General features: G+C 39.9%; 57 protein-coding genes and 1 rRNA gene (1 of these 58 running past the window's edge). 45 read left to right on the top strand and 13 right to left on the bottom strand.

Annotated features, from left to right (window positions below; genetic code table 11):
- Nucleotides 1-67, top strand: partial view of an anaerobic ribonucleoside-triphosphate reductase gene (gene nrdD / locus A9267_RS20660; RefSeq protein ID WP_055024682.1) — the 3' portion only. The gene continues 2054 nt to the left of window position 1, outside the view; 67 of the gene's 2121 nt are visible here — the last part of the coding sequence; the start codon falls outside the window, past its left edge; it ends in the stop codon at nt 65-67.
- A 206-nt stretch (nt 68-273) separates the two neighbouring features.
- Nucleotides 274-756, top strand: a complete 483-nt coding sequence (gene nrdG / locus A9267_RS20655; RefSeq protein WP_065110587.1) for an anaerobic ribonucleoside-triphosphate reductase-activating protein — start codon at nt 274-276, stop codon at nt 754-756.
- 9 nt (nt 757-765) lie between these two features.
- On the opposite strand, the gene A9267_RS22215 is transcribed toward nrdG, so the two are convergent.
- The gene (locus A9267_RS22215) at nt 766-1383 is read right to left on the bottom strand and encodes a prepilin-type N-terminal cleavage/methylation domain-containing protein (RefSeq protein ID WP_065110586.1); all 618 of its coding nucleotides are present in this window, start codon (nt 1381-1383) and stop codon (nt 766-768) included.
- 266 nt (nt 1384-1649) lie between these two features.
- Between A9267_RS22215 and A9267_RS20645 the strand changes: the two genes are divergently transcribed.
- The 3 genes from A9267_RS20645 (at nt 1650) to A9267_RS20635 (ending at nt 3607) form a co-directional block, all read left to right on the top strand.
- Complete coding sequence (locus A9267_RS20645) at nt 1650-2006, top strand: YibL family ribosome-associated protein (RefSeq protein WP_055024679.1); 357 nt, start codon at nt 1650-1652, stop codon at nt 2004-2006.
- 84 nt (nt 2007-2090) lie between these two features.
- The gene (gene ribA, locus A9267_RS20640) at nt 2091-2705 is read left to right on the top strand and encodes a GTP cyclohydrolase II (protein WP_055024678.1); all 615 of its coding nucleotides are present in this window, start codon (nt 2091-2093) and stop codon (nt 2703-2705) included.
- 50 nt (nt 2706-2755) lie between these two features.
- Nucleotides 2756-3607 carry a hypothetical protein gene (locus A9267_RS20635; RefSeq protein ID WP_082972492.1) on the top strand — a complete coding sequence of 284 codons (852 nt, stop codon included), beginning with the start codon at nt 2756-2758 and terminating at the stop codon, nt 3605-3607.
- Between the two features lie 243 nt (nt 3608-3850).
- Here A9267_RS20635 and A9267_RS20630 read toward each other — a convergent pair whose 3' ends face one another.
- The 5 genes from A9267_RS20630 to suhB form a co-directional block, all read right to left on the bottom strand.
- Entirely contained in the window at nt 3851-4177 is a 327-nt protein-coding gene (locus A9267_RS20630; protein WP_065110585.1) for a VF530 family DNA-binding protein, read from the bottom strand.
- A 201-nt stretch (nt 4178-4378) separates the two neighbouring features.
- On the bottom strand, nt 4379-5044 hold the full coding sequence (locus tag A9267_RS20625; RefSeq protein WP_055024675.1) for an AAA family ATPase: 666 nt from the start codon (nt 5042-5044) through the stop codon (nt 4379-4381).
- A 114-nt stretch (nt 5045-5158) separates the two neighbouring features.
- A complete protein-coding gene (locus tag A9267_RS20620; RefSeq protein ID WP_065110584.1) occupies nt 5159-5461 on the bottom strand; it encodes a PilZ domain-containing protein in 303 nt (100 codons plus the stop codon).
- 133 nt (nt 5462-5594) lie between these two features.
- A complete protein-coding gene (locus A9267_RS20615) occupies nt 5595-6005 on the bottom strand; it encodes a phosphate-starvation-inducible protein PsiE (protein ID WP_055024673.1) in 411 nt (136 codons plus the stop codon).
- Between the two features lie 188 nt (nt 6006-6193).
- Complete coding sequence (suhB, locus tag A9267_RS20610) at nt 6194-6997, bottom strand: inositol-1-monophosphatase (protein ID WP_065110583.1); 804 nt, start codon at nt 6995-6997, stop codon at nt 6194-6196.
- 151 nt (nt 6998-7148) lie between these two features.
- Between suhB and trmJ the strand changes: the two genes are divergently transcribed.
- The 13 genes from trmJ (at nt 7149) to A9267_RS20545 (ending at nt 22663) form a co-directional block, all read left to right on the top strand.
- Nucleotides 7149-7892, top strand: coding sequence for a tRNA (cytosine(32)/uridine(32)-2'-O)-methyltransferase TrmJ (gene trmJ, locus A9267_RS20605; protein WP_065110582.1), 744 nt, complete (start codon nt 7149-7151; stop codon nt 7890-7892).
- A 55-nt stretch (nt 7893-7947) separates the two neighbouring features.
- On the top strand, nt 7948-8769 hold the full coding sequence (cysE, locus tag A9267_RS20600) for a serine O-acetyltransferase (RefSeq protein WP_055024670.1): 822 nt from the start codon (nt 7948-7950) through the stop codon (nt 8767-8769).
- A 355-nt stretch (nt 8770-9124) separates the two neighbouring features.
- Nucleotides 9125-9586: a Fe-S cluster assembly transcriptional regulator IscR gene (gene iscR / locus A9267_RS20595; protein WP_055024669.1), complete on the top strand. Its 462-nt coding sequence runs from the start codon at nt 9125-9127 to the stop codon at nt 9584-9586.
- Nucleotides 9587-9665: 79 nt separating this feature from the next.
- The gene (locus A9267_RS20590) at nt 9666-10880 is read left to right on the top strand and encodes an IscS subfamily cysteine desulfurase (RefSeq protein ID WP_055024668.1); all 1215 of its coding nucleotides are present in this window, start codon (nt 9666-9668) and stop codon (nt 10878-10880) included.
- Nucleotides 10881-10919: 39 nt separating this feature from the next.
- Nucleotides 10920-11303, top strand: a complete 384-nt coding sequence (gene iscU / locus A9267_RS20585) for a Fe-S cluster assembly scaffold IscU (protein ID WP_055024667.1) — start codon at nt 10920-10922, stop codon at nt 11301-11303.
- Between the two features lie 13 nt (nt 11304-11316).
- Nucleotides 11317-11640 (top strand): iron-sulfur cluster assembly protein IscA, encoded by a 324-nt coding sequence (gene iscA, locus A9267_RS20580; RefSeq protein WP_055024666.1) that lies wholly within the window; start codon nt 11317-11319, stop codon nt 11638-11640.
- 56 nt (nt 11641-11696) lie between these two features.
- Nucleotides 11697-12221 (top strand): co-chaperone HscB, encoded by a 525-nt coding sequence (hscB, locus tag A9267_RS20575; RefSeq protein WP_065110581.1) that lies wholly within the window; start codon nt 11697-11699, stop codon nt 12219-12221.
- A gap of 78 nt (nt 12222-12299) precedes the next feature.
- Complete coding sequence (gene hscA, locus A9267_RS20570; RefSeq protein ID WP_065110580.1) at nt 12300-14162, top strand: Fe-S protein assembly chaperone HscA; 1863 nt, start codon at nt 12300-12302, stop codon at nt 14160-14162.
- Between the two features lie 8 nt (nt 14163-14170).
- Nucleotides 14171-14506, top strand: coding sequence for an ISC system 2Fe-2S type ferredoxin (gene fdx, locus A9267_RS20565; RefSeq protein WP_055024663.1), 336 nt, complete (start codon nt 14171-14173; stop codon nt 14504-14506).
- A 268-nt stretch (nt 14507-14774) separates the two neighbouring features.
- The gene (locus A9267_RS20560) at nt 14775-15419 is read left to right on the top strand and encodes a TetR/AcrR family transcriptional regulator (protein ID WP_065110579.1); all 645 of its coding nucleotides are present in this window, start codon (nt 14775-14777) and stop codon (nt 15417-15419) included.
- A 227-nt stretch (nt 15420-15646) separates the two neighbouring features.
- Nucleotides 15647-16078 (top strand): nucleoside-diphosphate kinase, encoded by a 432-nt coding sequence (ndk, locus tag A9267_RS20555; RefSeq protein WP_055024661.1) that lies wholly within the window; start codon nt 15647-15649, stop codon nt 16076-16078.
- A 743-nt stretch (nt 16079-16821) separates the two neighbouring features.
- Nucleotides 16822-19575, top strand: coding sequence for a TonB-dependent receptor (locus tag A9267_RS20550; RefSeq protein WP_065110578.1), 2754 nt, complete (start codon nt 16822-16824; stop codon nt 19573-19575).
- Between the two features lie 412 nt (nt 19576-19987).
- Nucleotides 19988-22663, top strand: coding sequence for a TonB-dependent receptor (locus tag A9267_RS20545; protein WP_065110577.1), 2676 nt, complete (start codon nt 19988-19990; stop codon nt 22661-22663).
- A gap of 179 nt (nt 22664-22842) precedes the next feature.
- Here the strand turns inward: A9267_RS20545 and A9267_RS20540 are convergent, their stop codons facing one another.
- Nucleotides 22843-23211, bottom strand: coding sequence for a TraR/DksA C4-type zinc finger protein (locus A9267_RS20540; RefSeq protein ID WP_065110576.1), 369 nt, complete (start codon nt 23209-23211; stop codon nt 22843-22845).
- A gap of 155 nt (nt 23212-23366) precedes the next feature.
- Nucleotides 23367-24314: a tRNA dihydrouridine(16) synthase DusC gene (locus A9267_RS20535; RefSeq protein ID WP_065110575.1), complete on the bottom strand. Its 948-nt coding sequence runs from the start codon at nt 24312-24314 to the stop codon at nt 23367-23369.
- A gap of 315 nt (nt 24315-24629) precedes the next feature.
- Here A9267_RS20535 and A9267_RS20530 point away from each other — a divergent pair, with 315 nt between their 5' ends.
- From A9267_RS20530 to A9267_RS20490, 9 genes are all read left to right on the top strand, one after another.
- On the top strand, nt 24630-25013 hold the full coding sequence (locus tag A9267_RS20530; RefSeq protein ID WP_065110574.1) for an HvfA family oxazolone/thioamide-modified RiPP metallophore: 384 nt from the start codon (nt 24630-24632) through the stop codon (nt 25011-25013).
- A gap of 141 nt (nt 25014-25154) precedes the next feature.
- Complete coding sequence (locus A9267_RS20525) at nt 25155-25994, top strand: HvfB family MNIO-type RiPP peptide maturase (protein ID WP_065110573.1); 840 nt, start codon at nt 25155-25157, stop codon at nt 25992-25994.
- Complete coding sequence (locus A9267_RS20520) at nt 25994-26743, top strand: HvfC family RiPP maturation protein (RefSeq protein WP_065110572.1); 750 nt, start codon at nt 25994-25996, stop codon at nt 26741-26743. Before A9267_RS20525 ends, A9267_RS20520 begins: the two co-directional genes overlap by 1 nt.
- A 346-nt stretch (nt 26744-27089) precedes the next feature.
- A complete protein-coding gene (locus tag A9267_RS20515) occupies nt 27090-27455 on the top strand; it encodes a YbaN family protein (RefSeq protein WP_065110571.1) in 366 nt (121 codons plus the stop codon).
- A 159-nt stretch (nt 27456-27614) separates the two neighbouring features.
- Complete coding sequence (gene apt / locus A9267_RS20510) at nt 27615-28166, top strand: adenine phosphoribosyltransferase (protein ID WP_055024652.1); 552 nt, start codon at nt 27615-27617, stop codon at nt 28164-28166.
- A gap of 249 nt (nt 28167-28415) precedes the next feature.
- On the top strand, nt 28416-31220 hold the full coding sequence (gene dnaX / locus A9267_RS20505) for a DNA polymerase III subunit gamma/tau (RefSeq protein ID WP_065110570.1): 2805 nt from the start codon (nt 28416-28418) through the stop codon (nt 31218-31220).
- Between the two features lie 130 nt (nt 31221-31350).
- Nucleotides 31351-31680, top strand: a complete 330-nt coding sequence (locus A9267_RS20500; protein ID WP_055024650.1) for a YbaB/EbfC family nucleoid-associated protein — start codon at nt 31351-31353, stop codon at nt 31678-31680.
- A gap of 758 nt (nt 31681-32438) precedes the next feature.
- The gene (locus A9267_RS20495; RefSeq protein ID WP_065110569.1) at nt 32439-32654 is read left to right on the top strand and encodes a hypothetical protein; all 216 of its coding nucleotides are present in this window, start codon (nt 32439-32441) and stop codon (nt 32652-32654) included.
- A 574-nt stretch (nt 32655-33228) separates the two neighbouring features.
- Entirely contained in the window at nt 33229-33711 is a 483-nt protein-coding gene (locus tag A9267_RS20490; RefSeq protein ID WP_065110568.1) for a hypothetical protein, read from the top strand.
- Between the two features lie 57 nt (nt 33712-33768).
- On the opposite strand, the gene A9267_RS20485 is transcribed toward A9267_RS20490, so the two are convergent.
- Nucleotides 33769-34338, bottom strand: coding sequence for a TetR/AcrR family transcriptional regulator (locus tag A9267_RS20485; protein WP_065110567.1), 570 nt, complete (start codon nt 34336-34338; stop codon nt 33769-33771).
- A 178-nt stretch (nt 34339-34516) separates the two neighbouring features.
- On the opposite strand from A9267_RS20485, the gene A9267_RS20480 reads away from it, so the two are divergent.
- From A9267_RS20480 to nadE, 11 genes are all read left to right on the top strand, one after another.
- Nucleotides 34517-35182: an NAD(P)H-binding protein gene (locus tag A9267_RS20480; protein WP_065110566.1), complete on the top strand. Its 666-nt coding sequence runs from the start codon at nt 34517-34519 to the stop codon at nt 35180-35182.
- Nucleotides 35183-35246: 64 nt separating this feature from the next.
- Nucleotides 35247-35753, top strand: coding sequence for a chalcone isomerase family protein (locus tag A9267_RS20475; protein WP_065110565.1), 507 nt, complete (start codon nt 35247-35249; stop codon nt 35751-35753).
- Between the two features lie 79 nt (nt 35754-35832).
- Nucleotides 35833-36324: a hypothetical protein gene (locus tag A9267_RS20470; protein ID WP_197495574.1), complete on the top strand. Its 492-nt coding sequence runs from the start codon at nt 35833-35835 to the stop codon at nt 36322-36324.
- A 640-nt stretch (nt 36325-36964) separates the two neighbouring features.
- Nucleotides 36965-37462, top strand: coding sequence for a hypothetical protein (locus A9267_RS20465; RefSeq protein WP_065110613.1), 498 nt, complete (start codon nt 36965-36967; stop codon nt 37460-37462).
- Nucleotides 37455-37706: a helix-turn-helix transcriptional regulator gene (locus tag A9267_RS20460; protein WP_225442255.1), complete on the top strand. Its 252-nt coding sequence runs from the start codon at nt 37455-37457 to the stop codon at nt 37704-37706. Before A9267_RS20465 ends, A9267_RS20460 begins: the two co-directional genes overlap by 8 nt.
- Nucleotides 37707-37991: 285 nt before the next feature.
- The gene (gene recR / locus A9267_RS20455; protein WP_055024645.1) at nt 37992-38591 is read left to right on the top strand and encodes a recombination mediator RecR; all 600 of its coding nucleotides are present in this window, start codon (nt 37992-37994) and stop codon (nt 38589-38591) included.
- Between the two features lie 192 nt (nt 38592-38783).
- On the top strand, nt 38784-40703 hold the full coding sequence (htpG, locus tag A9267_RS20450; protein ID WP_065110563.1) for a molecular chaperone HtpG: 1920 nt from the start codon (nt 38784-38786) through the stop codon (nt 40701-40703).
- Nucleotides 40704-40806: 103 nt separating this feature from the next.
- Nucleotides 40807-41670, top strand: coding sequence for a co-chaperone YbbN (locus A9267_RS20445; protein WP_065110562.1), 864 nt, complete (start codon nt 40807-40809; stop codon nt 41668-41670).
- Nucleotides 41671-41803: 133 nt separating this feature from the next.
- Nucleotides 41804-42448 (top strand): adenylate kinase, encoded by a 645-nt coding sequence (adk, locus tag A9267_RS20440; protein ID WP_055024642.1) that lies wholly within the window; start codon nt 41804-41806, stop codon nt 42446-42448.
- Between the two features lie 224 nt (nt 42449-42672).
- Nucleotides 42673-43977: an inosine/guanosine kinase gene (locus A9267_RS20435; protein WP_055024641.1), complete on the top strand. Its 1305-nt coding sequence runs from the start codon at nt 42673-42675 to the stop codon at nt 43975-43977.
- Nucleotides 43978-44171: 194 nt separating this feature from the next.
- Entirely contained in the window at nt 44172-45002 is an 831-nt protein-coding gene (gene nadE / locus A9267_RS20430) for an ammonia-dependent NAD(+) synthetase (protein ID WP_065110561.1), read from the top strand.
- An 8-nt stretch (nt 45003-45010) separates the two neighbouring features.
- Here the strand turns inward: nadE and A9267_RS20425 are convergent, their stop codons facing one another.
- Nucleotides 45011-45541 (bottom strand): DUF6942 family protein, encoded by a 531-nt coding sequence (locus tag A9267_RS20425; protein WP_156669217.1) that lies wholly within the window; start codon nt 45539-45541, stop codon nt 45011-45013.
- A gap of 179 nt (nt 45542-45720) precedes the next feature.
- On the opposite strand from A9267_RS20425, the gene A9267_RS20420 reads away from it, so the two are divergent.
- Nucleotides 45721-47166, top strand: a complete 1446-nt coding sequence (locus A9267_RS20420) for an alpha/beta hydrolase (protein ID WP_065110559.1) — start codon at nt 45721-45723, stop codon at nt 47164-47166.
- Between the two features lie 11 nt (nt 47167-47177).
- Here the strand turns inward: A9267_RS20420 and A9267_RS20415 are convergent, their stop codons facing one another.
- Nucleotides 47178-49346, bottom strand: coding sequence for a diguanylate cyclase (locus A9267_RS20415; RefSeq protein ID WP_231919235.1), 2169 nt, complete (start codon nt 49344-49346; stop codon nt 47178-47180).
- Nucleotides 49347-49758: 412 nt separating this feature from the next.
- Here A9267_RS20415 and A9267_RS20410 point away from each other — a divergent pair, with 412 nt between their 5' ends.
- The 4 genes from A9267_RS20410 to A9267_RS20395 all read left to right on the top strand — a co-directional run bounded on the left by A9267_RS20410 (nt 49759) and on the right by A9267_RS20395 (nt 54473).
- Nucleotides 49759-50025: a DUF4212 domain-containing protein gene (locus A9267_RS20410; protein WP_055024629.1), complete on the top strand. Its 267-nt coding sequence runs from the start codon at nt 49759-49761 to the stop codon at nt 50023-50025.
- A 10-nt stretch (nt 50026-50035) separates the two neighbouring features.
- Nucleotides 50036-51754 carry a sodium:solute symporter family protein gene (locus A9267_RS20405; protein ID WP_055024628.1) on the top strand — a complete coding sequence of 573 codons (1719 nt, stop codon included), beginning with the start codon at nt 50036-50038 and terminating at the stop codon, nt 51752-51754.
- Nucleotides 51755-51908: 154 nt separating this feature from the next.
- The gene (locus A9267_RS20400) at nt 51909-53780 is read left to right on the top strand and encodes a DUF294 nucleotidyltransferase-like domain-containing protein (protein WP_065110557.1); all 1872 of its coding nucleotides are present in this window, start codon (nt 51909-51911) and stop codon (nt 53778-53780) included.
- A 3-nt stretch (nt 53781-53783) separates the two neighbouring features.
- On the top strand, nt 53784-54473 hold the full coding sequence (locus A9267_RS20395) for an exonuclease domain-containing protein (protein WP_065110556.1): 690 nt from the start codon (nt 53784-53786) through the stop codon (nt 54471-54473).
- A 93-nt stretch (nt 54474-54566) separates the two neighbouring features.
- Here the strand turns inward: A9267_RS20395 and A9267_RS20390 are convergent, their stop codons facing one another.
- Both A9267_RS20390 and A9267_RS20385 read right to left on the bottom strand, forming a co-directional pair.
- Nucleotides 54567-55634 carry a ketoacyl-ACP synthase III gene (locus tag A9267_RS20390; RefSeq protein ID WP_065110555.1) on the bottom strand — a complete coding sequence of 356 codons (1068 nt, stop codon included), beginning with the start codon at nt 55632-55634 and terminating at the stop codon, nt 54567-54569.
- 60 nt (nt 55635-55694) lie between these two features.
- Nucleotides 55695-56366 carry a GntR family transcriptional regulator gene (locus tag A9267_RS20385; protein ID WP_055024625.1) on the bottom strand — a complete coding sequence of 224 codons (672 nt, stop codon included), beginning with the start codon at nt 56364-56366 and terminating at the stop codon, nt 55695-55697.
- Nucleotides 56367-56526: 160 nt separating this feature from the next.
- On the opposite strand from A9267_RS20385, the gene gmhB reads away from it, so the two are divergent.
- Nucleotides 56527-57075: a D-glycero-beta-D-manno-heptose 1,7-bisphosphate 7-phosphatase gene (gene gmhB, locus A9267_RS20380; protein ID WP_065110554.1), complete on the top strand. Its 549-nt coding sequence runs from the start codon at nt 56527-56529 to the stop codon at nt 57073-57075.
- 443 nt (nt 57076-57518) lie between these two features.
- Nucleotides 57519-57671, top strand: a 16S ribosomal RNA gene (locus A9267_RS20375); the annotation flags it as partial.

Genomic DNA, 57671 nt, shown 5'->3' with positions numbered 1-57671 from the left:
CCCAGATGCCAGACCGTTTAACCATGGTAAGCAAGAAGAAGTAAAACGCCGCGTTAAACATATCTAGTACTCGTTCTATGTCATATCAAAAACAATAAGGCGCTGAATAGCGCCTTATCTTTTGAGTGGCTAAAGTCTTAAAAGGGCGAGATCAAATAAGGCGAGTTGAAATAGGACGGCTAGGAATAAGTCACTAAGTGCTAGATATGGTATTAAACAGCATATTTTAAGACAGTTGACTACAGTGCATTAGCTTTTTAAAGGGTTAAAGTTATGAATTTTCATCAGTATTACCCAGTCGATGTGGTAAATGGACCTGGTACACGTTGTACCTTATTCGTAGCTGGATGTGAGCACCAATGTCGTGGCTGTTATAACCAATCAACTTGGGATCCACGCTCAGGTAATGAATTTACTCACGCGATGGAAGATCAAGTGATTGCAGATTTACAAGATACACGGATTAAACGTCGTGGTTTGTCTTTATCTGGTGGTGATCCTTTATTTGCGGATAATTTGCCTGCCATGTTAGCGCTAGTAAAAAGAGTGAAGCGTGAGTGCCCAGATAAAGATATCTGGTTGTGGAGTGGCTACCAATTAGCGGAAATGTCTTTAAAGCAGCAACAAGTATTAGCTTACGTCGATGTGTTAATTGATGGCAAATTTGAGCAAGATCTTGCCGACCCAAGCCTTAAATGGAAAGGTAGCGCTAATCAAGTGGTTCACGATTTGAGTCAGTTGATTGTGCTAAGTTAGTCGGCATATTTAACAACCGGTAATCGTTTCACCGATAATGACATTATTGTCTGTTCTGTCAAATACATAGTAAGCAAAGCATTGGTCACTTACGCTGTAAGAAGGGTAATAAACTGCGACAGAGTTACCGGGGATATAGGCAACTCCAATGCTAGTGGGGCCACTGGAGCCTTCAAATAGCATGAAGCAAAAATCACTATTGGTAACACATTCTTTATCAGGTTGATTCTGGCCTTCATCTTGTAAGCTCGCATCAAGTAAATACGTCAATGCATCTTGATTATATAACCAAGGGTGGCCAAATATGGTTTGGACAAATTCACCTGTTTCTAAATAAAATCCACCTTGGCTGTCAGTAGAGCTTGAATTACTATTTCGATCATTTTTCTCGATTCCTAATATGGCAGACTTGGCAAAAACTAATTCATCAAAGCCTTCAAAAGCGCCAGATACACCTTGTATTCCTGATGCGTGAGCTTCATCAGCAACGGATAAAAACCTCGGTGCAGCAATAACAGCAATGATCCCCAATATAATGATGACCACAACTAATTCTATTAAAGTAAAACCTGCTTGATGCTGGGTTTGATTAGATAGATTTTGATGTAAATTATTATTGTTATGCATATTAAAGAATATCCCTAAAGGAAAATTGAGTCCGTTAATCACTTGGCCACAGATCCATCAGGCTCAATTAATGATAGTGCATTTAACACCTTATTGAACTTAAAGGTCAATTTAGCTGCAGTAATGCACAAAATTATGCACTGTAACAAGTTTTGAAGTTAGCTTATTCAGCCGCTTTAGGTATATAATTTGCGTTCGAAAAAGTGTTGTTCGATAACAAAACAACTTTTTGCTATCGATAGCATGAAAGAATTTAAGGTAAAGAAATGAATTTAAAACAAGAACTGCAAACACTAAATGATAAAGCAGAGAAGTTTCGTCGTAAGCTTGCTGCCGCTGAAGCTCGTGAAGACAAAGCCGTTATCATGCAGTTTAAGAAAGAAATTGCGACAGTGACTAAACGTATTGCCAGTTTGAAAAATCAGCAGTCTCGTTTATTGAACAAGCAAGGCCAAGATATCAAAGGTTTGAAATTTAGCCGTGAGCTCACCAAAGCTGAACAAGCTGACATGGGTAAATTAAAAAAATCGGTAAAAGGTCTAGTGGTTGTTCATCCTATGACGGCTGTAGGCCGTGAAATGAATATCAAAGTTGTTACTGGTTTTGCTCCTGCAAAATTCTAATCCAGTATTCGAAGTTTTCATGACATAACGTCAGTTCAAGGATGATCAGTCTCAAGGATTGAGCGTTGTCTTAAAGGTTTATCCATGTCGATTAAATATATCGCCACTTCTAAGTTACCTACGCCTTGGGGCGTATTTGCTATGCATGGTTTTGAAGATACAGAAACTGGTAAAGAACATGTGGCGTTAACTTATGGCGAACTTACCTCAACTGAAGCCATGTTAGGCCGCATTCATTCTGAATGCCTGACGGGTGATGCGCTATTTAGTTTACGTTGTGATTGCGGGTTCCAGTTACAAACAGCAATGCAAAATATTGCTGAAAAAGGCCAAGGCTTTATTTTATATTTGCGTCAAGAAGGGCGTGGTATAGGCTTGCTGAATAAAATTCGCGCCTATGAATTACAAGATCAAGGCGCGAATACCGTCGAAGCTAATGAACGTTTAGGTTTTGAAGCTGATATGCGTAAATACGACATGATCGAGCCAATGCTGAAACAAATTGGGGTCAGTAAGGTTAAGTTGATGACTAACAACCCTCGCAAAGTGAAAGCGATGCAAGCCGTTGGCATCGAAGTTGTTGAAAGAGTGCCTTTGCAAGTGGGTAAAAACCGCTACAATGAAGATTACTTGAAAACAAAATCTACTGAGCTGGGTCATATGATGACTGAGCACCATTTTATCGATGATGAGAAATGAGAGTAGATAATCATTCTGGACATCATCGTTAACCCATGGTTGTTACAAAATTGAAATTTACCTGTTCAGACACATCAAGAAGCGTTGCAAAAGCATTTGCAGCGCTTTTTATTGGTTTGTCGGTTTGTGTAACGTGTTATGCCGCTGACACGAATAACCCAGATGTGAATCATTATGCGTTTGCTAACTACATAGGTAGCGGTATTTACCGAGCCTCTGGGCAAAATGCTGCAGTAGTCAATATTCCCTTTGCATTTGATATTGAAGAATCAGAAGACCATGTTTTAACGTTAAGGTTACCTATTTCGTTAGGCTTTTTTGATTATTCTTTCAGCGATCTTCCTGAGGGTGAATTACCTGACAATGTTGGTACCATGACCATTACGCCAGGTATTGAGTATAAATGGTTTTATGATGAGCAACTAACCTTAGAGTCATACCTTGATTTAGGCTATGGTCACAATTTTTCTAATTCCAGTAATGTTGGCATATTCTCAACAGGTATATCGGCTTTATATGAAGTCGCCGAACCCAAGTACACGCCTATTTGGGTAAATCGTGTTTACTACGCCGGCTATAAAAGCAGTATCAACGATAGCTCAGAAAGTTATTCAGTGCTTCAAACTGGTCTAGATTTTGGTGTAGGGCAACATTGGGATTGGGGCGAGTATACCGTTGAACCACGGTTATTTGTTGCGGGCCGCTGGTACTTCAATAAGCTAAAATTTATAACGCCATTAGATGATGATTTACAAACATCAAGCACTTACGAAATCGGTGCGACATTGGCTCTGTCTAAGCCGCTAGGTTGGGGATGGTTTAGTACAGATAGATTTGGGGTAAGTTACCAAACGGATGGCGAGCTACAAGTCTGGCGTTTAATATTCGAATTTCCGATGTAATAGTGAGTGCTGTGGTGCTTTCTGGGTTACGCTTTTATTGGTGGCGATATTCACAGCGTATCCGCTGTGAATGTAATGCAAATGAGTCATCGTGAACCGTACCGGGCTTATCTGAATGCGATAGCATTAATCACTTTCAACGAACATCACTTCGTACCTTATAATCACTTTGTACCTTATAGCCGCTCCAAGTAAATTTAGCGCCAAATATTGAAAACAGTGCGGTACGTGTTAGGCTCGCTGTTACTTTCCCCAGATGTCTGCATTCACGCCAGCAGTGCTCTTATTAGTGTGTGTCGCGTTTGTTGCGGGTTTATTGTCACTTTTTTCGACATAAGGTTTAGGTGCGGGTAAAGGCAACTTATTCGTTTTAAGCCACAGGTATTCAACTTTATCGCGAGCCCATTGCGTTTTACGTAAAAACTTTAGGCTAGACTTGATACTCGGGTTATCGTTAAAGCAGCGGATATTGATACGGCTGCCTAGTTCTTCCCACCCATACTTATCGACAAGCTCAGTGACGATAGTTTCAAGTTTCATACCATGAAGTGGATTGTTAGCTTGTGTCATGACTCAGAGTTCACTCAGATTAAAATCTTAAAATTAGCCTAATGATACCATTAACTCGATAACTTTACTTAGGCACAAGTGAGGTATATGAGAGTCGAAAGGGAGGTTTTCATTGATTTCATTTAGGTTGTCTTTTGTTGCACTTATCGTTAAGGCATAAAATAAATAATATTAAATGCATAACACAATGAGATTAACCGCTTAAAACTCAAAATTATTATCAGGTGGAATAGCAAATAACTCTTTCGCGATTGCACGAATTTCTTGAGCCGCTTTTCCTTCAGGGTCAACTTCAAGCACTGAGGCACCACTTTCTTCGCTGTCATCATAGATATTACGGTTAAAGGTAATGGCATCAAGGGCTGTTAAACCAAATGATTTAACCACGTCTTTAGCTTCTAAAATACGCTTAAATTGTGAGGGTAAAGAAGGGCATTGACTGATAACAATAGTGGCGACCATTTTCGGGTTGACCATTTTACAGGTGCTTAGCATATCTTCCATATGCGGTAAGGTTTTTAAATCGCGGCGTTTAGGTCTTAATGGGATGACAACATAGGTTGCAACAGACATTGCTGCTCGCATCGCTAGGTTATCTTGGCCGCCACAATCGACAATGACATAATCAAAGCGCTCGCCGAGACTAAGTAAATCATTGCGGATTTTACCGTAAAGCTGAATGCAATTAATGGGTTTCAGTTCGGCTTTGGTATTACGGGCTTGTATCCAATCTGATGTGGTGCGTTGAGGGTCACAATCCACCATTAACACGTTAGCGTTAAATGTCTCTGTTACATAGACGGCTAGGTTTTGTGCTAAACAACTTTTTCCACTACCGCCTTTTTCTCCACCAACGAGTATTATCATAACCTTGCCTTTATTAAGATGATGGTTAACGTCTTCTTTATCTAAGGATAGTTCAATAATTACTTTTTAAATCATCAGTTTTATATTTATTGCGCAATTTTAATCAACATCAATTTAAAGCAATTGCATCGCAATATGAGAACTATGTTCAGACGCTTGAGTGCATCGACAAACTTGCCCCTTAATGGTGTTTTGCTTGTCAGTTTGATGGTTGAAGGTAATTGCGATTAAATCGCCTAATGAAAATGAAGTTTTATAGTCGATGAGAATGCCTTTTCGGGCTAAATCGATACATACACCAAAGTCTTCATGTGACTGACCATTTGCATCAATCCAATGCAGTAAAATACGCTCTGCTTCCATGTCGACGCGTAAAGATTGACGTTTTTCTTCAAATCCAGTGTGTTCGTTAGACATGAGATTGCAACTCCGTTTTATGTTTGCTCTGTGTTATTCAGTTTGTAGCTAATTCATACTAATCAACATCGACAAAAAAAGCGATAAGTTAGTCACTTATCGCTTTTAAGGTTACGCTTTATCTCGTGTCATTCTAATGATCTAAATCTTTATTTTTGGGGTAAGGTAACTTCAACTGTCCCCAACGTATGACAATAACGGTACAAGCAAGAACAATGGTTGATACTGAGATTGCCAATATTCGCCAGTCATCCATGCCTTTCATATCAAGAATCAAGTAACGAGCTAGAGCAACAATCGCAATATAAATTGGCATTCGAATAGGTAACTTACCTGACTCGAGGTAGTTAACGACCATGGCTAATACTTCAAGATAGATAAATAACAGCAGTAAGTCAGCTAGTTCTACAGTTCTTATCTCGAACATGTGCATGATTTCTTCGCCGATAGCAAATACCGTGGCGACAGAAATAATGAACAAAACGACATGTTCGACACTTTTCAAACTTTTGATGCCGATTTGGCGAAGGATAGGGAGCGGCATAATAATGGATATCTCTTATTAGAATCTAATTGATAATTCAGTATATTCTGCTAGGCGAGACTTTGCTCAGTGATCCAGATCATAAAAGGTAAATTTATCTGAAGTTGTCGATACAATTGAGGCAAATTACAGGCATAAAAAAACCGCCAATTACGGATGTAAGGCGGTTTTTAAAAAAGGGATAACGACTAGCGTTTTAGACCTTCATTTAATAAAGGACGCATAATTTTAACCAGTTCAGAAGTCACTTTTGGTGAACCTGCAACAACGTTGCCTGAAGCTAAGTAATTATGGTTACCGGTAAAGTCAGTAACAGTACCGCCTGACTCACGACAAATTAAGTCACCAGCTGCGATGTCCCATGGCTTTAGACCAATTTCAAAGAAGCCATCTAAACGACCAGCAGCAACATACGCAAGGTCTAGTGCTGCAGAACCCGCACGGCGGATATCCGCACATACAGGGAATACTTCACCTAGGATGTTCATGTAAGTTTCGGTGTGTTGACGAGACTTGAACGGGAAACCTGTACCAATAACGGTATTAGTTAGTTCATTAACGCCAGTTACGCGTAAACGGAATTCGTTTAATTTAGCGCCTTGGCCACGAACTGCAGTGAATAATTCTTCACGAACAGGATCATAAATAACGGCAACTTCAATTTTACCTTTATATTGAACTGCGATAGATACTGCGAAATGTGGGATACCACGAACGAAGTTGTTGGTACCATCCAAAGGATCGACTATCCATACATAATCTTTATTAGTGCCGCGATTTTCACCGGCCTCTTCACCAACAATCGTATGATCTGGGTAAGATTTACGAATCTGGTATGTAATGGTAGCTTCTGCTTCCTTGTCTACACTTGTTACAAAGTCATTTAGACCTTTTGAATCAACTTCAACTTTGTCGAGTTCAGTATAGGCGCGCATAATAGTTTGGCCCGCAGCGCGTGCAGCGCGCGTGGCAATAGTCAGCATCGGATGCATAGCAATCCCCTGGATGTTAAAGAACGAATAAATCAGCCGCGCAATTATACGCATTTTAGCAGGTTTATCAAATGCAGATTTTCATATAAGGAATTATTTGCAGCTTGTGTTACTATCCGCAAAGTGTTTTTTTGAATGAAAAAGTAGTTTGATGTTAAGTAATATTCGCGTTGTTTTAGTTGGGACCTCTCATCCCGGAAATATCGGCTCTACCGCAAGAGCTATGAAAACCATGGGCTTATCTAACTTATATTTAGCCGAGCCACGAGTTCAACCTGATGGTCAGTCAATTGCACTTGCTGCAGGTGCAGCTGACTTGATAAAAGATATCACCATTGTTGACTCGTTAACTGAGGCGATTAAAGACTGTAGCTTGGTTATTGCGACCAGTGCACGTAGTCGCACCCTTGATTGGCCAATGCTTGTTCCAAAAGAAGCTGGTGAAAAATTAGCATTGGAAAGCGCTAAAGGGCCGGTAGCCATCGTATTTGGTCGTGAGAACCATGGTCTGAGCAATGAAGAACTGCAAGAGTGTACTTATCATGTGTCTATTCCTGCTAATCCTGAGTACAGTTCATTAAACTTGGCTCAAGCCGTACAAATTATTTGTTACGAAACCCGTATGGCGCATTTAGTATTAGATGAGCAAGAAACGATTGAAGAAGAATATCCACTTTCTGAGGATCTACAGCGCTTTTATGTTCATTTAGAGTCTACCCTGACGAAAACAAATTTTATTATCAAAAATCATCCAGGCCAAATCATGACTAAATTAAAGCGTTTATTCAGTCGTGCTCGAATTGAAACCGCTGAGATGAATATTTTACGTGGCATTTTGACTTCTATTGATAAAAAAATGCCACAAGAAAACAGCAAAGACGATAAAGCTTCATAAGCCATTGTTAACTTAAATTTGACGTACAACTGAGTGGTAAAAGAAGGACTGTAACATGGGCGTGATAGCGCGATTAAAGGAAGATATCGAATCTATTTATCACCGCGATCCTGCGGCGAACAGTAGTTTTGAAATTTTAGTAAACTATCCTGGCATGCATGCGATATGGATCCATCGCATTAGTAATAAGCTATGGAATGCAAAGTGGCATTTATTGGCACGATGTTTATCGACCTTTTCGCGTTGGTTAACTGGCGTTGAAATACATCCTGGTGCAACCATAGGAAGACGCTTTTTTATCGATCATGGCATGGGTGTTGTGATTGGAGAAACGGCAGAAATTGGCGATGATTGCACTTTATATCATGGTGTCACCTTAGGTGGGACAACTTGGCAAGCAGGTAAACGTCACCCAACATTAGAGAACAATGTGGTTATTGGTGCAGGGGCACAAATACTGGGTCCAATTACTATGCACGACGGCGCAAGGGTTGGTTCAAACTCAGTTGTTGTTAAAGACGTGGCCAAAGATACCACCGTGGTGGGGATCCCTGGTCGGGTTGTTGCGTCGCCGTCGGCACAGTCAAAAGAGCAAACAGAGCGTCGCAGTGCGATGGCGAAGAAGTATGGGTTTGATGCCTATGCGGTATCACCAGATAACCCAGATCCTGTTGCGAGTGCAATTGGCCAAATGCTTGATCATATGCATTTGATGGACTCAAAAGTGCAAGAAATCTGTCAAGCAGTGCAAACCATGGGCGGTGAAGTTTGCACTGAAAAATTGCCGGAGTTGAATGTTGATGACTTTACAGAAGCAGAACAAGAAGCGGCTGAAAAACGTAAACAAGAGATAGACAAATTTGACCCAATTATCTAGGTCATTTTTTGAATTATCTGCAATTTATTTTTGTTTGTTTATTCATTTTGAAGCTTGAAAACGATAAAGCCGATCCCCATATTTTGGGTATCGGCTTTATTATTTGAGCAGATAAATAAGATCAATGTAAATTTTTATGACACAGCGCCGTTTTATCACATTATCGCCTAATAAATGAGTAACTGGCATTGAATCTTGCACTATAAAAAGGTTAAATAGCCGTGCAAATTTTTAGACCTAAAATTGTTAGACGCGAACGAGAGGAAATACTTGAGTAATTTAGTGGGTTAAATACTTGACTAAAATACTCAGGTATGATGAAATTGCCCTATAGTTTATGGGAGCAAAATACGTTATGAAACTGACATCAAAAGGTCGCTACGCAGTGACAGCTATGCTGGACGTTGCTATTCACTCAGCCACCGGGCCAGTTCCCTTAGCGGATATTTCTGAAAGGCAGGGAATATCGCTTTCCTACCTTGAGCAACTCTTCGCTAAACTTCGTAAACATGGTCTCGTATCTAGTGTTCGTGGTCCAGGTGGCGGTTATCGCCTAGGGCAAGAAGCGAATGATATCTCTGTTGGCATGGTCGTGCATGCTGTAGACGAGTCAGTTGATGCAACTCGTTGTCAGGGAAAAGGGAATTGCCAAAGTGGCTCCCGCTGTCTCACTCACTCTTTGTGGGGAGATTTAAGTAAACAGATTTCAGAATTTTTAGATGGCATTACCCTTGCTGGATTAATGGATAAACGCGATGTGCAATTTATCTCATTAAAGCAAGACGAAATGCAGAATGAGCATAGAGTTACTTTGTAATTTTGTGTTGATGTATCGATAACAATTATATGTACGTTGTAAGTGGTCGCACAGATGACTGCTCAGTACGGAGTGTATGATGAAGCTTCCTATCTATTTAGATTATGCCGCAACAACCCCTGTCGACAAACGTGTTGCCGACAAAATGGTTCAATTTATGACAATGGACGGTGTGTTTGGTAACCCAGCATCTCGTTCTCACCGTTATGGTTGGCAAGCCGAAGAAGCAGTTGATATTGCTCGTAACCAAGTAGCTGATTTAATCAATGCTGATCACCGTGAAATCGTTTTCACTTCTGGTGCGACTGAATCAAGCAACCTAGCAATCAAAGGTATTGCACATTTCTATAATAAGAAAGGCAAGCACATCATCACCAGTAAGACAGAGCATAAAGCAACACTAGATGCTTGTCGTCAACTTGAGCGTGAAGGTTTTGAAGTTACGTATTTAGAGCCAAGTGACAATGGAATTATCCCAATGTCTGTGCTTGAAGGTGCAATGCGTGACGACACTATTTTAGTGAGCATCATGCACGTGAACAACGAAATTGGTGTCATTCAAGACATCAATGCGATTGGTGAACTATGTCGCTCTAAAGGTATTTTCTTCCATATGGATGCTGCGCAAAGTGCAGGTAAATTACCGATTGATGTTAAAACAGTTAAAGTTGATCTGATTTCTATTTCTGGCCATAAAATGTATGGACCTAAAGGTATCGGTGCACTTTACGTACGCCGTAAACCACGTATTCGTTTAGAGTCTCAAATGCATGGCGGTGGTCATGAACGTGGTATGCGAAGTGGTACATTAGCAACTCACCAAATTGTTGGTTTAGGTGAAGCCGCTGCTATCGCTAAGCAAGATATGATTGAAGATAATGCGCGCATTCTGCGTCTACGTGACAAGTTATGGAATGGCATTAAACATATCGAAGAAACTTATATTAATGGCGATATGGAACAGCGCTACAGCGGCATCTTTAATGTGAGCTTCAACTTTGTTGAAGGTGAATCATTAATGATGGCCCTTAAAGATTTAGCCGTATCGTCTGGTTCAGCTTGTACTTCTGCAAGTTTGGAGCCTAGCTATGTACTACGTGCATTAGGCTTAAATGATGAAATGGCGCACAGCTCAATTCGTTTCTCAATTGGTCGCTTTACGACTGATGAAGAAATCGAGCATGCAATTAAAGTAATTGATGATTCTATCGGTAAGTTACGTGAAATGTCTCCACTTTGGGAGATGTTTAAAGATGGTATCGATCTGGACCAAGTTCAGTGGGCACATCACTAATACATTATTATCGATAGCGATAAACGGAGCAGAATTGTTATGGCTTACAGCGAAAAAGTAATCGAACATTATGAAAATCCACGTAACGTTGGTTCATTTGATAAAAATGACCCTTCAGTGGTAACAGGTATGGTTGGTGCACCAGCATGTGGTGACGTGATGAAGCTTCAACTTAAAATTGGCGAAAACGGCATCATTGAAGACGCTAAATTCAAAACTTATGGTTGTGGTAGTGCAATCGCGTCAAGTTCGCTCGTAACTGAGTGGGTTAAAGGCAAAAGTGTTGATGAAGCAGCAACAATTAAGAATGCTGATATCGCAGAAGAGCTTGCTTTACCTCCTGTTAAAATCCATTGCTCTATTTTAGCGGAAGACGCTATTAAAGCAGCATTAGATGAGTACAAATCAAAGCAAGACAAGTAATACCGGAGTTAAGATGGCAATTACAATGACCCCAGCTGCGGCTGAACGAGTGAAATCTTTCCTAGTTAATCGAGGAAAAGGCTTGGGTTTACGCCTAGGGTTAAGAACATCTGGCTGTTCTGGTATGGCTTATGTGCTTGAGTTTGTTGATGAAGCAAACGACGATGATGAGATTTACGAAATAGAAGGCGTTAATATCATCATCGATGCCAAGAGTTTTATTTATTTACAAGGCATTGAATTAGACTTTGTTAAAGAAGGCCTGAACGAAGGTTTCCAATTTAACAACCCTAATGCCAAAGGTGAATGTGGTTGTGGTGAAAGCTTTACTGTGTAATCTAATACACATAAAGCTTTACTCTCATTTACCCAAAAAGAGCATGATATCTGCCAATGAATTACTTTGAATTATTTCAAATAACACCTTCCTTTGATATCGACACCGCCAACCTTGCAGAGCGCTATCGCGAGCTGCAAAGGGCGGTTCATCCTGATAAATTTGCCAGCGAGTCTGAACAACAAAAACTGTTATCAGTGCAACGCACTGCGCAAGTTAACGACGGATACCAAACGCTTAAAAACCCATTAAAACGCGCTGAACACATGTTAAGCATTCGTGGTGTTGATATTAGCCATGAAACTACAACAGTGAAAGATACTGCTTTCTTAATGCAGCAAATGGAATGGCGTGAAGCGTTAGAAGATATTAAAGATAGCCAGCAAGCTGATGACTTAATCGAAGATTTATATCAATCATTTGCTGACTACGAGAAAACCCTATCGCAATCCCTTGCCCAATTATTAGCCACTAATGCAGAAAATGATGATTTATCTGCAGCTGATCAGATCAGAAAGCTGAAATTTATGGCAAAATTGCAGGATGAATTAGCAAGAGTTGAAGATTCATTGCTAGATTAACGCTGAGCTCTGTCAATTACAGAGCTTTTTGCTATCTACAATTAATGGTTCTTTTTCCCTCAAAATAACTGGATTAATATGGCCCTTTTTCAAATTGCAGAGCCCGGCCAAAGCGCCGCACCTCACCAGCACAGACTTGCAGTTGGCATCGATTTAGGTACAACTAACTCTTTGGTTGCAGCTGTTAGAAGTGGTGAAGCGTCAACCTTGCCAGATAATGACAATCAACACTCACTTCCTTCTGTGGTTCATTACGGCTCTGATAGTGTCGAAACGGGTTACGCGGCACAAGTTAAGTCTGCACAAGATCCTAAAAATACCATTGTCTCAGTCAAACGTTTTATGGGGCGCAGCTTAAAAGACATTCAGTCTGCAGAGCAAAACTTGCCATATGATTTTACCGCAAGTGAAAACGGGCTACCTGTATTTAACACGGCGCAAGGCGCAGTGAATCCAGTCCAAGTTTCAGCTGAAATTTTAAAGCCGTTAATCTCAAGAGCCGAAAAAACGCTTGGCGGTGACTTAGAAGGTGTTGTCATTACAGTACCTGCTTATTTCGATGACGCGCAGCGTCAAGGCACTAAAGATGCAGCAGAGCTTCTGGGAGTTAAAGTTTTACGTTTATTAAATGAACCCACGGCTGCTGCTATTGCTTACGGTTTAGACACTAAACAAGAAGGCGTTATTGCCATCTATGATTTAGGTGGGGGAACCTTCGATATTTCTATTCTTCGTTTGAATAGAGGTGTATTTGAAGTATTAGCTACTGGCGGCGACTCAGCGCTTGGCGGTGATGACTTTGATCATCTGTTGCGTAATCACTTGCAAAACGCAATGGGGTTGACTGAATTAACTGCTTCATTAAATAGACAGTTATTGATTGAATCTAGACGAGTCAAAGAGCAGCTAACTAATGATGAAACCAGCACGGCGAGTATTACGTTAGAAAACGGTGACGTATTAACTGCTGACGTTTCTAAAGCTGAATTTGAAGGGCTTATCGGTTCACTTGTTAAGAAAACGATTGCCAGTTGCCGTAGAACATTACGTGACGCTGAAGTCACCACTGATGAAATCATTGAAACGGTTATGGTTGGTGGCTCTACTCGTGTACCTTTAGTACGTGAGCAAGTCGAACGTTTCTTTGGTAAAACGCCATTAACATCAATTGATCCCGATCGTGTTGTGGCTATTGGTGCTGCGATTCAAGCTGACATTTTAGTGGGCAATAAACCTGAATCAGATTTATTATTGCTTGATGTTATTCCACTGTCGTTAGGCATTGAGACTATGGGGGGACTGATTGAGAAAGTCGTGACCCGTAATACCACTATCCCTGTTGCACGAGCTCAAGAGTTTACCACATTTAAAGATGGCCAAACCGCCATGGCTTTCCATGTGGTCCAAGGTGAACGTGAGTTAGTGGATGACTGTCGTTCATTAGCACGTTTCACTTTAAATGGTATTCCTGCACTAGCGGCAGGTGCTGCGCACATTCGTGTCACATTCCAAGTCGATGCTGATGGTTTACTGAGTGTCACAGCGATGGAAAAGTCGACGGAAGTTAAGTCAACGATTCAAGTAAAACCTTCATTTGGTTTATCTGATACTGAAATCGCGACTATGCTGAAAGATTCAATGAAGCATGCTAAAGATGACATCACGCGCAGAATGCTGGCAGAACAACAAGTTGAAGCTTCAAGAGTGGTTGAAACGTTATCTGCTGCATTAGCAAAAGACGCAGATTTACTTAATACCGAAGAACAAGCACAAATTCATGCTGCCATTGAACAGTTACAAATAACCGCTCAAGGTGATGATACCGATGCTATTGAAAAAGCGATTGAAGCACTAGATGAACAAACCCAAGAGTTTGCTTCACGTCGTATGGATAATTCTATTCGAGCAGCACTGAAAGGTCAGTCTGTCGATAATATATAGGTGATAAAATGCCGCAGTTAGTTTTTTTACCCCATGAAGAGCTGTGCCCAGACGGTGCTGTGTTAGAAGCTGAAGTAGGTGAAACTATTTTAGATGTTGCACTTAAAAACGGTATCCATATTGAACATGCTTGCGAAAAGTCATGTGCATGTACTACATGTCACTGTATTGTTCGTGAAGGCTTTGATGAGCTTGAAGAAAGTGATGAGCTAGAAGACGATATGCTTGATAAAGCATGGGGGTTAGAGCCAGAAAGCCGTTTATCTTGCCAGGCTAAAGTTGTTGACTGTGATATGGTGATTGATATCCCTAAGTACACCATTAATATGGTAAGTGAAGGGTAATCCTCAGTCGGCTACAGTGATTCATTATAGTTAATAATGAATCAACCAAGGAAGTCATAATGCTTCCTGTTAAAACCATAAAGCAATGACATGTGTCGTTGCTTTTTTTTGTGACTAATGCTTATGGGTTGCTTTTTTAGATTCGCTTGGCGATCAGGGCATCAAGATTATCGTTGGTGCTAAATCTTATATGTTAGAGTTTTTGCATCATAAATTGTATGATGAAAAATAGTCTATCAACCTCTGTTTTTTTTCAATGGAAATATGAATGTCAGCACCAGATTTACGCCCTAAACAAAAACGTAGCCAAGTCACGCATGACAAGTTTTTACAGTCTTTGCAACGGGCATTGAAGGTCAAGTACTTTGAGCACATCAGCATAAAGGAACTGGCTGAAGGGGCAGGGGTTTCGGTTGGAACGTTTTATCGTCGCTTTGAAAATAAAGAGGCGCTATTGCCATTGTTATATGATGATTTTGGCCAGGAGCTTGGCAACTTTATCACAGAGCTCGAATGCCACGACTGTGATGGGTTAGAACAACAAGTAACACATCTTTGTCAGGCAACATTCCACTTTTTAGATGAAAGAAAAAGCGTTTTTAGAACGATACACCTTAACGCTAGGCTTCACCCTGATACCATTTTCACTAACCCTTCATTAGATAGAAATGAGGCTTACCAGCGCCTATCACAATTGCTACTTAATTTTATGGCGTCGGATGGCAAGGCGACCAAAGTGCAACAAAAAGCCGCTGATATGGTCATTTTTATGCTGATAAACAGTCTGCTTGATAAAATATTATATCCTTCTCTTACTCCTGCGATTGCTTGTTCAATGCCCAAAGATGAATTTGTTAAAGCTCTTGGGGTCATGCTGGGGAGCTATTTACAGTCTCAATTACACTGTAGTTGAACAAAGTTGTGAGCCTAGCTACTCACTGCAAGCTTTGAGTTATAGTCGTGGCTTTAATTAGCTTTGTTTATGGCTAAATTGGCTTGAGGCTTATCACAATTTCTGTATTACCTAGGTCACAAGGTTACATTTTGATTATGTGACGCTATTAACCCTATGCATGTTGGCGTAAATTTCGTATAATCCGCGCGAATTTAAAACCCGTATATTTAAGAAGGAAGCTTTTCATGGCTATCGAACGTACTTTTTCTATCATTAAGCCTGATGCTGTTGCAAAAAACCACATTGGCGCTATCTACAACCGTTTTGAAACTGCTGGCCTGAAAATCATTGCTGCTAAAATGGTTCACTTAAGCAAAGAGCAAGCTGAAGGCTTCTACGCTGAGCACAGCGAACGTCCTTTCTTTGGTGCTTTAGTTGCATTCATGACTTCTGGCCCAATCATGGTTCAAACGCTTGAAGGCGAAAATGCTGTTCTAGCTCACCGTGAAATTTTAGGTGCAACTAACCCAGCTGAAGCTGCTGAAGGAACTATCCGTGCTGATTTCGCTGAAAGCATCGATGAGAACGCTGCTCACGGTTCTGATTCTGTAGCATCTGCTGAGCGTGAAGTTGCTTACTTCTTCAGTGCTGAAGAGTTATGTGCACGCACTCGTTAATTCTTAATTGAATGACGCTAAAAGGAGCCTTATGGCTCCTTTTTTGTTGTGCAATGTTGACGAAGACTTATTTTACTTAAATTAAATGGTATCCAATGTCAGTTTAAGAGGAAGTAAGCAATCCCATTGCTGCATTATCTTATCTGGCAGCTTTAATTCCTCTTTTCATCACAACCTTGTTACTTTTTGCATAGTTATTCTTGTTTAATTCACTTTATATGCAGCTATTCTTTGGCTGTGAATCAAACACACACTGATTTTTCATATTCTTTGCTTTTAATATGCCTAAAAATGCACATTTTTATAATTTACTCGTCAAATTGTGTACGAATAAATAAATATTTTTAAAATTTAATTTGTTACTTAGGTTAATTGTTTGTTAAATATTGTCTCATTAATGTTTATTTATTTTCTATATTTTAAATTGGATTTAACCTTTTTGATCAAATAACACTCATAATTAATGTTTGTTATTACTTTTACTTAACAAACATATCATGTAGGTGTTACATATTGTGTTCTATTTTGTTTAAGCTGCTGATAAATAACGATTTAACATATTTATAACAGATGTTAAGTTTTTAGTGTAACCATTCTAATTTCAAACGTTATTAATTTGTAATAGATGTTGACTAATGTGATTTTATTTAACAATAATGCTCTCGGTTAATTAAATGTTTAACCTAAAAATAAAAAATATAACGTTATGACTTTATATATGACATAGCGAAGGGAGTATTATAATGAGTTCAGTATCTTTAACAGCTAAGGCTATTCGCCGTGGCTTATTGACAATTGCAGCAACGACTGTAGCAACAGGTTCTGTTTTTTCAGCTAGTGTAATGGCTGAAGAAGCACAAGCAGAAAAAGTAGAAAGAATTGCAGTAACCGGTTCACGTATTAAACGTACCGATATGGAAACTGCTAGCCCAGTAAGTGTTATTGATGCTTCATCTATTATCGCATCTGGCGCAACTTCTATTGATGACGTACTACAGAAGATGACTTCTTCTGGTGGTGCTATGACTAACGCAGCTGTGAACAACGGTTCTGGCGGTAACGCACGTGTTAACTTACGTGGTCTAGGTTCAAACCGTACACTAGTTCTTGTTAACGGTCGTCGTATGATTGCATCAGGTACAGGTGCAGCATCTTCAGTTGATTTAAACACTATCCCAGTTTCAATGATCCAACGTGTTGAAGTACTTAAAGATGGCGCATCAGCTGTTTACGGTACTGACGCTATCGCTGGTGTTGTAAACGTAATCTTAAAGCGTGATTTTGACGGTTTTGAGATGAACGTTCAAACAGGTATGTCTGGTCAAGGTGACGCTGATGAAACGAGCATCGACTTCACATTAGGTAACACATTCGATAAAGGTAATGTTGTTATTAACGCTCAGTACACTAAGCGTGGCGATGCAAGCCAAGCAGACCGTGATTTCTCTGATTGTCCAATAGCAGAAGGTGCTGATGGCCTATACTGTGCTGGTTCTTCTTACTCAGAAGGCGGTCATGTATGGGGTGATAACAATTTTGGTATCACTGGTACAGGTGAAGACGGCGCTTATGCTATCGGTGATTCTGGTTTCTACGGTGAATATGTAGACGACGGTGAAGGCAAACCAAAATTCCAGTACTTCGATGGTAAATCTGCTGCTGACTTAAGTGGTCGTGGTGGTGAATATCATGAATTTAGTAATGAAGACAGATACAATTACTCTGCTGATAGCTACCTTTCAACGCCAATGGAGCGTTTGAACTTAAGTATGGCTGGTACATATGAGCTTTCAGATACAATTATTTTCTTCTCTGAAGCAATGTACTCTAAGCGTTGGTCTGACCAACAAATGGCACCACAACCAATCTGGAACGCTGCTGCATGGGAATACAAGCCTATGTCAGACGGTGGTTTCATGACTGATGATTTACTTCCTTGGGTACAACCAGGTGAAGAAGTTAGCTACGGTCGTCGTATGGTTGAATCTGGTACCCGTGACTTTGGTCAGGTAGTTGATACTATCCGTTTAGTTGTTGGTCTTGAAGGCGAGTTCGATAACGGTTGGACTTGGGATGCTTCTTACAACAAAGGTAAGAATGATTCAGTTGATACTTTAGCTAACTTACACAACATCGGTTCGATTAATGATGCTGTTCAAGAAGGTGAGTTTGACCCATTCCTACAGTCTTCTTGGATGGGCGACAGCATTGCTCCATTCGTATACACAGAAGTTAACGCTGGCGGTAGTGAATTAGATATTGCTGCAGCGACGCTTTCTGGCGACATCGTTGACTTACCTGCTGGTACCTTAGCTTTTGCTGCTGGTGCGGAATACCGTAAAGAATCTGCTTACTTCACTCCAGATTCATTAACTGCACAAGGTCTTGCAAATGACCCACGTGTAGAAGCAACATCTGGTTCATTTGATGTTAGCGAATTCTATGCTGAATTAGCTATTCCTTTATTAAGTGACTTACCACTAGCTCAACAAGTTGATATGAGCGCTGCAATTCGTTACTTCGATTACAGCACATTCGGTGATGATAGCACTTGGAAATTGGGTTTAACTTGGCGTTTATTTGATGACTTAATGGTTCGTGGTGTTCAATCTACCGCTTTCCGTGCTCCAACTGTTGATGAGTTATACGGTGGTAAGTCTCCATCATTCGACCAAATTGTTCACCCTGCAACAGATCAAACTCAAGCAGAAGTAACTGTAGGCGGTAACCCTAACCTTACTCCTGAAGAAGCTGATATTACAACTCTTGGTTTAGTTTACTCTCCAAGCTTTGTTGAAGGGTTATCTTTAACTGTTGATTACTACGATATTGCAATTACAAATACTATTACTTCTGTTGATTCTAACTATGTTGCTAATCAGTGTTTAGATGCAAATGGCAACAAGATCAATGAAGGTACAGCACTTTGTCAATCAGCTAATATCTCTATTGATAACACTGGTCGTATCGCATTTGATAATGGTTTACAAAACATTGGTGAAACAAACACTTCTGGTTTCGACATTAATGTAGCTTATACCTTCGAAGGTTTAGGTTTAGATTGGAAAGCGGGTCTTGATACTTCTATTCTAGATACTTATGAAGAATTTGACCAAGACGGTAATGCAGTTGATTACACTGGCTACATCACAGGTGGTGTAGGTGCATACGCTGAGTTAAAAACTAACTTTAACTTAACTGCATCAGGTGACGATTGGTCTGCTACATATGAAGCTCGTTACATCGACGGAATGGATTCATTCGCTTGTAAAGATGATCCAAGTGACTGTTACGCGCCTTCAGTTGACTCAATCGTTTATCACGACATTTCTGCATCTTACGATATTAACGAAACTGTTAGATTGTCAGGTGGTGTGAATAACGTATTAGATGAAGAGCCTCCATACTACACAGGTAACAACGATTCAAATACCGATCCGTACACTTATGATGTATTAGGTCGTTACTTCTTCGTTCGTGCTAGCGTGAAGTTCTAAATCACAAAATTTACCTTGTAAGTTAAGGTTAAATGTTAAAAATCTCGGCCAATTGGTCGAGATTTTTTTTGTTTCGCTGTTAAAAAGTGCACAAAATTTACCATGTTATTGAGTGTTAATGAAAAGTAACCTTATATTTTCAATGGTTACTAGTTGTAACGCTTTGGGCTGTTTAGTTGTAAAACGGTTGTTTTAATATAAGCGCTTGTAATATATAGTTTTGTGATAGTTACCTTTTGATACTATTTGCTAATGTGTATTAATTTGTATCCCGCTCGTTAAATGGTTGTGTCTCTTGTTGAAGCTTTTGGGTTGTTTTAACAGTATCAATGTGAGGTCTTAACTTCACTATAACTAAATAAAACAATAAAAAGTCAATACGTTATCAGATTTAACGTTCAGGGAGATTTACATGAGTTCATTAACGCTAACAGCTAAGGCGATTCGTCGCAGTATTCTAGCTGCAACAGCAGCATCGTTGGCTTTTTCAGGTATCGCTTTTGCTGAAGAAACTGAAAAAGTAGAAAGAATAGAAGTGACAGGTTCACGTATTAAGCAAGTGGATATGGAAACATCTTCACCTGTAACAGTCTTAAGTGCTGCTGATATTGCACTGACTGGTGAAAAAACAGTTGCTGATGTACTTAACAACTCATCTATCAACGCATTTGGTTCATGGCGTGGTACGTCTGGTTATGGCTCTGGTGCAAGTGCAACTAGCTCAATTAATATGCGTGGCCTTGGCTCACAAGCTACCTTGGTATTATTAGATGGTCGTCGTATGCCAGGAACGAGTTCTAGTTCTGGTTCTACTGCTGATACATCACAAATTCCAATCGCTATTGTAGAACGTATCGAGATTTTACGTGATGGTGCGTCAGCTGTTTACGGCTCGGATGCGGTTGCTGGTGTAATTAACATCATTACGAAAAAAGAGTTTGAAGGTGTTCAATTAGATTACAGTATGGAAATGCCAGATGTTGAAGGTGGGGATGCAACTCGATTCTCAATTGCAACTGGTTACAATACGGATAAAGGTAATATCACTTTTACCTATGAGTATTACGATACTAAAGCTGTGATGGATCGCGATATCTGGAACATGGATGATGACTCTTATGGTGATTATAGCTCATTCAGTTCAGTTCCAAACGGCTATTACAATACTGGTAGAGTCGATGAGGATGGTGAAGACATTTATGAGTTCTATTCAAACTCAGAAATGTGTGATGACACAGAAAATGTCGTAAATGGTACTGATGGTAATAACAACGGTCGCTGTTATTACAGTTATGGCGAAGTAACAAAGTTATTTGGTGACATGACGCGTAACTCGTTTATGACCAACTTTAGTTATGATATTACCGATGATATTCAATTTCGTGGTCGTGGTTCTGCATCATTAAGTGAAACCAACACTCGTTATGCCGGAACACCAGTTTCTACTAATTACCCAGTCATGTCTGCGGACAATGTCTATAACCCAACGGGTGAAGACATGACGCTTTACATGCGTTCAGTTCAAATAGGTGAGCGTGATACGTTAACTGAAACAAATAACTACGACATGTTAGGTGGCTTTGTTGGTTTTGCTGACATTGGTAATGGTATCGATTGGGAGATTAATGCCCAATACTCAGGTTCTACAACTAATTCATTTAACTACAACTTGATTAATGATGACATTATTCAAAGTGAAATTGACACTGGTAACTACGATATCTTTAACACCAGTGGCATGAGCTATGATGAATGGGATCAAACCATGACTGCTCTTTATAGTGCAGCAAATCATACTGGTGTTTACCAAGGTAAGTTCGATAGCACTCAAATTGATGGCCTTGCTTCTACAACGTTTATTGATAGCGACAACTTTACACTGGCTATGTTAGTGGGTGCAGAGTACGAAATGATCAACTTCAAGCAAACATCAGATCCTGAGTCTGCTGCGGGTATCATTTCTGGTGGTTCGGGTGGTGATGATGTCGATGCAGAGCGTGATCGTACAGCTGCATACACTGAGATCCAAATGGGCTTACCTGCCAACGTTGATGTATCGTTAGCAGTACGTTATGAACGTTATGAGCAAGAAGGCTCGCTAACGGGTGCTACGGGTGTTGTGACTAATTCATCTACTTTTGATGCCGTCGTACCTAAAATTGGTGTTAGCTGGCGTCCTGTGGATAGCTTATTAGTCCGTGCAAGTTATGGTGATTCATTCCGTGCTCCTAATATGGGCGAAATGTTCTCATCTCAATCTCTCAGTTTTGAAACTGCTTATGACTCAGTATGGTGTGAAGCTAACAACGGTTCTGATGAAAACTATTGTGCAACGGGTAATCAACATAAAACATGGTTTGGCGGTAACCCTGACTTAGAAGCTGAAGAAGGTAACTCTCTTACTTTAGGTGCTGTTTGGAATGTAACTGATGCTTGGAGTCTTGAGCTTTCTTACTACGACATTACTTACGATAACAAGATTGAAGCGGTTAGCGCTACAGATGTCATTCGTGACGAAAAGCTTAATGGTAGCTCAGACTTTGTGACTCGTGGGGCAGACGGTAAAATTGAATACATAGAAAGTGGTTACATTAATATGTCTTCGGTTGCTACCAGTGGTTTAGATTTTGCTACCTCATATAATTTAGAAACCGGTTTCGGTGACTTTAACTTCAAAGTTGATATGACACACGTATTAGAATTTGAAGAGCAAGCGAATGAAGAGTCTATTGCGATCGATTTAGCAGGTATTCAAGATTATCCACAATGGCGTGGTAATTTAGCTGCTGCATGGTACTACAATGACTTTAATGCAGCGTGGACTACTGTGTATATTGGTAGCCAATCAGGTCAATATTGGCGTGATCTAGGCTATGACTATGTCACAGATACACCGGATTACTTTAAGCATAATATCCAGTTTGGTTACACCCATGATTGGAACGGTACAATTACAGTAGGTATTAACAATGTATTTGATGAAGAAGCACCAACTTGGTACGACTTCTCAGGTTACCGCGACGTCAATACTGACTTGTATGATGTTCTAGGTCGTACTTACTACCTACGTATTAATCAAAAATTCTAAAGTGAATTTACGCTAAAAAAAACCTCCGCTAGTCGGAGGTTTTTTTATATCTCAAAAGCGATACGATTGAAATCGAGCAGTATTAAGATGATGGGGAAGGTGACTTTTATGAATCACTGTATATACGAGTGACTCTCGATATTTAAGTGACACGCTATATTTTAATGGCACTTTATATTTTAATGGCTTAGTCGCAACTCTTGTCGATGTTCATTACGATGTTTCTCTGCACAGCAAGCACATCGCTGCTCGGTGGGATCTACTGCTAGTCGCTCAGATTCAATATCGGATTCGCAATCTGAACATAAGCCATACAAACCTAACTCTAATTGGCATAATGCAGCATCTAGGCGTGTTAATTGACCAAATAGCGGAGTGTCAGTTAAATTCTGCTGACTCATTAATTCAATAAGCTCGGTTAAGCTCATATTAAAGTGGCTTTGTGAGGCACTTTGCACATGACCTTTTTGATTTAATTGATGCACTAGCTCATATTTAAGCTGCGCTTCTCTTTGCATTAATGATTGCTGTATTTCTTGAATACTCACAAAATGACCTAATTACTTAATCGCTTATCTGGGTATTTAGTCTAACGTCATCGGCCAGTATTGTTATGATGGAGATCAATTCAAAGCTTCATTTAAGCAAACAAATATTAAGTTTCGTTAATATTAATACGTACTAATGAAGCTTTTTTATGAAATTAACGATTTTGTTGTTCGTAGGTTTTTTCTAGTATGGCGACAATTTCATCTGTGGTTTTTAATACACGTAGGTCTCTAAATAACGCATCGGCTTCTGGGTATTGTTTATTAAGGTAGGTAAACCACTGCTTAACTCTTGCAGGGTAATAGTCTGACTTCTTACCAATTAATTGTTTTTGGGTGTAACGTAGCAACAAACTTAACGTTTGAGCCCAAGTATAAGGTGTTTGCTCGCCTTTAATTGCTGCAGCCAAGTTTGGTAATGACATTGCTCCGCGCCCTAGCATGATGTTGTCACAGCCAGTGACATCCATGCATCTTATTGCATCTTCACGACTCCAAATTTCACCATTGGCAATTACTGGAATAGGTAATCGTTTACGCACTTCAGTAATGTACTCCCAATAAGCTGGTGGCTTATAGCCATCAACTTTACTTCTGGCATGAATTGCAATTTCACTGGCACCAGCTTCATAAACAGCTAACGCATTTTCCATAAAGAGTGACTTGTCTTCAAAACCTAAACGGATTTTAGCTGTAACAGGTTGCTCATTCGGTACAGCGTCACGCATGGCTTTAACAATATCGTGGATGGTATCAGGGTATTGCAATAATACTGCGCCGCCTTTACTTCGATTAACCATTTTTGCTGGACAACCGAAATTAGCATCGACACCTTGTGAGCCAAGTTCAACTGCTCTGTGTGCATTTTCAGCCATGACACTTGGGTGTTGGCCTAACAGTTGAATTCGTACCGGCGTACCAGAGGCGGTTAAGCCGCCATTGCGCAGTTCAGGACATAATTTGTAATAGACTTTTTCTGGAAGTAATTGGCTGACAACCCTAACAAACTCAGTCACCACCAAGTCATATGGGTTAATTTCAGACAATATTTCTCGCATCAAGTCATCAATGACGCCTTCCATAGGGGCTAATACTACGCGCACGGTTCAACCTGTAATCAGTAAAAGGAGCGCTATTCTAGCGACTTTGATTTGTTATACAAATTCATTTATAAATCATCAAAAAGTAGCTGGGTACATGATTACTTAATTTTAATGATAAATATCAGCTAGATAAATCCTATTTTTACACTATGCTTACAACTATAAATTATTCTCTAGCAAGAAATTTTGAAAATAATTATGATTTAGATCAAATTATGTGAAATAAAAGTAAACGTGATTAGGTCTATTAAATTGTAAGCCAGCACTGTTAGTTGTTGGTCACCATTATAAAGTTTGAATATAAGGAAGATTATTATGAACTCAGTAAAGCAAACTACAGTAGCAATGGCGTTAGGTGCAGTGGTATTAACAGCAGGTGTTTCTACTCAAGTCGAAGCTAACCCATTTGGCTTCGAACAAATGAATGCCGGCTACCAACTTGATGGTGGCGAAGAAAAAGCCAAAGAAGGTAAGTGTGGCGAAGGTAAATGCGGCGGCGAYATGAAAGCCAAAGAAGGCAAGTGTGGCGAAGGTAAATGCGGCGGCGATATGAAAGCCAAAGAAGGCAAGTGTGGCGAAGGTAAATGCGGCGGCGAYATGAAAGCCAAAGAAGGTAAGTGTGGTGAAGGTAAATGCGGCGGCGACAAAAAAGCCAAAGAAGGCAAATGCGGTGAAGGCAAATGTGGTGGTGCTAAGTAATTCATTTACTTGCATATAAACTTTACATCTATAACATTTTTTTACCCCATTGAATGTTTAATGTGAATGTAAAGTACGTCATGATAAGGCCTGTTATGCAGGCCTTTTTAATTGATAAAAAGTAACAGACGGAGTGTTGTAATGGCAGAGCAAGCAAAAGTTGGACTGGGTTTACGCCGAGAGATGCTTGATGAGTTTTGTCAGCAAGTGCCAGATGAAATTAACTTTTTCGAAGTCGCACCAGAAAACTGGATGACGCTCGGTGGAAAGTTTGGTAAACAGTTTAGGCAACTCACTGAGCAGCATGATTTCTTTTGCCATGGTTTGTCCTTGTCAATTGGCAGCCCTGAAGAGCTTGATACTGAATTTGTTAAACAAATAAAAGCGTTTCTCGATTTACATCAGATCTCTATTTATTCTGAACATTTAAGCTACTGTTCCGGTACGGGTCACATGTATGACTTGATGCCAATTCCGTTTACTGATGAAGCAGTCACTTACGTCGCTAAACGTATAAAACAAGTTGAAGACATTCTCGAGCGCCCATTTATTCTTGAAAATGTGTCTTTTTATGCAGCGCCTGGTGCGCAGATGAATGAACAAACCTTTGTGAATGCGGTATTAGCTGAAGCTGATTGTAAATTACTGCTTGATGTAAATAATATTTACGTTAATTCAATTAACCATCAATATGATGCGGCTGAGTTTTTAGCTTCTATGCCAACTGAACGTATTGAATATATGCACATAGCAGGGCATTACGAAGAATCGTCAGACCTGATGGTCGACACTCATGGTGCAGATGTTATAGACCCTGTGTGGAAATTATTACAGCAAAGCTTTCAGCAGCATGGCGTGTTTCCTACCTTGTTAGAGCGAGATTTTAATATTCCTGAAACGCCAGAGTTATTGATTGAAATTAATCAGATTCATCAATACCAACAACAGGCATTATTACAGGCTAAGTCAAGGAGTGCCTAATGAGCTTTATTGATACTCAATTTGAGTTTATGGATTACATTCGCGACCCCAGTAAACCCTTGCCTGAGGGAATAAGCCTTGAACGGATGACGGTTTATCGGGAATTGTTTTTTAATAACATTAATGGGTTCGTATCGAGTGCTTTTCCTGTTCTTAAATCGTTATACACTGATGATGCTTGGCTTAAATTAATCCAAGAGTTTTTTGTTAGTTTTGACTGTAAGACACCTTTGTTTGTTGAAATTTCACAAGAATTTATCGCTTTTTTACAAACGGATTATCAAGCAAAAGATTACGATCCGCCATTTATGGTGGAGTTGGCCCATTATGAGTGGTTAGAGCTTTATATTTCGGCTGTCTTTGATAACGACAAGCAAGTGGCTATTGCTAGAGATATGATTACCGAGCTGCCGCTCACTCTGTCAGACACAGCGACCATTGCACAATATCAATACGATGTGCAGCACATCAGTCTTGACTATCAGCCAACAGAGCCGAGTGAGCTACCACATAGTTTTTGTATATACCGAGATCAAGCTGATGAGGTAAACTTTTTACAGTTAAACCCATTAACAGCGCAAGTGCTCGCATACATTAATCAAGCCGAGCAATGTTATTTTTCAGATATAATAGAATGGCTTAAACAATCTTACCCGCAAATGACTTCAGAAACCTTAGCCAGCGGCTGCTTACAGATGTTACAACAGTTGGCTGAAAAACAGATTATTTGTCGAGATAGTAGAGGATAAACAGGATAATAAATGGCTTAAAATTTTTAGGGTTTTTATTGTAGGCCTTTTTACTTACAATGGCGCGGATTTTGTGATCTACTTCACGCTGCCGGTAGGTGGTCAACTTAACTCTTAGGAATCAAATAACATGAGTCAGCCTTTTAAAGACCCATTTAACATTTTGTATTTTATTGGTTTTATCCTTGTTTTACTTTTACCAACATTACCAGCTTCTATTTCTGCGTTGAGACTTGCAGGCTTAATTTAACTGCTGATCTCAGTTATGATATCGATGTATTTTTATAGCATCGGTAAACTAAAAACCATTCTATTGAATGGTTTTTTTGATTGAGTTTGGAGAATTATGCCCCTAAAACGTGGCTTGTTTTTAATTACTGGGTTAACCAGCGTCACGCTGGGAACGATTGGTATTGTGGTTCCTTTACTACCGACTGTACCATTTATCTTGCTTGCAGCTTATTGCTTTGCCCGCTCAAGTGACAGGTTACACAATTGGCTGATGACACATCCTTGGTTTTCTCAAGGGCTCAATGACTGGCAAAATAAGCGATCAATTAACAAACGCTTGAAGCGAAAAGCCATGATTATGACGACGCTAAGTTTCGTGGTCAGTATCGCCATCGTGCCACTGCTTTGGGTGCAAATCATGTTAGTTTGTATGTTATGTATACTGTTACTTTTTTTGTGGCAGATCCCAGAGTTAGATTAAAAGTTGCCGGAATTTTGCTCTCGAGTTGCAACTGTATTGAAACATGCTTACTATCACCTCCAATCGAGTGATATGTCAGATACTATTTTTGCATTTTAAGTGTAATCAAATACCAATAACTGGCTATTAATCCATTCCTTTTTAAATAGACAATCTATTATGACTATGAATTCAGCAAGTTTAGCGTTAATCAAAGACAGTATTAAAGCCATTCCTGACTATCCCATTCCGGGCATTATGTTCCGTGATGTCACCAGCTTATTAGAAAATGCTGAAGCCTACCAAGCCACGATTGCGATGTTTGTTGAGCATTACAAGTCACTTGGCTTTACTAAAGTTGTAGGTACAGAGGCTCGTGGTTTTTTGTTTGGAGCACCGCTGGCTTTAGAACTCGGCGTTGGTTTTGTTCCGGTTCGTAAACCAGGAAAACTACCACGCAAAACAATTGCGCAAACTTACGACCTTGAATACGGAAAAGATACCTTAGAAATTCATGTTGATGCCATTCAGCCTGGTGATAAGGTGCTTGTGGTTGACGACTTACTTGCTACTGGTGGCACAATCGAAGCCACTGTTAAGCTAATTCGTGAACTCGGTGGTGAAGTCGAGCATGCTGCATTTGTTATTTCGTTGCCTGATATCGGTGGCGAAAAACGCATTGAAGCATTGGGTATCGAAATTTTGACCCTTTGTGAGTTTGAAGGTGAGTAATCGATTTACCCAATGACCTCGTCATTATATCAAGGCAGTGCTTGCATATTCATTATCAAGCGCTGCTTTTTTATGTCTGTAAATCAGGATTAACGTCAATACAGCGAAATGGTTAGTGTAATTCTTGGGCAAACCCGCTCGCTAAATTGTGTATCAATAGCGCAGCATTGACTTGCATGTTATTGTTAAATTTATTTTTGGGTAAAATGAAGCTTACTCAACCCGTTTTATTAAAGCTTGGGGAATTCCATGTCTTATCAGGTGTTAGCCCGTAAGTGGCGGCCTGCAAAATTTGAAGAGATGGTAGGGCAGTCACATGTCTTATTAGCTCTAACAAATGCATTAACTCAGCAGCGCTTACATCACGCATATTTATTTACAGGCACCCGTGGTGTCGGTAAAACCAGTTTAGCTCGACTATTTGCTAAAGGGCTTAACTGTGAGCAAGGGGTGACCTCAGCACCTTGTGGAGTGTGTTCGAGCTGTGTTGAAATCGCTCAAGGTCGGTTTGTAGACTTAATTGAAGTCGATGCGGCATCACGAACTAAGGTCGATGACACTCGTGAGTTACTGGATAACGTTCAATACAAACCATCCCGTGGGCGTTTCAAAGTTTACTTGATTGATGAAGTGCATATGTTGTCGCGAAGCAGTTTTAATGCTTTGCTTAAAACCTTGGAAGAGCCCCCTGAGCACGTCAAATTCTTATTGGCTACAACGGATCCTCAAAAGCTACCAGTCACCGTTTTATCTCGGTGTTTACAGTTTAATTTAAAAAGCTTGTCGCAAGATGAAATCAGTCAACAACTGGATTTCATTTTAACTCAAGAGCAGCTTGAGTATGAGCCTCAAGCGCTGACTTTATTGGCTAAAGCGGCTAATGGTAGTATGCGTGATGCACTTAGCTTAACCGACCAAGCTATTGCATTTGGTAGCGGCCAAGTCATGCATCAGCAAGTACAGTCGATGTTAGGCAGTATTGATACTCAACAAGTGCTTGCTTTACTCAAGGCGCTTTGCGATGCCGACGTCGGGCATTTAATGATGACAACCAGTCAAGTGCTCAGCTTTGGAGCTGACGCTGATGAAGTGCTAAGAAGCTTACTTGAATTACTTCATCAAATTACGTTAAGCCAATTCGCCCCTGCAGCTGCGCAGCAATCACTTTATAGTGAACAAATTCTCGCTTTTGCTCAGCAACTCTCGCCAGAGCAAGTGCAGTTGTATTATCAGCTGTTACTCGCTGGGCGCAAAGAGTTATCGTTTGCTCCAGACCCTAAATCAGGGCTTGAAATGGCGCTATTAAGAGCGATTGCCTTTGTACCGGAAAAGCCTGTAAAACGTTGGCATACTGATGAAGCTGCAAAGATTGCATTACCTGAACCCTCAGTGCAGAACACCGCTGCTGAAGCGCAAAAGCATGATGTTGTAAAACCTGTTACGCCAGTGGTTGATACACTCGTAAATACCGGTAATACGCTCAATGAGTCAGCTAACAGCAAGGTTGCAGATGCTAACTTACAACCAGTTACTCAGCCTGAGTCTACTGAGTCGAATCAAGGTCAATCTGATGAAGCGATAGCTGCCGAACAAGCATTGCTATTAAGCCAAGCGGACAGTTTAGGTTTTGGTCAACAAGATAAATCATTATCGCAAAGCACACCAACGAAAGCGCAAGCGTCATCGGCTAATGCACCGCAAGCGAGTGAGGATAAACAAGCGGCGACGCAGGCGCTTGATATTGATTCGGGCGAAAACATACAAACGCCACCTCAATCAAAGTCAGGCTCTTTAGCTTTAGAGAAAATTGCCCCTGCAGATAAGCCAGAAGTGAGTGCTGAGCCCCAAGCAACCTATTCATCTGATGATGGGATGCCAATGGATGCTTATGAGCAATTTTCACAGGCTGACAGTGACGATAATAATGCTGAATATGGGCTAGGTGATATGGCGTCGTATCACCCTGAGCAGCCTGTCGCTGCATCGACAAATGATTCACAGGTTGAGGCCGCTAAAACAACAGAAAGTACTGAAAGTAGCGATGATTTAGATGCGCTACTGGATGCTGTTTTAGCAACTAATGATTCCTTGAAAGCAGAGTTAAACTCACTCACAAGTCAAGGAGAGCAAGCAAAAAAGCAACAGGCGGCAGCGAGTCCTAGTATTAAGGTACCCGCACCACGCAGTAACCATGCCGCAGAAGGACAACGTGCTACTCAAGATACAGAGCAAACACATAATAGCCAGACGGAACAGCAATCACTCAATCAAGCGTCTCATCATAATGACAGTATAAGCTCAGCAAACACTGACGTTATTGATAGTGCGAACGTTACAGATAAAGGCGCGCAGATTGAAGAGCAAGCACCTTGGAATAAACCACAAGATGCAATTGAACCGCCAATGGCCAATGCACAAGCAATAAAAGATACACAAAATGCGGTTGCTGATGCACAGGTTACTGATTTGCAAGCTGGCAATGGTGAGCAGCAAAGCCATGATTCAAGCCCAAATCTAGGCGTTGTCGAGGCAGTGGCTCAAGTCGATGCCAACCAGCAGGTGACGTCGATACCTAAACCCACTGCGCTTGCGGTCAATGGCGAACATGAAATATCGGGTGATGAACTTGATTTACACTGGTATAAAGTCATGGCATCACTCAGTATTGGAGGTAGGGTAAGGCAGCTCGCTGTTAACTCAGTTTGTCAAAGCTTGAGTAATCCGATTCCATTACTGTTAAAGCCAGATCAAAAGCATTTAGCAGCGGACATCGCCATTGAGCAACTGCAAGTTGCATTAACAGAACACATGGGCGTGCCGACCACGGTTGAGATTACCGTTGGTGTAGATAAAGCACATGAAACCCCACTTGAGTTAAGAAAAAGATTTCATCGTGAATTATTAGCGAATGCAAATTACGCTTTAATTAATGATGACAACGTACAATGGATGTTTAGTCGATTAGCTGCACAGCTAAATCCAGATACCTTGGTGTATCCAGCGGAGAAGTTACAAGCAATAGGGCAACAAATTCCTGCTTTAGTTGCACAATAAATCAACTAAAGCGTTGTTAACTTCAAAAGTTTGATTGCAATAAACGCAGTTTTATTGCCAATTTATTTTTTTACAGTAAGATTAGCCCCACTTTGGCGGCTTGCTAATAACCTAATTAAGAGAAAAGACTATGTTTGGAAAAGGCGGTATGGGCAACTTAATGAAACAAGCCCAAATGATGCAAGACAAAATGGCTAAAATGCAGGAAGAAATCGCACAAACCGAAATGACGGGTGAAGCGGGTGCAGGTTTAGTAAAAGTCACCATGACGGGTTCACACAACATTCGTAAAGTTGACATTGACCCAAGCTTAATGGAAGACGATAAAGAAATGTTGGAAGATCTTATTGCTGCAGCATTCAACGACGCAGCACGTCGCATCGAAGAAAACCAAAAAGCTAAAATGGCAGAAGTTACCGGTGGTATGCAATTACCGCCAGGAATGAAAATGCCGTTTTAAGCTAGCTTCCAGCTAAGTGCTTTCAAGCACGATTAAAATAAAGCCTAAGTTTAACGACTTGGGCTTTTTTGTGGGCGTTCGGGGTAAGTTACAGGCTAAAATAGGTAAAAATGAACAAGTTGTTTTCCAGTTTATAGTTTTTTTCTGATCTTAAACTTAACCACGTATTCACACCTCTGGACCCACTTGTTTAATGGACTTTTACTTGTTGGCTTAAACTCATTGCCGCTTGTGCATTGATACAGTGCTGGTGCTTATTCTTAAAATCAAATGAGAATAGATTAAAATATGCGGGTTATGGCTTTTGGGTAATCAATAAAATTAGTTAAACGTATTAAATAAGTCGCTTATGTAAAAATCATTTTGGCTAATAGGTTATTAAACTATGCGCTTGCTTTTTGTCTGGTGGTGTATTTAAGCTAAGTTTGGTAAGTTTTTAAATACAGTGGTTTAGGTGTTTATGTTTTAAACTGTGTAATCAGGTAAACGCAGTATTTACAGTTAATAGCACATCAACATAAAGTGGCAGAATTAGTGCCTGAAAATAGTGAAAGCTTAGAATCTGTATGGAAAACATATGCTGATCTCGATGCTAAATTACGCGAAGTTAACACTCAAATTAAGATTTATCACGACAAAGTGGTAGCCGAAAAAATTTGACAGGCAGTTCAAGCGAAACAGCTAACAGTCGTATGAATGTCACTTTATAAAAGCAATTTTAAGCCCATTACTTAGGCTACATACGCAAAAGGAATCGCATGAAATATTTATTAATCACAATTATGATTTTCTTAACTGCTTGTTCATCTCAAAGCACCACTAACAAGCTTACTGATCAAGTTTTTACGCAGGTCACGGGTAAAGAATACTCACGAAATTCTTCACAATGTCCAACGATTAAAAAGCAGTGCTCTGCTGGTCAATATGAAGAGTGGGTCGAAGAAAGTGGTCAAAAGGCATGTGCGTGTAACTAGCGAGCTTGCATATAGTAAACAGTTAGCGACAAAGGTTCGTTTTGAACTTTGATGCTGCCCATTTCGAGAACACTCCACTTTTTTAGTATCAAAATCAACATTGCAGCTTTCTTTATAATTAATACTCTCTTTTTTCCACCTTTCCGACCGCAAATGAAGCCGTTTGACTTGCTGGTTTATTGTTTATTAACCTTTTACATACCAATATTAACTAGACTGGTCGGTTTGTTTTGTGTATTATTAACACAATAAAGTGAAGCATGGGGTTTAAGAGGGAGATGTTTCTTATCAATAGACAAGGATGATTACTATCTCAGCATCACGGTGCAATAGTCATGCATATAGCAATTACAAACCTGAATAAACCTATTGGCACCTTATGTAGCATTGATTCAGTAGTAGTATGCCTGTGATTAGTACTTTATGTGCTGATGGGGATGCTCTGAAGGACGGTATTAAGCTATGACGTTAACCTGAATAGTAGTGAAAAGACAGGTCTTCATTTTGAGTAAATTGGTCTTATTTTTACAGGTTTTCTTGAAAGAAATGGTAAAAATTTATGGGGAAATAAATTATGACGTTAGCTTTAGAGAGTTATTTAGCGATTGGCTTATCAATGGCATTACTCAGTCTTTGGAAAACGTATTCAGGGCCAGCTATTGCAGCATTTATGTCGTACTCATACCCCGAGATGCTTTTATTTAACCTTGTACCGGCCCTGGTAGCTGCTTACGCTGGGTGGTGGGTAGCGCCAATATACTCAAGCTTATTTAGAAAGCGAAATAGGGTGGTGTTTAAGCCAAAGCTTAGAAATTTCATGAAAAGGTGGAACCAGTATGGCCAAGTTACTATGGCGATACTAGCACCTGTGCTAGTGGGGATCCCCAGTTATACATTTATTTCTAAACGATTAAATCAAAGTGGGGTTAAAACATTTGGATTATTAGCTCTGTCGATTTTAGCGTGGAGCAGTTTTGCTTATGCTTGTTTTACATTTCTCGATATGGGTCGGTATATTGAAATTGAGAGTATTATTCCAGCTTCAGTCATTCAATAAGACTTAGAAGATATAAAAAAGCTCACCTTATGTGAGATTTTTTATATCTTCGGCTAACTATTTCGTCAGCTTTATTGTTTCTTTCATCGCATTATCTAGTAATGTACGGTCTTTTTGTATTGCAGCTAGCAAAGTACTGCCTAACCATAAGCTATAAAGTGTCCGTGCTGCCTCGTATCCATCCTGCATGTGGAAGCTTTTATTTTCGACACCCTCATTGAAAAAGTGACCCATGCGAGCAATGACAGTTTCAGCGCCCTCATTTAGCACTTGTTGCATTTGGTTTGAGGTGCCAGATACCTCTCCTGATAATTTAACCACTAGGCATTTGATCTGAAAATTTGCAGTTAATTTCTCTGAACACCAATGTTCAAAATACGCGTTAACTCTATCTTGATAGGAAAGAGATGTGTCCATTAAGTATTGATCAAGCGTTTCTAAATGCTCTTCAAAGTAATTAGTGAGTAGAGTCGTTCCAAAATCTTCTTTTGATTTGAAATAATGGTAAAAAGATCCTTTTGTGGCTTCTGCTGTATTAATAATCTTCATTAATCCTAGGCCAGCAAAGCCTTGCTCACTGATCAGGTCAAAGCCCACATTTAAAAGTTTCTGCTTTAAATCTTTCATTAGTTTGCTCGGTTTTAAATTAATTGAAGTGATTATACGCCTAACATACCGACCGTCCAGTTTAATAAATGGTTAAAGTGAAAAATAAAGATAGACCGGTCGGTTTGTTTGGGTTATTATTTGCTCAGATTCAGGCTGGCGTATTGACGTTGAGCATTAAGATGAGGGTGAATTCAATATGAACAAATCAATAGTAATTGCTGGCGGGAGTGGGCTAGTTGGAAGAGAAACTTTAAATGCTTTACTGAAGAGTAAAAATGTAGACAGCGTATATTCTCTTTCAAGACGTGAACTCAACATAGAGCATGAGAAATTACATCAAATAATCGATATGGATTTGAATTTTGCCCAGTCAGCTTTTGCTTCAGCGCCACCAGAGGTTGGGGTTATCGCACTTGGCAGTACGATTAAAAAAGCTGGAAGTAAAGAAAATCTTCGCTCGATTGATGTCGATTTGGTTGTTTCTACAGCTAAAAAATTGAACGGATTAAAGGTAAAACACCTTATTGTCGTGTCATGCCTCGGGGCTGATATAAAGGCTCATTCACACTATCTTCGTTGTAAGGGGGAGATGGAAAAGAAAGTTGAATCACTCGGTTTCGAGAAAGTCACATTTTTACATCCAGGTCCTCTTGCTGGAAAACGTGAAGAAAATCGCTTTGATGAAAAAGTACTGCAAAACGTAATGAAATTTATCAAACCTTTGATGTTTGGCGGTATGAAAAAGTACATTCCGATCCACGCATCATTTATCGCTCAAAGCATCCTAATGCAATCGATACAACCTAGTTCGAAGAAGATTGAAAGGTTGGATTCTTTAGCCATGATGACACTGACGACATAATTTATCTCATTTAAATTTTTGTTCTCAGTCAAAATTTATTAATCAATTCGAAGGAAATATCACGATGAATTTAAGTGTTATCTTGTTGGGTGTTGCCTTAGCTGTTTCAGGCTCTACTCACGCAAGTCAGCCATATGTTGAAACCGTAGAAAAACAGATTGAATTGTTGACCTATGAAGAATATCAATTCGTAAAAACAAATACGCGACGCCTGTGGTTTGTTGATTATTACGATATTACTCACCTTCAAAATCCACAAGGTGATAGCACATTAATATTGAAGTTTATTCCTGATAAATTAACTCAAAATAAGGTAAGAAGGGCTACGATTGAGGCACTTGAAGGTTCAAACCCAAGCGTCGATCTTAGTACATCTAAAATTCAAGCGTTGATTAACAGCTTGTCGATAGAGATAACTCAACATGATGTCATCACCATTGTTTATAAAGAGCAAGCAATGCAAATTCAGCATAACAATAGAGTGGTTTATGCTGCTGAGGCTTCGTCTATCGAGAGTACAGCCTTAAAAAATATCTGGCTTGGTGAGGAGCCTGTTGATGATCTTTTGTAATCACAAAAACATTTACCAATGGTTCACAGTATTGTTATTGGCAACAATGCCAACACTAGTTTGGAGTGAGGAAAGTGCTATGAATATTAAAGACAATGCATCTACATCTTTTGCTAAGGATCTGAAATATGAACTGTTGTTCAGAAACTTAGGTAAACAAGTTTTTTCTGAATTAAAGGGTAACCCACCAGGTCGTATGACGACGAAAAATTTAGTGTTACTAAGTAAAATGGAGCAGCATAACACAGAGGTAATGAGTGTTGTTCGCGGTCATTTTGATGTTGATAACACCATTCGTTGTAAAGATAAGATATTAGCTAAAACAGTGATTATCTCTTTGAAAGTCATGCCAGACATTGGTACTCGTTATTTGGAAGGCAGTGCAGAACGGTTTGTACATCAATTAGAAGAGATTCAGGCAACGAGTCCAGAAGGGTATGAGGAAGAAATGGCTTATATGGTTGGGCATGAAAAAGCATTGTATGGCTATTTGGTTCATTTAAACAAGGGTGAACAGCAGCGAGCTCATGCTGTACTTGAGCAATTTGTTTCGGAGAATAATATTCAATAGAAGCACCGACTGATTGAGCTTTATTTTCAGCTGTTAACCTAGGCTTTAAATATTATGGCTTAATTTAAATTTTTAAATGAGTTATCACTGCAATACGTTGTACTGATTAGAATATTCACTTTGTGCACTCACTGTCTAGCAGCAAAATGTCAGTAATTAAATGCGAATTAAACGACAGTGAGATCTTTCCCTAGAAATATATTGCTTGTATTTTTGCCGAACCGAACCGAACCGAACCGAACCGAACCGAACCGAACCGAACCGAACCGAACCGAACCGAACTGAACCCTATACAATTTTTCAAAATTTTGTCACGGCTCATAGCATCATTAGCGATAACTTTTTTCCCATAAGATTAATATTTTCTACTTTGTTATAGCATCGATTATGGGGAGAAAAGTCTGTAAAAATAGTCGCTTGCTATTTTACACTTTGATTAGTTTGATCATAAGTACGTAGTCGGGTAATCAATATTCTGGAGGGGGGTATAACTCATTTTATAACGATAAAGTCACAATACTCATGTCAACTAAAGTATTCAATAGTTAACTTTGTGTTAAAAATATTTGACATGAACAAAAAGTAAGCATAAATTGACCTTAAGTTAAAAATACTTAACATGGAGTGGGGTTTGGTTAACATGAATATTAAACAGAAATTATATCAGTGGTTGCAAGAAACTAGCTTTAGGGAAGTGACTTTATCGGTTGATTTACTTGTAACGGGCTATATTTTTTATATTTACTTAAGCCGGATGTACTATGCCAGTGCTGAAGAATTAGCCTCGACAGTGTGGCTATCTGGTGTATTGCTCGAAATCATTATTTACTCAGTTGTGTTGATGGTACTGAGTTATATTGTATTAGCATTTGTGAGTGATGATGAATTAAACCAACCCATGGATGTGCGAGAAAAACAAATAAACCTAGTGGGTTACAAATACTCGGCGATAATTTTACAAACCGGCGTAATTTTAGCCATGGTTCAATATGGAATAGAAAAACAAGCTGAAATAATTTTGTTTGAGCCGATTCCTCATTTACCATTACACATTTTGTTAGTGGCATTTTTAACTGCCGAATTAGCCCATTATGGTGTGCAATTGTATAAAGGCCGCACAGGAGATATTTATGGGTAAAGTGGATCAAGATGGTATGGGGATCAGTAACTCTATTCGTACATTACGATTTTTACATGATGAAATGACCCAAAAGCAACTGGCTGAACTCATCGGTGTCACTAGACAAACGGTAATGGCGATTGAATCAAATAAGTATTCGCCGACATTAGAAGTCGCGTTCAAGATTGCTGAGGTGTTTAATTTACCTCTTGAAGAGGTGTTTCGCTATCGTTCGGCAAACGATACCCTACCAACAGACTAGCTGTTTGTAGGTTTTATTAGGATGATGAGTTGTTGCTAGCGACTAACACTTCTTGAAAGTAGTAAATTATACCACTGGCCGCTTGAGGTTATCTGTTGAGGATAATTGGTTCAGTATTAGCGACTCACAATGCTTTAAAGCCCAACCGCGCTTTGGGCTCAGATACTCTTTGCAATCTTTATCGCTTACGATAATAATCACCCATTCATTTAGCTGATAAATTGTTGAGTCAGCTAATCTCATTTTTATGAAGTGCAACAGCACTGTTAAGGCCAGTATTAGGTTATGAAATTTAGTCCGCTAGTTGATGAATTAATTGAATCATTACGTTGCTTACCCGGTGTAGGGCCTAAGTCTGCTCAGCGTATGGCATTTCAGTTATTGGAACGTAATCGTAAAGCGGGGCAAAAACTGGCAAACGCTCTTGAGCGCTCTATGAGTGAAGTGGGGCATTGCCAAGCGTGCCGTACGTTTACAGAACAAGAATTATGCCCAATTTGCAGTAGCCCTAAACGAGGCAACGCTGGCGTTATATGTGTGGTAGAAACGCCAGCAGATGTACTTGCTATCGAAGCTGGTGGCCACTTTATGGGGCGATACTTTGTGTTATTAGGCCATTTGTCACCACTTGATGGCGTGGGCCCTGATGAACTAGGTCTTGAATTACTTGAGCAGCATTTATCTTCAGAAGATGTCACAGAGTTAATCTTGGCTACAAACCCTACAGTAGAAGGTGATGCAACAGCGCACTTTATCGCGGATATCGCACGTCGTCATAATGTGGTTATCAGCCGTATTGCTCATGGTGTACCAGTAGGTGGCGAGCTTGAGTATGTCGATAGCACGACTTTAGCGTTATCGTTTAATGGGCGCATCCCTCTGTAAAACGAACACGAGTTAATAAAAGGGCTAATTTAGCCCTTTTTGCGTTTTTTTTAGGCATCAGAAAAAAATTCCCTTGAAAACTGATTTTCACGCCCCATTTCCTAGGTAACAAAGAATTTTAGTTGCATTGAAACGTCAAATATTAGATTTCAGTACAACTGCTGTATTAACGTTAAACCAAGGGAAATTTTCATGTCTCAACAAGAAACACATGGCTTTCAAACCGAAGTAAAACAACTTCTTCATCTGATGATCCATTCTTTATACTCAAATAAAGAAATTTTCTTACGTGAATTAGTCTCAAATGCCGCTGATGCTGCAGACAAGTTACGTTACCTTGCACTGACTGATAACACATTATTTGAAGATGACACTGAACTTCGTGTTCGCATCAGCACCGATAAAGAAAAAGGCACCGTTACGATTGAAGATAACGGTATCGGTATGACTCGTGATGGTGTAATTGAACATTTAGGGACTATTGCTAAATCAGGTACTGCTGATTTCTTCAAAAACTTATCTGGCGAAGAGTCAAAAGATTCGCAACTTATTGGTCAGTTCGGTGTGGGCTTCTACTCGGCGTTTATCGTTGCGGATAAAGTGACTGTTCGTACTCGCGCTGCCGGTGCGGATGTTAACCAAGGTGTGGTGTGGGAATCACAAGGTGAAGGTGACTTTACTGTTGATACGATTACTAAAAACAGCCGTGGTACTGAAATTACACTGCATTTACGTGAAGAAGAAAAAGAGTTTGCTGATGACACACGTTTACGCTCAATTATCACCAAATACTCTGATCATATCTCCGTACCTGTAGAAATGTACGAAGAAGGTACACCTGCTGTTGAAGCGACAGAAGAAGGCGGCGAGGCTATTCCAGCTACTGAAGGTCAGTGGAAACCGATGAACAAAGCCACTGCGCTTTGGACTCGTAGCAAATCTGATATTTCTGATGAAGAGTATCAAGAGTTCTACAAGCATATTTCTCACGATTACGGTGATGCTGCAACTTGGTCTCACAATCGTGTTGAAGGTAAACAAGAGTACACGAGCTTATTGTATATCCCAAGTAAAGCACCATGGGATATGTTTAACCGTGATGCTAAAAACGGCTTAAAACTGTTTGTTCAACGTGTATTCATTATGGATGACGCAGAGCAATTTATGCCGACTTACCTTCGCTTTGTAAAGGGCTTAATTGACTCTAATGATTTACCGTTAAATGTGTCTCGTGAAATTTTACAAGACAATAGTATCACTAAAGCATTACGCAGTGGCGTCACTAAGCGTGTGTTAGGTATGCTTGAAAAAATGGCTAAAAATGATGCTGAGAAGTATCAAGCATTTTGGGCTGAATTTGGTCAAGTATTAAAAGAAGGCCCAGCTGAAGATTTCGCTAACCGTGAGCGTATTTCTGGCTTATTACGTTTTGCTTCTACGCACACCAACACAGCGGCGACTGACGTGTCATTAGATGATTACATCAGCCGTATGAAAGAAGGCCAAGACAAGATTTACTACATTGTTGCTGACAGCCATGAAGCGGCAGCAAACAGCCCACATCTTGAATTATTACGTAAGAAAGACATCGAAGTGTTATTAATGTCAGAGCGCATCGATGAGTGGTTAATTAACCACTTAACTGAATTCAAAGGCAAGAAACTGCATTCGGTAACACGTGGTGATCTAGAGTTAGGTGAGCTTGAAGATGCAGATGAAAAAGAAGCTCAAGAAAAGCTTGCTGGTGAAGCACAAGCATTAGTTGAACGTATGAAAACGGCATTAGGTGCAAAAGTTGCAGACGTTAAAGTGACTTCGCGCTTAACTGACACGCCTGCATGTGTTGTTGCCGGTGAAGGTGAAATGTCATCACAAATGATCAAGCTTATGCAATCAGCGGGTCAACCAGTGCCTGAAACGAAACCGACCTTTGAAATCAACCCGCATCACCCATTAGTTGAGCGTTTGAACAATGAACAGGATGAACAGTTATTTGCTAACTGGGCTGACTTATTACTTCAACAAGCACAGCTTTCTGAAAAAGGCAGCTTAGCGGATCCTTCTGCATTCATTAAGTTAACCAATGAAATGCTAGTCGCAAGCTTGAAGTAAGCGTCGTCATAATAAACAAGCGGACCGAGTGTCCGCTTTTTATTAGCGTTTATTTTTAGCCAGTGTGATACTGAATAAATAGCACTGCTAACAAGGATCCACGATGGAACATATTATTAATTTAACCAAAGAGAACATACAGCAAGTTGTTGATGCCTCAATGGATAACTTTGTTGTTATGTCTTTTTGGGCTCAACAGCAGCCTGAAAGCGTGCAAATGCTTCAATTGATGGAGCAAATTGCTAACGAGCAAGCTGGGCGATTCATTCTTGCTAAAGTTAACTGTGAAGCCGAATTAGAGATTGCTAACTATTTTCAAATTCAAAGCTTACCCACCCATTTGGTATTAAGCCAAGGTAAACCTATCGATGGGTTTGCCGGGGTTCAATCACAAGCGCAAGTTTTGGACATGCTCAATAAGCATTTACCTGAATTATGGGTACAAGATGTGAATGCGGCTAAAGTTATTTTAGCTGGCGATACGGTGACAAAAGAGCAATTAGAAGAGGCATTAAGCTTACTAAAAAGTGCTTACGTTGATTCAGGTAACCAAGCTGAAGTTGCATTACTTATGGTCGATGCCTACTTGCAGTTAGGTATTCTTGGTGATGCAAAAACCTTATTAGACACTATTGGGCTTGCCGATCAAGACAGCTATTATCAAAACCTCAAAGCAAAACTGGCTTTAGCTGAAGATGCAGCCGATACACCTGAAATTCGTCAGTTACAACAAGCGTTAGAAGCTGAGCCAGATAATGTTGAAATTTCAATCAATTTAGCCAAGGCCTTAAGTCAAGCTAACCGAGGTGAAGAAGCATTAGAAAACCTTTTTGCGATTTTACAAAAAGATTTATCTGCAGCTGACGGGAAAGTCAAACAGGTGTTCATGGAAATATTGACTGCCTTAGGGCAAGGAAACACCATAGCCAATCAGTATCGTCGTCGTTTATACAGTTTGCTGTATTAAACAGCGCTAAATTTAACAGGTTGCGAGCTATTAGATATTGGTCTAACTCTTTGGTTATTTACCTTCTAAAGATGGACTAAATGTGCGAAAATCGCCGCCTAAAAATATGAAAGCAATAAAGAGGACTTTTGAGATGCGCATTATTCTATTGGGTGCCCCAGGTGCCGGTAAAGGTACACAAGCTCAGTTTATTATGGAGCAGTACGGTATCCCACAGATCTCAACTGGAGACATGCTTCGTGCAGCAATTAAAGCTGGCACAGCATTAGGCTTAGAAGCTAAATCAGTAATGGATGCAGGCCAGTTAGTATCAGATGACCTAATTATTGGTTTAGTTAAAGAACGTATCGCACAAGATGATTGTGTTAAAGGGTTCTTACTTGATGGTTTCCCACGTACCATTCCACAAGCTGATGCAATGGTTGCAAACGGTATTGAAATTGATCACGTTGTTGAGATTGACGTGCCTGATGAAGAAATCGTTAAACGTATGAGTGGCCGTCGTGTGCATTCTGGTTCTGGCCGTGTTTACCACATCGTTTACAATCCACCAAAAGTGGAAGGTAAAGATGACGTAACTGGCGAAGAGTTATCAATTCGTCCAGATGATGAAGAAACAACAGTACGTAAGCGCTTAGGTATCTACCATGAGCAAACTAAGCCATTGGTTGAATACTACGGTAAAGTGGCTGCTGAAGGTAACACTCAGTACACCAAGTTTGATGGCACACAAACTGTTGCGGCAGTGAGTGAGCAAGTTAAACAGTTACTAGGTTAATTAGCTGCTAAAATTACAGTTCCAACGACTGTTGTTCATAAAAAGACCTGCATTGCAGGTTTTTTTATGGCATAAATAAAATAGTTGTCACAAAAAGAGACAAAGATTGACATCAGTATTGGTGTTGATTGTTTTTGTGTTAAAATTAGCGTTTGGTATAAAGCATAAAATGCTGTTCAATCCACAATCCTTTTAAGCACGGATGCCTACTCAGAGAGTTTAAGATGAAGTTTCCTGGTCAACGCAAATCTAAGCATTACTTCCCGGTAAATAACAGAGATCCATTACTGGCTCAGTTAACCCAACAAGAGCAATCTTTTTCAACTTACATTTGCGGTATCGATCAAACCTTGGTGGATATTGAAGCCAAAGTAGAAGACGAACTATTAGAGCGTTATGGTTTACCAAAAGGTAACTCAACCCTTATTGATGACCAACAAGCCCATGAACTCTATAACGAGTTAAAAAACAATGAGATGATCAGCGATGAATTTGCTGGTGGTACCATTGGTAACACGGTTCATAACTATTCAATTTTAGCGGATGACCGTTCTGTGTTATTCGGGGTGATGAGCCAGAATATTATGGTAGGGAGCTACGCCTATCGTTATTTATGTAATACCTCATCAAAGGTAGATTTAAACTATTTACAGCCTGTAGATGGTCCTATCGGTCGTTGTTTTACGTTAATTTCTGAAAATGGTGAGCGTACCTTTGCTATCAGTAAAGGCTCAATGGATAAGTTAACCCCAGAATATATTAATCAAGAAGTCATTCAGGGGAGTTCTGCGCTAGTTATTACAGCCTATTTAATGCGCGCCAGTGAAGGTGATGGCATGACATCCGCTGCAATGAAAGCAATTGAATATGCAAAAGCTGCAGAGGTTCCAGTCGTATTGACATTGGGCACCCGCTTCCTTATTCAAGAAGATCCAACTTGGTGGCAAAACTTTATTCGTGAAAATGTGACTATTTTGGCAATGAATGAAGATGAAGGCGAAGCGTTAACAGGCTTTAGCGACCCACTATTGGCTGCTGATGCGGCACTTGAATGGTGTGACATGGTACTTTGTACCGCAGGGCCTTTGGGTTTATATACTGCGGGCTACGCAGAAGATTCAGAAAAGCGAGCAACCAGTCATACTCTATTACCTGGCGCTATCCCTGAATTTAACCGCTATGAGTTTTCTCGCCCGAAATTAAAAGCAGATTGTGAAACTCCGATTAAAGTCTTCGCACATATTTCACCATACATGGGCGGGCCTGAACTGATTAGAAACACTAACGGAGCAGGTGACGGAGCATTAGCGGCCTTATTACATGACTTATCTGCCAATACCTTCCATAAGACAAATGTACCTGGCTCAAGTAAACATCAACGTGATGGTTTATGTTACTCGTCATTCTCACAAGTGTGTAAATACGCAAACCGTGTAGCCTATGAAGTTTTGGCACAACATAGTCCAAGACTTTCTCGTGGCTTACCAGAGCGTGAAGATAGTCTTGAAGAGTCATACTGGGAACGTTAAATTTACAGCATAAATTGAAAGGCGAGCATCGTAATATGCTCGCCTTTTTATTACGTAAATTGCACTTAAATTGCATAAGTAGTACTTGGTACCTGTGGTAAAATTCAGTAGGATACCAATTAGAGCGTAAATACCTCATTGTAAGTACCATCGGGTAAATAAAACAGCATTGACTACAGAAATTGGAGAGCGTTGTGAAGGGACAAATCTTAAGAGAAATGAAAGTACTTAAGGCGATTGAACCAGCTTATGAAGTCGAACGTCGTGTCGCATTTTTGAAAACCAAGTTAGTTGAAGCACATACACGTAGTTTGGTACTAGGTATTAGTGGTGGTGTTGATTCATCGGTTACAGGTAGATTATGTCAGTTAGCTGTAGATAGCTTAAACGCTGACAACCCTGATCAAAATTATCAATTTATTGCTGTTCGCCTGCCTTACCAAGTGCAAAAAGATGAAGATGAGGCTCAATTAGCGTGTCAGTTTATTCAGCCATCTAAACAAGTTACTGTTAATATTGCTGATGGCGTTGTCGGTGTACATAATGCGACAGTGGCTGGTTTAGAAGAGGCAGGCATTGCGGTAAGCAACAATGAAAATCTTGATTTTGTTAAAGGTAATGTGAAAGCCAGAATGCGCATGATTGCTCAATATCATATTGCAGGATTAACGGGTGGTTTAGTCGTAGGAACCGATCATAGCGCTGAGAATATTACTGGTTTTTACACTAAGTTCGGAGATGGCGCGTGTGATTTAGCACCATTGTTTGGTCTTAATAAACGTCAAGTCAGACAGCTTGCAAGTTTCTTAGGTGCTCCTGAGATATTAGTAAAAAAAGCACCAACAGCAGATTTAGAAGATGATAAGCCACAACTTGAAGATGAAGTGGCATTAGGCCTTACATACGATCAAATTGATGACTTTTTAGAAGGGAAAGACGTAGAGAGTCATGTTGAAGATAAGTTGGTCGCGATATACAAGCGCACGCAACACAAGCGTCAACCTATCCCAACAATCTATGATTAGTGATAAGTTCAATATTGTTTTAGGTAGTCTCTCACTGCTTCTATGAGCTGGTTAGGAAACTGTCGATAATCTAAATATGGCGCAATAAGGACTTGCTTATGCGCCATTACTTTTTGTTTTTCACCCAGTTCTGTTAACTCATCTTGCCAATTCAGGCCCATATGCGTTTCTATTGAATGTTGTAATCGTTCATAAGTCACCTGGCCACATAAAATATGCACTTCTGCATGCGGGTCTAAACCTGCTGAATTGATGATTAAACATGTTGAGTCATGTGCTTCACTTTTTGTCGTAAACAAATCTGCTCTTCGTTTTTTCCAGCAATCGRCTGAGCTATTCTCGGCGGTAATTTTGGCCATGATGGTAAAGATTTTACGCCAATGATTACCATTAAGTTCGATTATCTTACTGGTATCAGCCAGCGTGAGTTCAGTGTCTGTTGGGATGATAGGTGCAGTTGGTAAATAAAACGCCATTTTGGCATTTTTATGGCCAAATTTTATTTGTTCATTATTGGTTGGTGACAGGTCTGATGTCATTTTAATGTCTGTTAATTCACTCATTTTTACTAGATTATCATGATTAATCTCTAGACTCGAATAGGCTTTTAGGCAAACATGAGTCTATAGAATCGGATAAGTGTAACGATATCATTAAGCAGCGAGATGTGTCTTTTAGCCACAGATTTACAAAGCGCTTAGTGTTCAAGGAAAGATCAATGAAAGCGATTGTGATCGGCTCAACAAAGCAACTTCTATTTTTTGCTGTTTATGGCTTTATCGGCAGTATTATCGTTTTTATTGCGATTTTAGTTTGGTTATTAAATGCCAGAGCCGAGTTAGATATCTGGCACACAACTGAACTAAAACACGAATACCATCAGCAGTTGGGGTTAAAAAACTTTGCTGGATATCTGTCGCTCGAAAGTGACTTGTTCAGTGAAATTGAGAATAAAATTTATCAAAGTTACTCGCCAGAAACGCCTTCTGTCATTAACCGGTATGAAACTGGTAGCTTATCTGATCCCAATGGATGGAATTATAACTGGAATCGCTCGTTTGAATGGAAAAAAGCCGATGCTGAGTTTGGTGTTTTACTGATCCATGGTATGTCTGACTCACCCTATGCAATGTCTCATCTTGCTAAACACTTTAAGAAAAATGCTCATGTTTTGGGGTTAAGGCTACCTGGACATGGCACCATTCCCGCAGGATTAACCGGTATTACTTGGCCTGATTTAGCTAGCGCTGTAGATTTGGCGACGCAGCATATGAAGCAACAACTTAATGGTAAGCCGTTATACGTGGTTGGCTTTTCAACGGGGGCAGCCTTAGCGTTAAACATTGAGTTAGAAGCCATTGCCAGAGGCAATGAAACGCACTATCAAGGTATGATTTTTCTTTCCCCTGCAATAGGGCTACAACCCATTGCAGCAGGTGCTAAATGGCAAGCAATGTTAGGCCGGTTTTTAGGTTATGAAAAGTTATTTTGGAACAGTATTTCAGTTGAGTACGACCCGTTTAAATATAGCTCTTTTGCAGTTAACGCTGGTGATGTTGTTTATCAATTATCTCAGCGAAACCATCAAATTATTGAATCATTTTCAACTGAGCAATTAGGCTCTTTAGCACCGATTTTAACTTTCCAGTCGCTCGCTGATGATACCGTTTCTTCCAATGCAGTGGTGAATAACCTCTATCAATACTTACCTTCAAAACAACACGAGTTAGTTATTTTTGATATTAATCGAAATCCTAATAATCATCAGTTAATTATTAATGACCCAATGGATGAAATGGCAAAGCTATGGTTACAAGAGCCAATGGGTTATCAACTGACCTTGATTGAAAATGATACTGACCGTGAGCACTTTGTAAAAGAGACAAGATTAGCTTCTGCTGAATCCTTGACAAGTGAAGCGCTACCATTTGAATGGCCACGTGGGGTATATTCCTTATCTCACGTGGCTTTACCTTTCCCTAAAGCGGATCCTTTGTATGGTCCAGATTTTTTGAAAGAGGTGAGCCACATTCAAATTGGCCAAGCTATTTTTACTGGCGAACGTGGCTTATTTGGGATCCCTGCTGCTGAAATGTTACGTCAGAAGTGGAATCCATTTTACCCGTATATGCTTAATAAAATGGATGAGGTTATAAACCCATAGGTATAACCGTCTTACTCATTAATCACATTAATGATAACTTTATTTCGACCTTGTTCTTTGGCCGCATACAGATTATCGTCGGCCACTTTAATCCATACATCAATGTCAGTTGAAAAGCTGGCATTAGCAGTAATTGCGCCGATACTGGTGGTCACAGAAAACTGCTGTTGATCTGTTGGAGAAGTAATCACAAGCGCTGCTAACTTTTGTTTGAATTGATTTAAATGATGCTCAATTTTAAGGGCATTTGATATCGGTAAAATAAGTAAAAACTCTTCCCCACCATAGCGAGCTACAATATCCGTATCACGCTTAAATTCTTGCTTAAGTAAACTTGAGACGGTACGTAAACATTCATCTCCTGCTAAGTGTCCATAGGTGTCGTTGACCTGCTTAAAAAAGTCTAAATCAAGAATTGCTATGGTAATTGCATGTTCACCACGTAAGCAAAAATCTAATAAGCCATCAAATTTATCTTCAGCATAACGGCGGTTTTTAAGATCCGTTAATGGATCTTTATCCACTAAGGCAAGTAACTTTTTGTTGGCTTGCTCTAATTCATCAGTGCGGATTGCCACCGTCTCTTCAAGTTCTAGCTGATGTGTTAGAAGTTCACGCTTACTGTTAGTGAGCCGCTGGTAGAGGTTAAATACTTCTTTAGACGAGTTTTCATCCAGCACTTGGCTTTTTAAATCATCATTATTGATATTACCAAATTGGTTAGCGACGATTTCGAGTGGCGCTGTTAATAATTGGCACACCTTTCTTGAAATGATAAAGGTGAAAATAATTGAAATAATCAGCATCAAAAAGGTGCCTAACATTTGCTGTTCGGCAGTTTTAAGTAATGGTGAGAGGGGTTTTAATACATATAACTCCCAACCATTATTAAGGCGTGTTTTTACAAATACATGTTCTGGCGAAGTGGATTTAAGATCACGAATATTGATGGTATTTAACGCAATATGGTATGCGCCTTTATCATCAGAGTAAGTAAATTCATCTTCTTCATTGAGCTCAAGTTCTGAGGATGCATAAATGATTTTTTTATTGTCATCTATAAGTACCAGCAACTCTTTTTCACCATAACTATTTTGATTATCGATATTAGCGAAAAACTGTAAATTCAAGGAACCTTCAATTATACCAGCAACTTGTGCTTGATTATTATTTTGGTAAAACGGCGCACTGATAGCKATGATTGAGTCACTACCAAATCCACGCCCTTTGAATACGGATGAGACATATAATTGGCGATTATGGAAGGATTGAATAAAGTAATCCCGGTCACTTATCGACATATTTTTAATATTGTTTTTTTCGTCCAGCATCATAACACCAGGGCTACCTGCTTTGACTTGCGCATTGCTATCGGCAATCAACATGGTAATGAAACTAGGATAACTTGTGTGCAGTTGACTCAGCATTGGCTGCCATTCGTCGTTCGTGGTATTGGCTAAACTGAGAAAGTTGGCTGCGTATTCAATCACCTTTTTGTGATCGTCTATGTATTGCTCGGTTGCAGAGCTTAAATGTTGCGTCGTATCAGTTAAGTTTTGCTTTAATAGCTGTTGCTGCTTTTCTAAAAACAGATAATTAAAACTAAGGGCAGAGATAAGTAAGCATAAGGTGATCATCAATGTCATAAAGTAGGTTACTTGAGCATTGAATGAACGCCTTTTTTTTGCTGTGACTTGGCCATTAAATTGCCAAAGTTTAGGGACCAATACAATAATTAAAGAAGCTAAACAGGCATATATCAGACCATTAATACTTTGCTTAATGATGGCAAACGGCATATGACTTGCTGGTAAATCACTGACTATTTTCATGTATAAATACGTCAGTGGCATTCCGATAAGTATCCAGTAAATGGCACTGCCGTATAGCGGGTACCCCCCTTTACGGCGAATAAAACCTATAAATACCGCTTCGATACAAAACAGTAAGTAAACATGAGGACTTCCCCAAGTCACCATTAAACCTGTTGCACTGAAAACAGCTGTTAATAGGGCATACCAAGGGCCTAAAATAACGGCAGATACAACCGTAAAGGTATTACCCATGACCAGCTGGACGTTGGCAAAAATAGGAATGGGGTAACAGTTGACGATAAAGCCAATGATACCTAGAACCAGTGCTAAAATAAGGTGTTGTAGATTGATGGATTTTTTATTCAATGAATCATCCTTGTCATTATTATAAAAAAATATTACCTGCCTTATTCAGGTAGCACAAGCCTTTGATCTATTAAGGATGAATCATTCTATAAGCTTTGACTAAACGTGAGTGAGCTTATTCTTGATTATCTACGCACGACAAACTGCTAATGACACCGCTTCTCTATCTTTGTATGCATACCCACAAGCTCTTTTCTTCAATTTTTAATTCGACCTTGGTCTAACTCAGAAAACTCTCTTGTATGCCATTTATTTATACCGTTCCTTTATAAGTTTCTGTTTTTAAAGTGATTTGTTGTTGACTTCCTTTTTTGATTTTGTTCACCTTTAGACTAAGGTCGTGATTGTCGTCACATTTTTAGTTGCTAGATTAACTAACGACTTTAAAAATAATTAAGACAGGGGAGTCACAATGGCTTTTGAAAATGAAGACAAGGCAACGGGGTATTGGCGTGAAAATTTACGCTTAGTATTGGGGTTACTCGCAATTTGGGCATTCGTGTCTTTTGGTTGCGGTATTTTACTCGTAGATGTTTTGAACGAAATTACCTTTATGGGCTTTAAATTAGGTTTTTGGTTTGCACAACAAGGTGCCATGTATGTGTTTGTTGCACTGATTTTTGTGTATGTAGCGAAAGCGAATGCTTTAGATAAAAAATATAACGTACACGAAGACTAAGGAATAAATCATGGATGTTCAAACGTTAACTTATCTCATTGTTGGGGTCACATTTGCCCTATATATCGGTATCGCCATTTGGTCTCGTGCTGGTTCTACTAAAGAGTTCTATGTTGCTGGTGGTGGGGTTCCACCTGTAATGAATGGCATGGCAACTGCTGCCGATTGGATGTCAGCGGCATCATTTATCTCGCTGGCAGGTATCGTGTCGTTTACTGGTTATGATGGCTCAGTTTACTTAATGGGTTGGACGGGAGGCTATGTTCTGCTAGCGCTGTGTATGGCTCCTTACCTACGTAAGTTTGGTAAATTTACCGTACCAGACTTTATTGGTGACCGTTACTACTCACAAGCTGCACGTACCGTTGCGGTCGTTTGCGCCATTTTCATCTGTTTTACCTATATTGCAGGTCAAATGCGTGGTGTGGGTGTTGTATTCTCCCGCTTCTTAGAAGTTGAAGTAGAAACGGGTGTTTATATCGGTATGGCAGTGGTGTTCTTTTACGCTGTACTTGGTGGTATGAAAGGGATTACTTACACTCAAGTTGCACAGTATTGTGTGCTTATTTTTGCTTTCATGGTACCAGCCATTTTCATCTCAGTGATGATGACAGGCCATATTTTACCTCAAATCGGTTTTGGTGCTGAGCTTGTTGATGCTGCCGGTAATGGGACTGGGGTTTACCTCTTAGATAAGCTCGATGGTTTATCAGCGGAACTCGGTTTCTCCCAATATACGGAAGGCTCAAAGAGCATGATTGATGTGTTCTTTATTACGGGCGCATTAATGTTTGGTACTGCGGGTTTACCGCATGTAATCGTGCGCTTCTTCACTGTACCTAAAGTAAAAGATGCACGTTTATCTGCAGGTTGGGCGCTTGTATTTATCGCGATTATGTATACAACAATTCCTGCACTTGCTGCTTTCTCACGTGTAAATATGATTGAAACAATCAATGGTCCAGAATCTACAGGTGTGTCATATGAAAGTGCACCTAACTGGATTAAAAACTGGGAAAAAACAGGCTTAATTACTTGGGATGATAAAAATAACGATGGCAACATTTATTATTCTAAAGGCGATACCAATGAAATGAAGATCGACCGCGATATCATGGTACTTGCTACGCCTGAAATTGCTTCACTTCCAGCATGGGTGATTGCATTAGTCGCAGCTGGTGGCTTAGCGGCGGCACTGTCTACATCGGCAGGGTTACTATTGGTAATTTCAACGTCTGTTTCTCATGACTTATTGAAGAAAAACTTAATGCCCAATATTTCTGATAAAGAGGAGCTTAAGTATGCCCGAATTGCCGCAGCGTTAGGTGTTGTCATGGCGGGTTACTTCGGAATTAATCCTCCAGGCTTTGTGGCTGCGGTTGTTGCGATTGCATTCGGTCTGGCTGCATCGTCATTATTCCCAGCAATTATTATGGGTATCTTCTCTAAGACTGTGAATAAGGAAGGGGCAATTGCTGGTATGTTAACGGGTCTACTGTTTACTGCTGGTTATATCGTTTACTTCAAATTCGTGAACCCTGCAGCTAACGTCAGCGATAACTGGTTCTTAGGTATTTCACCTGAAGGATTCGGTATGGTAGGTATGTTCATTAACTTTGGTGTCGCATTCGCTGTTAGTAAAGTGACTAAAGATGTACCACAAGATGTTGTTGAGATGGTTGAGTCTATTCGCTTCCCTAAAGGAGCTGGTGGCGCTCAAGATCACTAACAAGATGAACTTGAACGGTAAAGAGCGCTTCGGCGCTCTTTTTGTTTTTAACCAAACATTATTTTACATCAAGTTACTGGCCATAAGTCGAATAGTGTCATGCAGTGGTTTTTCATATAGTGAATTCATCGAGGTGAGAAAATGATGGAGTGTTATGAAAGACGCAAGTGAACTTCAACCGATCACACAATTTATCAGTGGGTTAATTCCATTTGATTCTTTATCTTCATCAGACTTAGCTCGATGTTGTCAGCAACTCTCTATTGGCTATTACAGCAAAGTTAGCCGAACGGTCCCGTTAGATGAGTCTCATCCACAACTATACATTGTTCGTTCTGGTTCCTTTGAAGTACGGGATCAAGAAGGTGAGTTGTTAGATAGACTTGGAGAAGGGGATTATTTTGGTTTTCCATCTTTGTTATCGGGTGAGAAAGTCAGTAATCAGGTTCAAATTCTCGAAGATAGCCTGGTTTATCACTTAAACCCTGAAACCTTTAATTACTTACGAAAAGAAAGCCGAGAGTTTGATCGCTTTTTTAATCGTGCTTTTGCTAAAAGGTTACGCCATCAAGCTCGTTTTAAGGCAAAGGATTTAACAACGACGAGTCGGATTAACAGCTTGATGTCACCTGATCCCCTAACGATTAATGCTTATGCTAGTGTAAGTGAAGCTGCAAAAAAAATGCGTGTCGCTAGGGTATCGTCGGTACTTGTGATAGATAACGGCAAACTAATCGGGATATTAACTGATAGAGACCTGCGAAATCGGGTTTTAGCTGAGAGGTTTGACGGTACATTAGCAGTGCATCAAGCAATGACTGCAAATCCCAAAGTATTGTTTGAAAACGATCTCGTATTCGAAGCCATGCTATTGATGAGTGAGCACGGTATTCACCATTTGCCGATAATGACGAATGAAGTGAACGATGATGAAGTTACTAAACCTGTCGGCATTTTGACCAGTACAGATATATTACGTGGTCAAAGTTCGCAACCTCTTTTACTAATAGGAGAAATTGAGCGGCAACATGACATTGCTAGTTTAATTCAGGTCAGTAAACAAATCCCTGTTTTACTGCAAAACCTCATAAGTGCCGATGCGCGAGCTGAAGAAGTTGGTCGGGTGCTAACTTCAGTCACCGATGCGTTAACTCGTAGGCTAATTGTGTTAAATCAGCAAATTCTAGGGGCTGCGCCGATGGCTTTTTGTTGGTTAGCATTTGGCTCTCAAGGAAGACAAGATCAAGCTGCTTGTTCTGATCAAGATAATGGATTGTTACTTGCTCATGAACCTGATGAACATGCTAAAGGTTATTTTAATGCGCTAACCCATGCGGTTTGTGAAGGGCTTGATAAATGTGGTTATGTTTATTGCCCCGGGGATATTATGGCGCAAAACCCTAAATGGCGTTTACCTCTTGATAAATGGCAAAAACATTTTGAAAGCTGGTTAAATTCTCCTGAGCCTAAAGCGTTAATGCATGCCAGTATCTTTTTTGATATGCGTGCCGTATACGGTCCACAAAGCTTGTTTGATCAATTGCAAAGTCATGTACTTGAACGTACTAAAGATAACGATATCTTTCTCGCTGGAATGGCTGGTAATTCATTAGTGGAATCGCCGCCATTAGGTTTTTTTAGAAAGTTTGTGCTTGAGCGTGATGGCAGTGAAGTGAAAGGAATGGATTTAAAGCACAAAGGCGTCGCATTAATCAATGATATTGCCAGAGTCTATGCACTAAGTGCGGGTATTGCCGAAGTGAATACACCAAAACGAATTCGTGCATTAATGGATGCCAATATCATAAACCGTAAGGATGCACTCAACCTCGCCGATGCGCTTGAATTTATAGCTCATATGCGTCTTTCAAATCAAGGAGAGCAATATACAAGCCAACAAAACGTTACTAACTATTTAAAACCACAACAAATGTCATCACTAATGCGTCATCAGTTACGTGATGCATTTAAAGTCGTTCACGATGCTCAATCAGGTCTTAGAATGAAATTTATGCGGAGTTTTTAACCTGTGAATGAACTCTGGCTTAAAGCRCGTTTACATTATGAAATGTTTGGCCATAAAGATAAGCTTTATGACTATCAAAAAGCGTATTTAAATGTGATAAACAAACCACTTTCCACATCGAGATTGATGGCCGTGGATCTCGAAATGACGGGGCTTGACCCGTTAAAAGATGAAATAATCAGTATCGGAATAGTGCCTATTGAATTAGATACAATCCCATGTTCAATCCCTTTAACAAAAGCTCAGCAGTGCATGGTTAATATTGATGGGAGTGTAGGGCAAAGTGCAACAGTACATGGCATTGTCGATCAACATGTGTCTGAAGGTGCCTCACTAATTGATGCGATGGAATGGTTTATTGACCGTACTCAGGGACATATTCTGGTAGCTCATCATGCACCAATGGACATTAGCTTTATACAATCTCATTTGGCTAAAGTGTATAACAGGCAAATTCGGTTACCCTTTATCGATACTTTAGCGACTGAAAAACAGCGGCTACTTCGTCAGCATGATGTATTAAAAGAGGGAAGTTTACGTTTAGATGCTTGCAGGCAGCGATATGGTTTACCTACCTATTCAGGTCATGCAGCATTGGTTGACGCAATTGCGTGTGCAGAGCTTTTTATTGCTCAAGTGAATTCAATTGGTGATACTCAAAAACTTGCCGTATCGGAGTTCATATCAATTTAATTGTAGTTATTTGTGATGATTAAAATAAAAAACCAGCACTTGGCTGGTTTTTTTAGTAATGAGTTTGGTTAAATACTTAAAGGTTAAAAATGCTTAACGCTTAGTAAAAAACTCTACTGCAGGTTTAATTAATTCAAGTGCAGAAACTTCACACGGAGGCAGCTCCGCAGTAGGTGCATTAATCGGAGTTGTTCGCTCACCCCATTTTAATAATAGAGCCGCTGATGTTAATCCTGCGCCAAATGCACATGATAAAATAGTTTGTCCTGAATTAATGCGGCCTTGTTCTAATGCATCACAAATCGCAATAGGAATAGTCGCTGCAGACGTGTTGCCGTATTTCGCAATGTTGACGAAGGCTTTTTCTTTAGGGATCTTCATTCGACTGATTAACGTATCAATAATACGCTCGTTTGCTTGATGTGGAATCACCAAATCAACGTCTTCTTTGGTCATGTCGCAATTAGCTAAGACCTTAGTACTTAACCCACCCATACCATGAATCGCGCGTTTAAAGACTTCTTGTCCGTTTAGGTTAATAAAGAAATCCAGAGATGCAGAATCAAATCGGTCCATCTGGGTGCCGAAACCTGATGATAAGATATCACGTGCAGCAGGATCATTATTAAGCTCGTAACCTAAAACACCACCTGGTTCATTACTAGCTTCAATAACAACAGCGCCTGCACCATCGCCAAATAATACGGCGGTTTCACGTCGTGACCAATCTAGATAAAAAGATAATCGCTCTGCGCCAATAACAAGCACTTTCTTGTTCTGGCCACTTTTTATCATAGAGCTGCCCATACCAAGGGCATATAAGAAACCACTACAAGCAGCGTTAATATCAAAAGCGCCGCATGTTGCCCCTACATTAGCTTGAACAGTAGAAGCAATATTAGGAATCAAGGTGTCTGGGCTTGCTGTTGCAAGTATGATTAAATCCAGTTCACTACCGTCAATACCTGCAGCAGCGAGTGCATTTTTAGCTGCAACAGTCGCTAACTCAGATGTGTTAACGTGAGAAATATGTCGTTCGCTGATCCCAGTACGTGTCTTAATCCACTCATCAGAAGTATCCATGAAGGTGGCTAAGTCGTCATTAGTCAGTTTTGCTGGTGGGACGCATTTTCCCCAACCGGTAATATGAGCATACTGCATGTGGTTTTCTCTCAAATAAATTTTAAATTAATCTTTTGATAAACGACGTAGAGGCAATAGTTAGTCTATTTGTTGAATCACTAGCTTCTTAATTGCCTTTGCTGCACCTAAAATGTGCTGGCGTAAAAGTTGGGTCGCTTTATCGATATCTTTGTTTTTGCACAACTCAAACAGTTCGCGATGTTCGCGTTCTGCTGTTGGAATTCCGCCTGTTAATAATAGCTGTAAGCGTATATAGCGATCGCAGCTATTGTTCAGTCCATGAACGACTTCAAGTGTATGCGGTTTGTTAGCGGCTTCGTATAAACAGGTATGAAACTGAGTATTGAGTTCGCTCCATGTGGCCACAGAGTCTTTTTCCTTTAATGCAGTCTCTAATTGAGATAGCACTTGATCAGCTTGTTCGAAATTTTCATCTTGCAAGTTGGGAATGGCTTTCGCGAGAAGATCTGTTTCAATCATAGCCCTTAATTCAAATAATTCTGTGACTTGTTCAACAGAAAGTTCAGTGGCTGTTGCACCTTTGTGTGCTTCGAATTTAACTAATCCTTCAGCTTCTAGTTGAACAAGCGCTTCTCGCACAGGAATTCGACTAACATTAAGCTGCTCAGCTATAGCTGATTGTCTAAGTGGCTCACCTGCTTTGATAAAGCCAGATAATATGCGCTCACGCAAGACTTCTACCACTGCTTGAGTTCGTGTTTTATGAATTATTGGTGTTATTTGACTCATTACTTCTTAATAAATGCCACAAAATATCTACGGAAGGGTAACCTTTACTGAACGCTTTATAAAGTACAACCTTAAAAAATCTTCCTTTTATAATACAAGTGCATAATTTTTCCAGTAATGGGATAATCAGAATAATAAAGAATTTAGGAGTAATAGTACCGTGAATAAAGCCGTGTTCTTAGATCGTGACGGAGTCATTAATATTGATAAAGGTTATGTACACCTTGTTGATGACTTTGAATATATCGAAGGCGTATTTGAAGCCTGCCTGGCTTTCAAGAAAATGGGTTATAAAATCGTGGTGGTGACTAATCAGTCTGGTATTGCTCGTGGAATGTACTCAGAGGATGACTTTCACCATTTAACCGAATGGATGGATTGGAACTTTGCAGATAAAGGTGTTGAATTAGATGGCATCTACTATTGTCCGCATCATCCAGAAAAAGGACTTGGGGAATATAAGCAAGATTGTGATTGCCGAAAACCTAAACCGGGAATGATGCTTGATGCAGCAAAGTTTTTAAAAATTGATATGGCTAATTCAATTATGGTGGGTGATAAAGCTGATGATATGAGAGCTGCAAAAGCAGCGGGCATTAACACAGCTATATTAGTGAGAAGTGGTAAAGTCGTTGATGAAGCGGGTATTGAGCTTGCCGATGGAGTAGTAGACAGCATTGCCGATGTACCAGCTTTCTTAAAGTCGTAATAAAAACATCTCTTAGTTAACGATAAAATTGCTATGAAAGGTGCTGTAACGAGCTTTTTTGATGGTTTTTAGCTCGAAACGTTTAAAAAGTGTGCTTTTGAGCGTTTTTTTATAAATTAATTAAGAAAAGCACTTGCGGGATAAAATGATTTCCCTATAATGCGCAACCACTGACACGGAACAAGGCGTCAAACGCTAGTTACCGAGTTCGCTCTTTAACAATTTATCAAGTAATCTGTGTGGACACTCACAGGTGTTGAGTTAATCGAAATTGCTCTTTCTTTCTCGTAAAGAATGCAGCAATCAAAATTATTATCAATATTTTCTGAATCACGTAAGTGATGAGTGTTCATAGCAATATGTAACAAACAGGATGTAGATTCTTCCGAGTCTGCATAATGTAATCAGAATTCATTGAGCCGAGACCTAGTCTCAAAAAACTTTAATTGAAGAGTTTGATCATGGCTCAGATTGAACGCTGGCGGCAGGCCTAACACATGCAAGTCGAGCGGTAACAGAAAGTAGCTTGCTACTTTGCTGACGAGCGGCGGACGGGTGAGTAATGCCTAGGGATCTGCCCAGTCGAGGGGGATAAC

Source organism: Shewanella sp. UCD-FRSSP16_17 (genome assembly GCF_001675935.1).
Taxonomy (GTDB): domain Bacteria; phylum Pseudomonadota; class Gammaproteobacteria; order Enterobacterales; family Shewanellaceae; genus Shewanella; species Shewanella japonica.
Note: the sequence above shows the minus strand (reverse complement) of the source record. Positions and strands in the feature narration are given on the sequence as shown.

Excerpts from the sequence above, each read along its gene's own strand:
- nrdG (WP_065110587.1), top strand. The coding sequence starts at position 274 with ATGAATTTTCATCAGTATTACCCAGTCGATGTGGTAAATGGACCTGGT.
- A9267_RS22215 (WP_065110586.1), bottom strand. The coding sequence starts at position 1,383 with ATGCATAACAATAATAATTTACATCAAAATCTATCTAATCAAACCCAG.
- A9267_RS20645 (WP_055024679.1), top strand. The coding sequence starts at position 1,650 with ATGAATTTAAAACAAGAACTGCAAACACTAAATGATAAAGCAGAGAAG.
- ribA (WP_055024678.1), top strand. The coding sequence starts at position 2,091 with ATGTCGATTAAATATATCGCCACTTCTAAGTTACCTACGCCTTGGGGC.
- A9267_RS20630 (WP_065110585.1), bottom strand. The coding sequence starts at position 4,177 with ATGACACAAGCTAACAATCCACTTCATGGTATGAAACTTGAAACTATC.
- A9267_RS20625 (WP_055024675.1), bottom strand. The coding sequence starts at position 5,044 with ATGATAATACTCGTTGGTGGAGAAAAAGGCGGTAGTGGAAAAAGTTGT.
- A9267_RS20620 (WP_065110584.1), bottom strand. The coding sequence starts at position 5,461 with ATGTCTAACGAACACACTGGATTTGAAGAAAAACGTCAATCTTTACGC.
- A9267_RS20615 (WP_055024673.1), bottom strand. The coding sequence starts at position 6,005 with ATGCCGCTCCCTATCCTTCGCCAAATCGGCATCAAAAGTTTGAAAAGT.
- suhB (WP_065110583.1), bottom strand. The coding sequence starts at position 6,997 with ATGCATCCGATGCTGACTATTGCCACGCGCGCTGCACGCGCTGCGGGC.
- trmJ (WP_065110582.1), top strand. The coding sequence starts at position 7,149 with ATGTTAAGTAATATTCGCGTTGTTTTAGTTGGGACCTCTCATCCCGGA.
- cysE (WP_055024670.1), top strand. The coding sequence starts at position 7,948 with ATGGGCGTGATAGCGCGATTAAAGGAAGATATCGAATCTATTTATCAC.
- iscR (WP_055024669.1), top strand. The coding sequence starts at position 9,125 with ATGAAACTGACATCAAAAGGTCGCTACGCAGTGACAGCTATGCTGGAC.
- A9267_RS20590 (WP_055024668.1), top strand. The coding sequence starts at position 9,666 with ATGAAGCTTCCTATCTATTTAGATTATGCCGCAACAACCCCTGTCGAC.
- iscU (WP_055024667.1), top strand. The coding sequence starts at position 10,920 with ATGGCTTACAGCGAAAAAGTAATCGAACATTATGAAAATCCACGTAAC.
- iscA (WP_055024666.1), top strand. The coding sequence starts at position 11,317 with ATGGCAATTACAATGACCCCAGCTGCGGCTGAACGAGTGAAATCTTTC.
- hscB (WP_065110581.1), top strand. The coding sequence starts at position 11,697 with ATGAATTACTTTGAATTATTTCAAATAACACCTTCCTTTGATATCGAC.
- hscA (WP_065110580.1), top strand. The coding sequence starts at position 12,300 with ATGGCCCTTTTTCAAATTGCAGAGCCCGGCCAAAGCGCCGCACCTCAC.
- fdx (WP_055024663.1), top strand. The coding sequence starts at position 14,171 with ATGCCGCAGTTAGTTTTTTTACCCCATGAAGAGCTGTGCCCAGACGGT.
- A9267_RS20560 (WP_065110579.1), top strand. The coding sequence starts at position 14,775 with ATGTCAGCACCAGATTTACGCCCTAAACAAAAACGTAGCCAAGTCACG.
- ndk (WP_055024661.1), top strand. The coding sequence starts at position 15,647 with ATGGCTATCGAACGTACTTTTTCTATCATTAAGCCTGATGCTGTTGCA.
- A9267_RS20550 (WP_065110578.1), top strand. The coding sequence starts at position 16,822 with ATGAGTTCAGTATCTTTAACAGCTAAGGCTATTCGCCGTGGCTTATTG.
- A9267_RS20545 (WP_065110577.1), top strand. The coding sequence starts at position 19,988 with ATGAGTTCATTAACGCTAACAGCTAAGGCGATTCGTCGCAGTATTCTA.
- A9267_RS20525 (WP_065110573.1), top strand. The coding sequence starts at position 25,155 with ATGGCAGAGCAAGCAAAAGTTGGACTGGGTTTACGCCGAGAGATGCTT.
- A9267_RS20520 (WP_065110572.1), top strand. The coding sequence starts at position 25,994 with ATGAGCTTTATTGATACTCAATTTGAGTTTATGGATTACATTCGCGAC.
- A9267_RS20515 (WP_065110571.1), top strand. The coding sequence starts at position 27,090 with ATGCCCCTAAAACGTGGCTTGTTTTTAATTACTGGGTTAACCAGCGTC.
- apt (WP_055024652.1), top strand. The coding sequence starts at position 27,615 with ATGACTATGAATTCAGCAAGTTTAGCGTTAATCAAAGACAGTATTAAA.
- dnaX (WP_065110570.1), top strand. The coding sequence starts at position 28,416 with ATGTCTTATCAGGTGTTAGCCCGTAAGTGGCGGCCTGCAAAATTTGAA.
- A9267_RS20500 (WP_055024650.1), top strand. The coding sequence starts at position 31,351 with ATGTTTGGAAAAGGCGGTATGGGCAACTTAATGAAACAAGCCCAAATG.
- A9267_RS20495 (WP_065110569.1), top strand. The coding sequence starts at position 32,439 with ATGAAATATTTATTAATCACAATTATGATTTTCTTAACTGCTTGTTCA.
- A9267_RS20490 (WP_065110568.1), top strand. The coding sequence starts at position 33,229 with ATGACGTTAGCTTTAGAGAGTTATTTAGCGATTGGCTTATCAATGGCA.
- A9267_RS20485 (WP_065110567.1), bottom strand. The coding sequence starts at position 34,338 with ATGAAAGATTTAAAGCAGAAACTTTTAAATGTGGGCTTTGACCTGATC.
- A9267_RS20480 (WP_065110566.1), top strand. The coding sequence starts at position 34,517 with ATGAACAAATCAATAGTAATTGCTGGCGGGAGTGGGCTAGTTGGAAGA.
- A9267_RS20475 (WP_065110565.1), top strand. The coding sequence starts at position 35,247 with ATGAATTTAAGTGTTATCTTGTTGGGTGTTGCCTTAGCTGTTTCAGGC.
- A9267_RS20470 (WP_197495574.1), top strand. The coding sequence starts at position 35,833 with ATGAATATTAAAGACAATGCATCTACATCTTTTGCTAAGGATCTGAAA.
- A9267_RS20465 (WP_065110613.1), top strand. The coding sequence starts at position 36,965 with ATGAATATTAAACAGAAATTATATCAGTGGTTGCAAGAAACTAGCTTT.
- A9267_RS20460 (WP_225442255.1), top strand. The coding sequence starts at position 37,455 with ATGGGTAAAGTGGATCAAGATGGTATGGGGATCAGTAACTCTATTCGT.
- recR (WP_055024645.1), top strand. The coding sequence starts at position 37,992 with ATGAAATTTAGTCCGCTAGTTGATGAATTAATTGAATCATTACGTTGC.
- htpG (WP_065110563.1), top strand. The coding sequence starts at position 38,784 with ATGTCTCAACAAGAAACACATGGCTTTCAAACCGAAGTAAAACAACTT.
- A9267_RS20445 (WP_065110562.1), top strand. The coding sequence starts at position 40,807 with ATGGAACATATTATTAATTTAACCAAAGAGAACATACAGCAAGTTGTT.
- adk (WP_055024642.1), top strand. The coding sequence starts at position 41,804 with ATGCGCATTATTCTATTGGGTGCCCCAGGTGCCGGTAAAGGTACACAA.
- A9267_RS20435 (WP_055024641.1), top strand. The coding sequence starts at position 42,673 with ATGAAGTTTCCTGGTCAACGCAAATCTAAGCATTACTTCCCGGTAAAT.
- A9267_RS20420 (WP_065110559.1), top strand. The coding sequence starts at position 45,721 with ATGAAAGCGATTGTGATCGGCTCAACAAAGCAACTTCTATTTTTTGCT.
- A9267_RS20410 (WP_055024629.1), top strand. The coding sequence starts at position 49,759 with ATGGCTTTTGAAAATGAAGACAAGGCAACGGGGTATTGGCGTGAAAAT.
- A9267_RS20405 (WP_055024628.1), top strand. The coding sequence starts at position 50,036 with ATGGATGTTCAAACGTTAACTTATCTCATTGTTGGGGTCACATTTGCC.
- A9267_RS20400 (WP_065110557.1), top strand. The coding sequence starts at position 51,909 with ATGAAAGACGCAAGTGAACTTCAACCGATCACACAATTTATCAGTGGG.
- A9267_RS20390 (WP_065110555.1), bottom strand. The coding sequence starts at position 55,634 with ATGCAGTATGCTCATATTACCGGTTGGGGAAAATGCGTCCCACCAGCA.
- A9267_RS20385 (WP_055024625.1), bottom strand. The coding sequence starts at position 56,366 with ATGAGTCAAATAACACCAATAATTCATAAAACACGAACTCAAGCAGTG.